52 protein-coding genes and 2 pseudogenes (1 of these 54 cut by a window edge) are annotated in these 56,281 nt (G+C 70.4%); 25 read left to right on the top strand and 29 right to left on the bottom strand.

Annotation, left to right across the window (positions count from 1 at the left end):
• From ACIHAA_RS31445 to ACIHAA_RS31415, 7 genes are all read right to left on the bottom strand, one after another.
• Positions 1-732, bottom strand: the 5' portion of a protein-coding gene (locus ACIHAA_RS31445) for a PIG-L family deacetylase (protein WP_399823164.1). It extends 102 nt beyond the left edge of the window; 732 of the gene's 834 nt are visible here — the first part of the coding sequence; its start codon is at positions 730-732; the stop codon falls past the left edge of the window.
• Between the two features lie 161 nt (positions 733-893).
• Complete coding sequence (locus ACIHAA_RS31440) at positions 894-1,151, bottom strand: hypothetical protein (RefSeq protein ID WP_399823162.1); 258 nt, start codon at positions 1,149-1,151, stop codon at positions 894-896.
• Complete coding sequence (locus ACIHAA_RS31435; RefSeq protein WP_399823160.1) at positions 1,138-1,452, bottom strand: DUF6400 family protein; 315 nt, start codon at positions 1,450-1,452, stop codon at positions 1,138-1,140. The genes ACIHAA_RS31440 and ACIHAA_RS31435 overlap by 14 nt, the downstream gene beginning before the upstream one ends.
• A 174-nt stretch (positions 1,453-1,626) precedes the next feature.
• Entirely contained in the window at positions 1,627-2,379 is a 753-nt protein-coding gene (locus ACIHAA_RS31430; RefSeq protein WP_399823158.1) for a carbonic anhydrase, read from the bottom strand.
• A 155-nt stretch (positions 2,380-2,534) separates the two neighbouring features.
• Entirely contained in the window at positions 2,535-3,872 is a 1,338-nt protein-coding gene (locus tag ACIHAA_RS31425; protein ID WP_399823156.1) for a glycoside hydrolase family 3 N-terminal domain-containing protein, read from the bottom strand.
• A 383-nt stretch (positions 3,873-4,255) separates the two neighbouring features.
• On the bottom strand, positions 4,256-4,777 hold the full coding sequence (locus ACIHAA_RS31420) for a putative immunity protein (RefSeq protein WP_399823154.1): 522 nt from the start codon (positions 4,775-4,777) through the stop codon (positions 4,256-4,258).
• A gap of 91 nt (positions 4,778-4,868) precedes the next feature.
• A complete protein-coding gene (locus ACIHAA_RS31415) occupies positions 4,869-5,861 on the bottom strand; it encodes an Lrp/AsnC family transcriptional regulator (RefSeq protein WP_399823153.1) in 993 nt (330 codons plus the stop codon).
• Between the two features lie 183 nt (positions 5,862-6,044).
• Between ACIHAA_RS31415 and ACIHAA_RS31410 the strand changes: the two genes are divergently transcribed.
• On the top strand, positions 6,045-7,550 hold the full coding sequence (locus ACIHAA_RS31410) for an MFS transporter (protein WP_399823151.1): 1,506 nt from the start codon (positions 6,045-6,047) through the stop codon (positions 7,548-7,550).
• A gap of 238 nt (positions 7,551-7,788) precedes the next feature.
• Complete coding sequence (locus ACIHAA_RS31405; protein WP_399823149.1) at positions 7,789-8,403, top strand: TetR/AcrR family transcriptional regulator; 615 nt, start codon at positions 7,789-7,791, stop codon at positions 8,401-8,403.
• Between the two features lie 7 nt (positions 8,404-8,410).
• Here ACIHAA_RS31405 and ACIHAA_RS31400 read toward each other — a convergent pair whose 3' ends face one another.
• From ACIHAA_RS31400 to ACIHAA_RS31390, 3 genes are all read right to left on the bottom strand, one after another.
• Positions 8,411-9,721: an MFS transporter gene (locus ACIHAA_RS31400; protein WP_399823147.1), complete on the bottom strand. Its 1,311-nt coding sequence runs from the start codon at positions 9,719-9,721 to the stop codon at positions 8,411-8,413.
• A 132-nt stretch (positions 9,722-9,853) separates the two neighbouring features.
• Positions 9,854-10,513 carry a TetR/AcrR family transcriptional regulator gene (locus ACIHAA_RS31395; RefSeq protein ID WP_399823145.1) on the bottom strand — a complete coding sequence of 220 codons (660 nt, stop codon included), beginning with the start codon at positions 10,511-10,513 and terminating at the stop codon, positions 9,854-9,856.
• Positions 10,514-10,728: 215 nt separating this feature from the next.
• Positions 10,729-11,151, bottom strand: a complete 423-nt coding sequence (locus tag ACIHAA_RS31390; RefSeq protein WP_399823143.1) for a carboxymuconolactone decarboxylase family protein — start codon at positions 11,149-11,151, stop codon at positions 10,729-10,731.
• 476 nt (positions 11,152-11,627) lie between these two features.
• Between ACIHAA_RS31390 and ACIHAA_RS31385 the strand changes: the two genes are divergently transcribed.
• Complete coding sequence (locus ACIHAA_RS31385; protein ID WP_399823142.1) at positions 11,628-13,172, top strand: flavin-containing monooxygenase; 1,545 nt, start codon at positions 11,628-11,630, stop codon at positions 13,170-13,172.
• 171 nt (positions 13,173-13,343) lie between these two features.
• Here the strand turns inward: ACIHAA_RS31385 and ACIHAA_RS31380 are convergent, their stop codons facing one another.
• The 4 genes from ACIHAA_RS31380 to ACIHAA_RS31365 form a co-directional block, all read right to left on the bottom strand.
• Positions 13,344-14,126, bottom strand: coding sequence for an SDR family NAD(P)-dependent oxidoreductase (locus ACIHAA_RS31380; protein WP_399823140.1), 783 nt, complete (start codon positions 14,124-14,126; stop codon positions 13,344-13,346).
• Positions 14,127-14,131: 5 nt separating this feature from the next.
• The gene (locus ACIHAA_RS31375; RefSeq protein WP_399823139.1) at positions 14,132-14,572 is read right to left on the bottom strand and encodes a hypothetical protein; all 441 of its coding nucleotides are present in this window, start codon (positions 14,570-14,572) and stop codon (positions 14,132-14,134) included.
• Between the two features lie 162 nt (positions 14,573-14,734).
• Positions 14,735-14,899 carry a hypothetical protein gene (locus ACIHAA_RS31370; RefSeq protein WP_399823137.1) on the bottom strand — a complete coding sequence of 55 codons (165 nt, stop codon included), beginning with the start codon at positions 14,897-14,899 and terminating at the stop codon, positions 14,735-14,737.
• Positions 14,900-15,486: 587 nt separating this feature from the next.
• On the bottom strand, positions 15,487-15,981 hold the full coding sequence (locus ACIHAA_RS31365; RefSeq protein ID WP_399823135.1) for a hypothetical protein: 495 nt from the start codon (positions 15,979-15,981) through the stop codon (positions 15,487-15,489).
• Between the two features lie 149 nt (positions 15,982-16,130).
• On the opposite strand from ACIHAA_RS31365, the pseudogene ACIHAA_RS31360 reads away from it, so the two are divergent.
• Together ACIHAA_RS31360 and ACIHAA_RS31355 are read left to right on the top strand one after the other, a co-directional pair.
• Positions 16,131-16,532 (top strand): annotated as a pseudogene (locus ACIHAA_RS31360) (LD-carboxypeptidase); the annotation flags it as partial.
• A 130-nt stretch (positions 16,533-16,662) separates the two neighbouring features.
• A complete protein-coding gene (locus ACIHAA_RS31355) occupies positions 16,663-17,259 on the top strand; it encodes a GNAT family N-acetyltransferase (RefSeq protein ID WP_399823133.1) in 597 nt (198 codons plus the stop codon).
• A gap of 79 nt (positions 17,260-17,338) precedes the next feature.
• Here the strand turns inward: ACIHAA_RS31355 and ACIHAA_RS31350 are convergent, their stop codons facing one another.
• Positions 17,339-18,301, bottom strand: a complete 963-nt coding sequence (locus tag ACIHAA_RS31350) for a zinc-binding alcohol dehydrogenase family protein (RefSeq protein ID WP_399823131.1) — start codon at positions 18,299-18,301, stop codon at positions 17,339-17,341.
• 174 nt (positions 18,302-18,475) lie between these two features.
• On the opposite strand from ACIHAA_RS31350, the gene ACIHAA_RS31345 reads away from it, so the two are divergent.
• A complete protein-coding gene (locus tag ACIHAA_RS31345) occupies positions 18,476-19,006 on the top strand; it encodes a MarR family winged helix-turn-helix transcriptional regulator (RefSeq protein WP_399823130.1) in 531 nt (176 codons plus the stop codon).
• Between the two features lie 59 nt (positions 19,007-19,065).
• Here the strand turns inward: ACIHAA_RS31345 and ACIHAA_RS31340 are convergent, their stop codons facing one another.
• Complete coding sequence (locus ACIHAA_RS31340) at positions 19,066-20,406, bottom strand: lamin tail domain-containing protein (protein WP_399823171.1); 1,341 nt, start codon at positions 20,404-20,406, stop codon at positions 19,066-19,068.
• Positions 20,407-21,085: 679 nt separating this feature from the next.
• Between ACIHAA_RS31340 and ACIHAA_RS31335 the strand changes: the two genes are divergently transcribed.
• Together ACIHAA_RS31335 and ACIHAA_RS31330 are read left to right on the top strand one after the other, a co-directional pair.
• Entirely contained in the window at positions 21,086-22,123 is a 1,038-nt protein-coding gene (locus ACIHAA_RS31335; RefSeq protein ID WP_399823169.1) for a FecCD family ABC transporter permease, read from the top strand.
• Positions 22,120-22,949 (top strand): annotated as a pseudogene (locus ACIHAA_RS31330) (heme ABC transporter ATP-binding protein). Before ACIHAA_RS31335 ends, ACIHAA_RS31330 begins: the two are co-directional and overlap by 4 nt.
• Positions 22,950-22,979: 30 nt before the next feature.
• Here ACIHAA_RS31330 and ACIHAA_RS31325 read toward each other — a convergent pair.
• Together ACIHAA_RS31325 and ACIHAA_RS31320 are read right to left on the bottom strand one after the other, a co-directional pair.
• Entirely contained in the window at positions 22,980-24,497 is a 1,518-nt protein-coding gene (locus ACIHAA_RS31325) for an MFS transporter (RefSeq protein ID WP_399823128.1), read from the bottom strand.
• Positions 24,498-24,789: 292 nt separating this feature from the next.
• On the bottom strand, positions 24,790-24,963 hold the full coding sequence (locus tag ACIHAA_RS31320) for a CsbD family protein (protein ID WP_399823126.1): 174 nt from the start codon (positions 24,961-24,963) through the stop codon (positions 24,790-24,792).
• Between the two features lie 141 nt (positions 24,964-25,104).
• On the opposite strand from ACIHAA_RS31320, the gene ACIHAA_RS31315 reads away from it, so the two are divergent.
• Positions 25,105-25,275: a hydrophobic protein gene (locus ACIHAA_RS31315; protein WP_399823167.1), complete on the top strand. Its 171-nt coding sequence runs from the start codon at positions 25,105-25,107 to the stop codon at positions 25,273-25,275.
• Between the two features lie 796 nt (positions 25,276-26,071).
• On the opposite strand, the gene ACIHAA_RS31310 is transcribed toward ACIHAA_RS31315, so the two are convergent.
• On the bottom strand, positions 26,072-26,734 hold the full coding sequence (locus tag ACIHAA_RS31310; protein ID WP_399823124.1) for a hypothetical protein: 663 nt from the start codon (positions 26,732-26,734) through the stop codon (positions 26,072-26,074).
• A gap of 383 nt (positions 26,735-27,117) precedes the next feature.
• Positions 27,118-28,086, bottom strand: coding sequence for a GlxA family transcriptional regulator (locus tag ACIHAA_RS31305; protein ID WP_399823123.1), 969 nt, complete (start codon positions 28,084-28,086; stop codon positions 27,118-27,120).
• Between the two features lie 102 nt (positions 28,087-28,188).
• Between ACIHAA_RS31305 and ACIHAA_RS31300 the strand changes: the two genes are divergently transcribed.
• Positions 28,189-28,827, top strand: a complete 639-nt coding sequence (locus tag ACIHAA_RS31300) for an HD domain-containing protein (protein WP_399823122.1) — start codon at positions 28,189-28,191, stop codon at positions 28,825-28,827.
• Positions 28,828-28,945: 118 nt separating this feature from the next.
• Here the strand turns inward: ACIHAA_RS31300 and ACIHAA_RS31295 are convergent, their stop codons facing one another.
• The 4 genes from ACIHAA_RS31295 to ACIHAA_RS31280 form a co-directional block, all read right to left on the bottom strand.
• Positions 28,946-29,296, bottom strand: coding sequence for a hypothetical protein (locus tag ACIHAA_RS31295; RefSeq protein ID WP_399823120.1), 351 nt, complete (start codon positions 29,294-29,296; stop codon positions 28,946-28,948).
• 257 nt (positions 29,297-29,553) lie between these two features.
• Positions 29,554-29,769: a heavy-metal-associated domain-containing protein gene (locus ACIHAA_RS31290; protein ID WP_399823118.1), complete on the bottom strand. Its 216-nt coding sequence runs from the start codon at positions 29,767-29,769 to the stop codon at positions 29,554-29,556.
• Positions 29,770-30,078: 309 nt separating this feature from the next.
• Positions 30,079-30,714: a CBS domain-containing protein gene (locus ACIHAA_RS31285; RefSeq protein WP_399823116.1), complete on the bottom strand. Its 636-nt coding sequence runs from the start codon at positions 30,712-30,714 to the stop codon at positions 30,079-30,081.
• A 288-nt stretch (positions 30,715-31,002) separates the two neighbouring features.
• A complete protein-coding gene (locus ACIHAA_RS31280) occupies positions 31,003-31,476 on the bottom strand; it encodes a hypothetical protein (protein WP_399823114.1) in 474 nt (157 codons plus the stop codon).
• A 591-nt stretch (positions 31,477-32,067) separates the two neighbouring features.
• Here ACIHAA_RS31280 and ACIHAA_RS31275 point away from each other — a divergent pair.
• Positions 32,068-33,417, top strand: a complete 1,350-nt coding sequence (locus tag ACIHAA_RS31275) for an IPT/TIG domain-containing protein (protein WP_399823113.1) — start codon at positions 32,068-32,070, stop codon at positions 33,415-33,417.
• Between the two features lie 126 nt (positions 33,418-33,543).
• Here the strand turns inward: ACIHAA_RS31275 and ACIHAA_RS31270 are convergent, their stop codons facing one another.
• Positions 33,544-33,915 (bottom strand): winged helix-turn-helix transcriptional regulator, encoded by a 372-nt coding sequence (locus tag ACIHAA_RS31270; protein ID WP_399823111.1) that lies wholly within the window; start codon positions 33,913-33,915, stop codon positions 33,544-33,546.
• Positions 33,916-34,005: 90 nt separating this feature from the next.
• Here ACIHAA_RS31270 and ACIHAA_RS31265 point away from each other — a divergent pair, with 90 nt between their 5' ends.
• The 6 genes from ACIHAA_RS31265 to ACIHAA_RS31240 all read left to right on the top strand — a co-directional run bounded on the left by ACIHAA_RS31265 (position 34,006) and on the right by ACIHAA_RS31240 (position 44,047).
• Complete coding sequence (locus ACIHAA_RS31265; RefSeq protein WP_399823110.1) at positions 34,006-34,845, top strand: SDR family oxidoreductase; 840 nt, start codon at positions 34,006-34,008, stop codon at positions 34,843-34,845.
• Positions 34,846-35,772: 927 nt separating this feature from the next.
• On the top strand, positions 35,773-39,048 hold the full coding sequence (locus ACIHAA_RS31260; protein ID WP_399823109.1) for a lectin: 3,276 nt from the start codon (positions 35,773-35,775) through the stop codon (positions 39,046-39,048).
• A gap of 280 nt (positions 39,049-39,328) precedes the next feature.
• On the top strand, positions 39,329-39,862 hold the full coding sequence (locus ACIHAA_RS31255; RefSeq protein WP_399823107.1) for a GNAT family N-acetyltransferase: 534 nt from the start codon (positions 39,329-39,331) through the stop codon (positions 39,860-39,862).
• Between the two features lie 44 nt (positions 39,863-39,906).
• Positions 39,907-40,845 (top strand): DUF6924 domain-containing protein, encoded by a 939-nt coding sequence (locus ACIHAA_RS31250; RefSeq protein ID WP_399823105.1) that lies wholly within the window; start codon positions 39,907-39,909, stop codon positions 40,843-40,845.
• Between the two features lie 307 nt (positions 40,846-41,152).
• Positions 41,153-42,328, top strand: a complete 1,176-nt coding sequence (locus tag ACIHAA_RS31245; protein WP_399823103.1) for a macrolide family glycosyltransferase — start codon at positions 41,153-41,155, stop codon at positions 42,326-42,328.
• 369 nt (positions 42,329-42,697) lie between these two features.
• Positions 42,698-44,047 (top strand): hypothetical protein, encoded by a 1,350-nt coding sequence (locus ACIHAA_RS31240; RefSeq protein ID WP_399823101.1) that lies wholly within the window; start codon positions 42,698-42,700, stop codon positions 44,045-44,047.
• A gap of 107 nt (positions 44,048-44,154) precedes the next feature.
• On the opposite strand, the gene ACIHAA_RS31235 is transcribed toward ACIHAA_RS31240, so the two are convergent.
• The gene (locus ACIHAA_RS31235) at positions 44,155-45,042 is read right to left on the bottom strand and encodes a LysR family transcriptional regulator (protein ID WP_399823099.1); all 888 of its coding nucleotides are present in this window, start codon (positions 45,040-45,042) and stop codon (positions 44,155-44,157) included.
• A 202-nt stretch (positions 45,043-45,244) separates the two neighbouring features.
• Between ACIHAA_RS31235 and ACIHAA_RS31230 the strand changes: the two genes are divergently transcribed.
• Together ACIHAA_RS31230 and ACIHAA_RS31225 are read left to right on the top strand one after the other, a co-directional pair.
• On the top strand, positions 45,245-45,634 hold the full coding sequence (locus tag ACIHAA_RS31230; protein ID WP_399823097.1) for a VOC family protein: 390 nt from the start codon (positions 45,245-45,247) through the stop codon (positions 45,632-45,634).
• A gap of 193 nt (positions 45,635-45,827) precedes the next feature.
• The gene (locus tag ACIHAA_RS31225) at positions 45,828-46,427 is read left to right on the top strand and encodes a lytic transglycosylase domain-containing protein (protein ID WP_399823096.1); all 600 of its coding nucleotides are present in this window, start codon (positions 45,828-45,830) and stop codon (positions 46,425-46,427) included.
• A 30-nt stretch (positions 46,428-46,457) separates the two neighbouring features.
• Here ACIHAA_RS31225 and ACIHAA_RS31220 read toward each other — a convergent pair whose 3' ends face one another.
• Together ACIHAA_RS31220 and ACIHAA_RS31215 are read right to left on the bottom strand one after the other, a co-directional pair.
• A complete protein-coding gene (locus ACIHAA_RS31220; protein ID WP_399823094.1) occupies positions 46,458-46,895 on the bottom strand; it encodes an ATP-binding protein in 438 nt (145 codons plus the stop codon).
• Between the two features lie 96 nt (positions 46,896-46,991).
• A complete protein-coding gene (locus ACIHAA_RS31215) occupies positions 46,992-47,315 on the bottom strand; it encodes an STAS domain-containing protein (RefSeq protein ID WP_399823092.1) in 324 nt (107 codons plus the stop codon).
• A 508-nt stretch (positions 47,316-47,823) separates the two neighbouring features.
• Here ACIHAA_RS31215 and ACIHAA_RS31210 point away from each other — a divergent pair.
• The 4 genes from ACIHAA_RS31210 (at position 47,824) to ACIHAA_RS31195 (ending at position 52,260) form a co-directional block, all read left to right on the top strand.
• The gene (locus tag ACIHAA_RS31210; RefSeq protein ID WP_399823090.1) at positions 47,824-49,098 is read left to right on the top strand and encodes a phosphatase PAP2 family protein; all 1,275 of its coding nucleotides are present in this window, start codon (positions 47,824-47,826) and stop codon (positions 49,096-49,098) included.
• Between the two features lie 268 nt (positions 49,099-49,366).
• Positions 49,367-49,768 carry a hypothetical protein gene (locus ACIHAA_RS31205; protein WP_399823088.1) on the top strand — a complete coding sequence of 134 codons (402 nt, stop codon included), beginning with the start codon at positions 49,367-49,369 and terminating at the stop codon, positions 49,766-49,768.
• Between the two features lie 393 nt (positions 49,769-50,161).
• Entirely contained in the window at positions 50,162-51,316 is a 1,155-nt protein-coding gene (locus ACIHAA_RS31200) for a glycosyltransferase family 4 protein (protein ID WP_399823086.1), read from the top strand.
• The gene (locus tag ACIHAA_RS31195; protein ID WP_399823084.1) at positions 51,313-52,260 is read left to right on the top strand and encodes an NAD-dependent epimerase/dehydratase family protein; all 948 of its coding nucleotides are present in this window, start codon (positions 51,313-51,315) and stop codon (positions 52,258-52,260) included. The genes ACIHAA_RS31200 and ACIHAA_RS31195 overlap by 4 nt, the downstream gene beginning before the upstream one ends.
• Before the next feature lie 78 nt (positions 52,261-52,338).
• Here ACIHAA_RS31195 and ACIHAA_RS31190 read toward each other — a convergent pair whose 3' ends face one another.
• Positions 52,339-53,622, bottom strand: a complete 1,284-nt coding sequence (locus ACIHAA_RS31190; protein ID WP_399823165.1) for a nucleotide sugar dehydrogenase — start codon at positions 53,620-53,622, stop codon at positions 52,339-52,341.
• 260 nt (positions 53,623-53,882) lie between these two features.
• On the opposite strand from ACIHAA_RS31190, the gene ACIHAA_RS31185 reads away from it, so the two are divergent.
• On the top strand, positions 53,883-54,953 hold the full coding sequence (locus tag ACIHAA_RS31185) for an NAD-dependent epimerase/dehydratase family protein (RefSeq protein WP_399823082.1): 1,071 nt from the start codon (positions 53,883-53,885) through the stop codon (positions 54,951-54,953).
• 5 nt (positions 54,954-54,958) lie between these two features.
• Positions 54,959-56,131, top strand: a complete 1,173-nt coding sequence (locus ACIHAA_RS31180) for an MraY family glycosyltransferase (protein WP_399823081.1) — start codon at positions 54,959-54,961, stop codon at positions 56,129-56,131.
• Positions 56,132-56,281: the final 150 nt, after the last annotated feature.

Raw genomic sequence — 56,281 nt, 5'->3', positions numbered from 1 at the left:
CCGGCCGATCCCGAGGAAGAAGATGTTCTCGCTCTGACTGGAGTGCGCGGCCAGCGCATCGAACTTCTGACCGCTGAACGCGGTGGTGTCCACCCAGGTGGTGACCTCCTCCTCGGGAAGCCCGATCTCGGCCATCGCGGCGGCCTCCGCGGGATCCGGCTCATGCCCCTCCGGATGGAACTCGCGCATGACCTCACCGAATCGCTGCATCATCGGGCGGGGCACCGTCGTCCAGTACACCTTCGGCGCCAGCGAGGTCATCGCCAGCGCCGCCGTGGTGATGCGGTTGGCCTGGATGTGGTCGGGGTGGCCGTAGAAGCCGTTCTCGTCATAGGTCACGACCACATCGGGCTGGTACTGCCGCATGAGTGCCGCGAGCCGGGCGGCGCCCTCGTCCACGGGAGTCCGCCAGAAGGATCCCGGGGCGTCGTTGGCCGGCCAGCCCATCATCCCGGAGTCGCCGTAGTCCAGCGTCTCCAGATGGCTGATCTTCAGAATGCCGCAGCTGGTCTCAAGTTCTTGACGCCGCATCAGGGCGACGGCCGCCGGATCGTGCCCGGGCTCGCCCGGCTTGACACCCCCCGGTCCGTCACCGCAGGCGCCGTCGGTACACGTCACAAGGACCGTGCGCACGCCCTCCGCCGCATAGCGCGCGAGAACGCCCCCCGTTCCGGTGGCTTCGTCGTCGGGATGGGCGTGCACCGCCATCAGCGTCAAGGGCCGGTCGTTCATCAAACAGTCCTCCTGTGTACTCAAGCCATGGCGCCGGATCACGTCGGTGCTACCCGTCGGTCTCCACGCAGCCCGTCAGCGCGGCTCCGGCCTCCCGGCGAGTGCAACAGCACAGCCCGTCCCGGCTGTTCCCGGCCGACGACGCGACCGGTGCCGTGCGGTTACAGACGGCCCAAGCCGCCCGGGAAGTCGTCGGTGCGGGAGCGGGTGGCGCCGAAGCCGGACTCGTGGGTCCAGATGTGGGTGCAGGAGGGGCACTGCAGGTGGAGCAGGCTGCCGGTGGTGGAGAGCAGATAGCGCCAGTGCTCGGTGCAGGTGCGCCGCTCCTGGCATGGTGCGCAGCCCTCGCGGTCGTTGCAGTTCGGACAGGCCAGCCAAGCGCGGCGGCCGATGTCCGCCTGGGGGTCAAGCGGCAGCATCGCCGCTCTCCCGCCGGGGCAGTACACCGGCCGCGACCAGGTCGTCGTAGAGGCGCTGCTGTTCCTCGTCGAGGTGGGAGTACAGCAGCTCATGTGCCTTGTCCTCGTCGCTCAGCACCGCTATGGGGTCCCAGTCGGGGCCGAGTGCGGCAAGGACATGGGTGCGGCGCAGTGCCTCGTGCGAGGTCAGGTCGACGCTGAAGCCGACGAGTGAGGAGTCGTCCGGGCGCTGCGCCCGGGGTCGGCCGTCCGCGGGGGATGCGCCCGGTTCGGTGGGAAGGGTGGGGTCGTGGGGGGACATGCGGCAAAACGTAGGTAACCCTCGCCGGGCGGGGCAAGGGTCGGTGGGGGAAGTCACAGGCGTCCGCGCGTGGCGGCACACCCGGTCCGTACGCCGTCACTCCCTCCCGTAGGGGCAGGTCAGGGGGGTGGAAGCGGGGTCCCGTACGGTCCCGCTCGCCCCGCCCGACGGCCGTCAGGAGGGCGCGCCGTCCAGAACCTCCACCTTGCCGGTGTCGAGGGAGTAGTAGGCGCCCACCACGGCGAGAGCTCCCTTGCTCACGAGCGGGGCCAGGCCGGGGTTGGAGCGCAGGGCGCGGGCGGCCAGTCCGACCTGGGCGCGGGCCATCGTCTCGACCGGGTCGGTGCCCCCTTTACGGACGGTCTGCTCGTACGCGGGCCGCAGCGCCCTGACGATCGCCTGGAGATTGCCGGGCAGCGGCTTGCGGTCGCGCAGGGCACCGTACGCCGCCTTGATCGCGCCGCAGCGCTGGTGTCCGAGGACCACCACCAGGGGCGTGCTGCTCGTCATGGGGCCGTATTCGACGGAGCCGGTGACGATCGGCCCGACCGCCGTCCCGCCCGTGCGCATCACGTACAGGTCGCCCAGACCGGTGTCGAAGAGCAGCTCGGGCGGTACCCGGGAGTCGATGCAGGACAGGATCGACCCGAAGGGCTCTTGCTGCTGCGCCACGAGCTGACGCCGGTCGGGATCCCGGTCGGGGTGCTGGAGGTGGCCGCTCACCCAGCGCGCGTTGCCCTCCACGAGCCGGGCGAATGCTGCGGCGGGCGTCGTCGGCCGGGTCGTCGGGGCGGGCCCTTGCTCGGGTGAACGGCTCGCCGCCGCCGGAACCGCCCGGCTCGATGAGCACCCGGCCAGCATGACCGCGGCGCCCGCCAGCCCCCCGGCCAGCAGAGTTCTCCGATCGGGCCGTTCTCCTCGGTCCATGGGTCGTTCTCCTTGAGTCGCTGGCACACGTCCGTACGCCGTGACCAAGGGATTGTGCAGTCGGTGCGGGTGCGCGCGGGTGCAGGCGCCACCGGCAGCCGGGCACTTTGCCACCGACGGCCCACAGACGGGCGCCCCGACCGCCGGGCGGACGTTCAGCCGCAGGTGAGCAGTCCCGCGTCCCGCTTGGCGGTGAGGATCCGGCGCACACTGTCGTCGGCCTTGGCCCGGAAGGCGGCGTCCTGCTGCATCCGGGCGGTGATGGCCTGTGCCATGGCCGGTACGACGTCCGACCGCACCGTCAGGATCATGTTGCCGCCCGCCGCGATGAAGTTCACCGCCCGCTGGGCGGGGGTGAAGGACCGTACCGCCACCGCGTCGCCGAGGTCGTCCGAGATGACCACGCCCTGGAAACCCAGCCCGCCGCGCAGGAGTTGGCCGATGACGGTCGGCGAGAAGGCCGCCACATGCTTTGAGTCGATCTTGGTGTAGGTGGCGAGGGAGACCATCACAAACGGCGAACCGGCGCGTATGCCGTCCCGGAACGGGGTGAGACTCGCGCTGGTGGCGGTCGTCACCGCGTCGGTCACGTTCGCGGTGGTGTCGGTGTTGCCGAGGACCTGGCCCAGCCCGGGGAAGTGCTTGAGCGTGGTCTTGACGCCCGACTGCGCGAAACCACTGGCGAACGCGGCACTGTGGGAACTCACCGCATCGGGAGTGTGCCCGTACTCGCGGGAGTAGCGGCCGATCGGGGCATTGCGGGTGCCCAGGCTCGCCGGGACGACATCGGCGACCGGAGCCAGATCGAGATCGACCCCGGCGGACTTGAGCTGCCCCGCCCAGTCGGCCGCCCGGCCGCGCAGTGTCGTGGTGGACCAGCTGCCCTGGGTCAGCCCGCTGGGTATGGCCGAGAACCCGGGGCCGCTCAGCACCTGCACCTGGCCGCCCTCCTGGTCGGTGGCGACGAACATCCCCACCTTCTTCCCGCCGGCCTGGTCCTCCTGCCCCCGCACACTGCCGACGAGGGCGCGGGTCGCCTGTATCCCGGCGCTGCTGCGGCCGGTCAGCATGATGGACCCCACGTGGTTGTTCCGCAGCGTGCGCAGTCGGTCCTGGTCGAGGGGGGCGGCGGGGATGCCGCCCATGAAGAGCTGGCCCACCCGCTGGGCGGGGGTCATGGCGGAGAAGTAGCGGTCGACGCAGCTGGCGGGAGCGAGCGCCGGTCCTCGGGGCGGGACCGCGGTGAGGGCGGCAGGGGGAGTGGTGCTGGCCGCCGACGTGCCGGGGCCGGTAGGGGCGTTCCCTGCGGGGGAGGGGAGGGACGTGGGGGCGGCAGCGGCCGAGGTGCCCGCGTCGCGGTCGGCGGCGCTGCTGGCGGGACCGGCGGCACCTCCCGGCGCGGCCGATGGGCCGCAGGCACAGGTGGCCAGCATCAGGGTGACGAGGGGGGCCGCGGCGCGGCGTATCCCGAGCCGTGGAGTACGTATCGTCATCGATTCTTCTCCTGTGCGGGGGTGCTCCTGTGCGGAGGTGCCCGGCCCGTGGCCCGACTCCGCTTCCCGGTGCACCGGGCCCGTTCCGGTGGAGGCGCCGGGGGCCGGGAGTGGCTCCATCCTGAGGACTGCCCCTCCGCTTTGCAACCCTTGGCAGGCCTTGCTGCACCGCTCGCCGCGGGGTGTCCGGTGAAGGCCGCATGAAGGCCTATGAAGGCCGTACGGAGATCCTGCCCGCTGCCCGCTGCCCGCTGCCCGCTGCCCGCTGCCCGCCGTCCCCCGTTCTCGCCCCCGCCCGCCGTCCCCGTTCTCGCTCCCGCCGCGCCGGACCGGGCTCCGGTGCGGCGGGAGCGAGAACGGGGACGTGGGGGTCCCGCCACGGCTCAGTGGCGGAGGGCCGCGTCCAGCCGGTGATAGAGCACATCCAGTCGGCTCCGGCCGGGACTCCGGGCGGGCATCCGCCGCAGCAGCTCGCGCACCTCCGCCGGGGCGTGCTCGACCGCCCACCGGATTTCCCCGTCACCGGCCTCCGGGCCGCCGTCCGCGGCGAGTTCATGGGCGCGCGCCGTGTAGACCGCGGGGCCGAGGACGTGCTTCGACTGGTGCGGACTGGCCAGGGGGTGGAGATACGGGGTCGCCGCCGCGCAGCACGCGGCGCGGGCGGCGGCCGAGGCGGCGGGGTCGTCGACCTCACGTGCGGCCGCCTGGGCCGCCCAGGCGAGGGACCGCAGCCGTGCCGTCCGCCTCCCCTCGACGGTGAAGGCGCGGATGCCCTCGATCGCCTCCCGGGGGCGGCCGTCACCGGGCGCTTCCGCCTCGAACAGCGTGAGCGCCCGTACGGCGCAGTCGGCGGCCCAGACTCCGAGGAGCCGACGGTCTTCTTCGCTGATGGTCACCTCGTCCACCCGCACATCATGCCGGTGCGGGCGTTCGCGGGTACGAGGAATATGCGCCTCCCGGCCGCCGGTGGACCCGGCACCCCTCAACCCTCAACCCTCAACCCGAAGTCCGGCGGCCGGTGCCCGGCTGCCCCACGAGCTGCCCGGACCGCTTCAGCATGCGGATGACCGGTGCGGTCTCCGCCGCCGAGACCCCGGGCAGGGCCGCCAGCGGACCGGTGAGGTACTGGTGCAGCGCCCGGGTGCTGGTGCAGCTCACCACCGCGAACAGATTGGTGGTGCCCGTGGTCGACGCGGCGAAGGAGATCTCGGAGTGCGCGGCCAGGGCCCGGCCGACGCTGTCGAGCCGGTTCGGCGCCACCGAGAGCCACAGCATCGCGTTCCTGGCGCGGCTGAAGACATCCTCGGAGTGGTCGACGTCGAAGTAGAGGACGCCCTGCTGGTACAGCTCGGCGACGCGGCGCTGCGCGGTCGACTGGGCGCAGCCACCGGCGCGGGCCAGGTCCTGGAAGGTGGCCCGTCCGTCGGAGCGCAGAACCTTCAGCAGGGCTCTGTCGAGATCGGTGAGCGCGATCGGATCGACCCTCTCCGCGGGGAGCGGTCCGAGGGCCTCGACCTGCTCTTCGCTGAGTGGGCTGATCTTGTTGACGAAGCCGTCGGGTCCGCCGTAGTAGCTGTGCAGAATGCAGTGCGCGGTGATCGCGAGGACCTGGGGGGTCCGGGGCAGCCGCCCCAGCAGCAGCGGCTCCGCGTCCTCGTTGTTGTGGGCGACGCACACGATCTCGGTCCCGCCGGACGTCACATGCACCCACATCGCCTCTTCGTGCCGGGCCAGGGCCTGTGCGACGGCGCCCATGGCGCTCGGCGCGCAGCGCACCCGCAGCAGCCACCGTTCCTGGCCCACCGCCCCGGGGTGCGTCAGACCCACCACCTTCAGGGCGGCCGAGGTGCGCAGCTGGGCGTAGCGGCGGTTGACCGTCTGCGGCGACACGTCCAGGACCTCGGCGATCCGCCGGAAGGACGCCCGGCCGTCGATCTGTAGGGCGTGGATGATTTTTCGATCCAGGTCGTCCTGATCGAGCTTTCCCACCGTGATGCCTCATTTCCAGGCTCATCGTCCCGCAACAAGGACACTACATGGACCGCCGGCATCGGTCTCCCCAGACTGGGCGAGGGTCGCGGCTCCTGCCGGAGGCCCGCTCGCCCCACGTCTGAAGTGAGAGATTCCATGCGTAAGTGGTGGCCACTTGTGGCCATTTGCCTGGGTACGTTCATGCTGCTGATCGATGTCACCATCGTGAACGTCGCCCTGCCCCAGATCTCCCGGTCGCTCGATGCCTCGATGACCTCGCTGCAATGGATCATCGATGCCTACGCCCTGGCACTTGCCGCGCTGCTGCTGGTCGCGGGCTCCGCGGCCGACCTCCTCGGCCGCCGGAAGATCTATCTCCTGGGCACCGGCGTGTTCGCCGCGGCGTCCCTCGCCTGCGGTCTGGCCCCGACCGACCTGGCACTGGTCGCCGGGCGGGCGGTGCAGGGAGTGGGCGGCGCGGCGATGTTCGCCACCACCACCGCGCTGCTCACCGCCACCTACCGCGGACACGACCGGGCCATCGCCTTCAGCGCCTGGGGCGCGGTGAGCGGCTGCGCGGCGGCCGCCGGGCCCACCCTGGGCGGGATCCTGTCCCAGGTCTGGGGCTGGCAGGCCGTCTTCCTGGTCAACCTGCCGGTCGCCGCCGTCACCCTCTTCCTGGCCGCGCGGGTGCTGCCCGAGACCAGGCGGGAGTCGCCGCGGCGCTTCGACCTGGCGGGAGCCGTCCTCTTCACCGTGGCCGCGGGCTGCCTGGTGGCGGGCCTGATCTCCAGCACCGACCACGGCTGGACAAGCCCCCTGGTCGTGAGCCTGCTGGCCGCGGGCGCCCTCTGCCTGGCGCTGTTCGTGGTCGTCGAGTCCAGGGTCCGACACCCCCTGTTCGACGTACGGCTGCTGAAGCGGCCCGCCTTCGCGGGGCTCATGATCGCCGCACTGGTCCTTCAGCTGGCGACCTTCGCCCACCTCGGATACACCTCGGTCTGGCTCCAGTCCGTGCTGGGCATGAGCCCGCTGGCCGCCGGTTTCGTCGTGACACCGCTGAGCCTGTCCTCGCTTCTGGTCGCCTCCTTCGCGGGGCGCCGACTGCACCATCTGCCCGCCCGGATCCCGGTCACCGGCGGTCTCCTCCTCATCGGCATCGGCGTACTGACCCAGACCGCCGTCGACGCCTCCTCCGACTGGACGGTGCTGCTCGCGGGGCTGGTCGTCAGCGGTCTCGGAGCGGGCATGCTGATCGCGCCGCTGGTCTCCGCGGCGATGGAGGCGGCCCCGCCGGAGGACGCCGGTACGGCCGGAGCCGCCGTCAACACCTTCCGCCAGCTCGGTCACGCCCTGGGAGTCGCGGTGCTCGGCGCGGTCTTCGTTCACGGTGCGAGCGCCTCGCTGACCTCCGGCGGCTGGCGCGGCGACGCCCACCGTACGGCCATCGACCTCGGCGCCGGGCAGGCTCCCCGTCTGATGGCGTCCGTTCCGCCCGGGCGGCGTGCGTCGGTGGGCGACCTGATCGCCGACGCCTACGCCTCGGGCCTGAGCCATGTCTTCCTGACAGCCGGGCTCCTCGCCCTGGCCGCGGCCGCGGCCGCCTGGTTCCTCATCAAACGGCCCCACTCCGCCCGGATCCCCCACCAGGCGCACACGCCCGCCGCGGCCTCCGTGCAGCCCGTAGGCCGGTCCGCCGACCTCTGAGCACAGCCCCACCCCCGCACCTGCTCCCCACCCCCGCACCTGCTCCCTTTCCGCGGAGTCCGGCTTCGCCCGGAAGACGGCACTGAGCAGAGCCTCCCGCGAGGCGACGCGGGGGTGGACGGCACGACAAAGAGGACGACGCGGGGGGTCCGCACGACGACGAGGACGACGCCGTGCGACGGAATCCAGCAAGGGGTCCTGCCTTGCCAAACAAGAATCATCTCTCTGCTTTGATGGCATGCCGCGCGTCACCGATGCCTATCTCGCCGCCCGCCGCAACCAGGTGCTCGACGCCGTACGCGCCTGTGTCGACCGCGACGGCCTTCAGGGCGCGACCATGGAGGGGATCATCGGCCTCAGTGGGCTGTCCACGGGGACGGTGTACAAGTACATCCGCGGCAAGGACGAGGGTGTCGAGGCCGCCATGGGCAGCGCGTTGGACGGCCTGACCGCGGTGATGCTGCCGTATCTGACGGCCGATCCGCTGCCCCCGCCCGCCGAGGTGATGGGCCAACTGTCCCGTACGGTCGAGGCGTTCGCCCGGCACGAGGAGTACTCACTGCTGCGGGTGGCCGTCCATGGCTGGAGCGCCGCCCTCAGCAGCCCCGCACTCCTGGAGCGGACCGCCCCGCTCTACCGGGCCTTCCGCGAGCTGCTGCACGATGCCGCGGTCACCTGGAAGGCAGACGGTGCTCTGCCCGAGGACGCCGTTCCGGAGGATGTGGCGTCCTGTCTGCTCTCCCTGCTCGTGGGCCAGGTGGCGCAGCAGGCTCTGCTCTCGGACACCTCGGCCGAACAGCAGGCCCGCGGCTACGCCGCCCTGTTCGCCAACGGAGCCTCCGCGCGGACGTGAGCAGGTGTCAACTCGTGGCCACGGATGCCGACTCGGACTTGGGCCCGGGTTCGGGAACATCGCGCAGGTGGCGCAGCGGGGAGAAGAACACGAACCAGCCGGCCGCCCAGGACCCGGTGAATGCCAGCCAGAGCACGGGCCGTACACCCACCAGCGTCCCCAGTACTCCGCCGAGGGTGCTGCCGAGCGGCAGTGTGCCCCACACCACCCAGCGCACGGCCGCGTTCATCCGGCCCATCAGCTCCGGCGGTGTGACCGACTGCCGGTAGCTGAGCTGCGCGACGTTGTACACCATCGAGGCGAAGTACGCGATGCCGCAGCCCAGCGGGAACAGCAGCACGCCCCAGCCGCGCCAGGCAGCCGCCGCGATGATCTGCGGCGCGCCGAACACCAGCATCGACACCCAGATGATCCGCGCCGAGCCGATCCTTCGGGCGAGCGGACCGGCGAAGGCACCTCCGGCGATCCCGCCGACGGCCGAGACCGCCATGACCAGCCCGGTCAGTCCGGGGCGTACATGCAGCACCCGGACGAGGAAAAGCATCGTCAGCGCCGTGCTCATGCCGCTGAACAGGTTCGCGGTGGCCGTGCACGCCACGACCCTGCGCAATATCCGGTGCCGGACCACGAAGCGCAGGCCCTCGGCGATCCGGCTCCGCAGCGTCTCGCCCTCGCGCCGCGCGGGCGGGGGCTCCTCGCGCGTCCTGATGCCGAGGATCGACACGACCGAGACCGCGTACGAGATGGCGTCGGCCGTCATCGCCCCCGCGGCGCCGAACGCCGCGACCAGGCCCCCGCCCAAACCCGGTCCCCCGAGCTGCGCGAACGCCTGGGTGGTCCCCAGCTTGCCGTTGGCGTCCATCCGGAGTTCGGCGCGGACCAGCGACGGCACATAACTCTGGTACGCGACGTCGAAGAACACCGTGCACACCCCGGCCGCGACAGCGACGACGTAGAGCTGCGCCATCGTCACGGCGCCGAGGGCCGCCGCCAGTGGCACCGAGCCGATGATCAGCAGGCGGAGCAGATTGCAGACGATCATGACGGAGCGTTTGGAGCCGCGGTCGACGAGCGCGCCCGCGGGCAGCGCGATCAGCGCGAACGCCACCGTGGTGGCGGCGGTCAACAGCCCGACCTGGAAGGTGCTCGCCTTGAGCGCGACGACCGCCACCAGCGGCAGCGCGATCTGGGTGACCGCCGAGCCCATCTCGCTGACCGTCTGACCACTCCACAACAGCAGGAAGTCCGGATGGCGCCGCAGGCTTCGGCCATCCGTCTCCGCCCCGGCGTCCTGCCCCTGCTTCGCCAACTCCGTCACACACCCACTCCGCTCGGGGATCCACGACGCGGACCATCCGCAGATCATGAACACGCCGACGCGGGCCGCCCGGTTCCCCTCGGAATCTTCCGACGCTCCTCAAGTGCCCTTCCGCGTGGCGGTGTTGGCGGCTCAGTGCGGCGCGACCGTCGTGCGGCGCACTCCCTCGATGAGCAGCTCCAGTCCGAAGCGCATCTCGGCCTCGTGGTCGCAGACCGACAGTTCATCGGCGGCAGCGGCCACCGAGGGATATCCGGCGGCGGCCAGCTCCTCACTGCGGGTGGTGATCACCTCGGGGATCACCTCGGCGTAGGACGGTGCCGTGCCGACCTCGCGGGAGAGGGTCCCGATCAGGTAGGCGATGAAGCCGCGCAGGACGTGCACCGCCCGGGGCGGTTCCAGGCCCGCCCGGTGAAGTGCCGCCAGAGCCGCTTCCACGACGGGCAGCGCGGCGGGCGCGTTCATGCGCCGGGTCAGCACGAGCGGCGCCGACTTCGGGAACTCCAGAGCCGTCGAACGGAAGGCATGGGCCAGGTGCCGCAGGGCGTCGCTCCAGGGCAGCTCGTCGACCCCGGTGATGTCGACGCGCCGGAGGATGACGTCGCCCATCGCGTCCAGCACGTCGTCCTTGTCCCGGATGTGGTTGTAGAGCGACATCGTGCGGACGCCCACGGCCGCGGCGATCTTGTGCAGGGAGAGCTTGTCCACCCCTTCGCTCTCCGTGACCTCAAGGGCCCGCAGAACGATCTCCTGCCTGCTCAGGGGCCCGCGTTGGGTCAGCCGCCCTGCCATGAGTGCCTCCCGGCCCGGACCCTGCCGGAGTCCCCGTCCGAATCTCTGCCCGAATGTCAGCCGGAATCCGTGCCCGATTCTGTGTCCGATTCCGTGCCGGATTCCGTGCCCGAAGTCGTGTCCGGTCCTCGTCCGCGGGCAGCCTGATCAACATACAGCGTAAGTAATGAACCGCGGGGCTCTGCGGCAGGGGCGGTGCCCGGCCGAGGAGTGGCTCAGCCGCGAGCGCCGGTCCCCGCCCGGGACCGGGCGAGTGAACTCCGATAGGGCGGCTCGATCTCACAGCCGGAGGTATTGATGATCATCGCGCCCATCACATAGTGGCCGACCACCATGCACAGCTCCACGCATGCGTCGTCGCTGAGATGCCCCCGCAGGGCGCTCAGGGTGCCGGGCGAGAGCCGTCCGGTGTCCAGGAGTTCGTCGGTCGCTTCCAGCAGTGCCCGGGTGCGGGTGCTCCAACTTCCGTCCTGAGCAAGGGTGATGCTGTCGACCTCGCGCCTGCTGACGCCCTGGTCCTGCGCCATGACGCTGTGGTGCGCCCACTCGTAGGCGCACCCCATGTGATGCGCCACGCGCAGGATGACGCGCTCCTTGCCCGCGAGGGGGATACGGCCCCGGTGGAGCAGCCGGGACACGAAGCGTGCGCGGGGAAGATCCGGCCCAGCCGGGCGAGCGTGGTGAACACGGTGTAGTCGAAGTCCTCCCCGGTGCGCCTGCGGATCACCTTCAGGAGCAGCCTCACCACGGGCCCGCGCTCCTCGCGGGGAAGCGGCGGGATGCAAGGGGCGCCGCTCAGCTGCCAGTTGCCGACGGGCACCCCCTCCGGCGCGAGCGCGGGACCGTCGCATCCGTGTGCCGCCTGCGCCGTCGTTGCCGTCTCCTGCTCCATCTTCATGGTTCTCCTCGGTCTCTTGGTCTCTCGGTTTCTTGGCGTGCTGGTCCGACGGCCGGTGGCCGGGCGTCGGGGGAGGGGTGCAGGGCAGTCCGATCCCTTGCGAGGGCCCCACCCGTCTGAAAAACTTATGCCGTAAGTCTCAGGGAAGAGAACCCCCCAGGCCGACCGGGTGTCAAGGGATCGCGCACCACCGATGCCAGTAAGAAGGGAAACTCCATGCCCACAGCCGGGAAAGCATCACCCGCCCAAGGCGCCCAGTACGTGGACACGCTCATCGTCGGAGCAGGCTTGTCGGGGGTGGGCGTCGCCTGCCACCTGCGGCGGAGTCGCCCCGGGCACAGCTACCGGATCCTCGAACGCCGCACCGACCTCGGCGGCACCTGGGACCTTTTCCGCTACCCCGGCGTCCGCTCAGACTCCGACCTGCACACCCTGGGCTATGCCTTCAAGCCCTGGACCGACGAGAAGGCCATCGCCGACGGCCAGGCCATCCAGGACTACATCCGCGACACCGCCGAGCAGTACGGCATCACCCGGCACATCCGGTACGGCCACACGGTGACGCGGGCGAACTGGTCCGACGACGAGGGACTGTGGACCGTCGAGGCCCGGCTCGACAGCGGTGAACGCGTCGTACACACATGCCGCTTCCTGGTCGTCTGCACCGGCTACTACCGCTACGACCAGGGCTACGCGCCCGACTTCCCCGGCAGCGAGCGGTTCCGGGGGACGGTCATCCACCCCCAGCACTGGCCCCGGGACTTCGACTACACCGGCAAGCGAATCGTGGTCATCGGCAGCGGAGCGACGGGCGTCACCCTCGTCCCCGCCATGGCGGACCGCGCCCGCCATGTGACCCTGCTCCAGCGCTCCCCGTCGTACGTCCTGCCGATCGCCTCGAAGGACGCCCTGGCCAACGGGATGCGGAGCCTCCTCGGCGACCGGCTCGCCCACCGCGCCACCCGGCGCAAGAACATCGCCACCCAGGCGCTCGTCTACCGGATCAGCCGACGGCACCCACGCCTGGTGAAGAGTCTGCTGCGCACCCTCCAGCGCAGGATGCTCCCGCAGGGCTACGACATCGGGACCCACTTCGCGCCACGGTACGAGCCCTGGGACCAGCGCCTGTGCATGGTGCCGGACGGCGACCTCTTCAAGGCCATCGCCTCGGGCCGGGCCTCGGTCGTCACGGACCGGATCACCGCGTTCGCGGAGGACGGCATCCAACTGGCCTCGGGTGCCCTGCTGGAGGCCGATGTCGCCGTCACCGCCACCGGACTGAATCTGCTCGCCCTCGGCGGTATGCGGCTGGAGGTGGACGGCACGCCCGTCTCACTGCCGGACACCACGGTCTACAAGGGATGCATGCTCAGCGGTGTGCCCAACCTCGCCTTCACGGTGGGCTACATCAACGCCTCATGGACCCTCAAGGTGGATCTGGTCTGCTCCTACCTGTGCCGCCTCCTGGACCACATGGACTCCGCAGGCCACTGGGCCTGCGTACCGCACCACCCCGAACCGCCGTCCGGAGGACGCCCGTTGATGGACTTCGCGGCCGGATACGTCCGGCGGTCCATCGACAGCTTTCCCCATCAGGGGGAGTCCCGGCCCTGGACGATGAACATGAGGTACAAGGACGACGTACGTGAACTCCGGCGGGACCGCATCGACGACGGCTTCCTCCGCTTCGGAAACCCCGTCCGGCCGCCCTCGCCCGCCGGAACCGCGGGAACCGCCGACGCCTCGCGGCGGCCGGTCTGAACAGCCGGAAACGCCCGGGCCCACGGGGGACCGGGCGTTTCCGGCACGGACCCCGGCACGGACCCCGGCACGGACCCCGGCACGCGCCTCGGTGTGCGCCCGGGGGCCTGCGCCGGACGACCGGTAGCGCGGCCGACGAGGCGGAAACGGCCGCCGGAGGGGGAGCCGCGCTCAGGCCCCCAGCAGGCGCCCGGAGATGCTCAGTACCACCCGTCGAGGGGCCAGCCGGGCCGCGGCCACGGGCAGGGCATGGGCAAGGCCCGCGATGACACTCGCCGGGGTGCTCCTGCGGTCCAGGGCGCGCATCGCGGTCCGCACCACCTGCTGCGGCCCGCTCATCGGCCCCACGGCAGGCTTGTGCGTACCCAGCACATCGAAGAACTCCGTCCGCGTCGGGCCCGGTGAAAGCGCCAGCACCCGAAGCCCGTTGGCCCGAGTCTCATGAACCAGCGCCTCGGTGAAACTGAGCACGAACGCCTTGCTCGCCCCGTAGACGGCCATCGAGGGTGTCGGCTGATAGGCCGCGGTGCTCGCCACGTTGACCAGGGCTCCCCGCCCGGAGGCGAGCATCTGCGGCAGCAGTGCCCGGGTCAGTTCGACCAACGCCGTTATATTCAGCTGGAGTTCCCTGCTGATGGCCGCCGCGTCCTCGGTGGCGAACCCGCCGCGTGTCCCCACCCCGGCACAGTTCACCAGGGTGTCGACGGCGATGCCGCGCGCTGCCAGCTCGGCGGCCAGCCGTTCCGCGGCCCCGTGCCCGTTCAGATCGTGTTCGAGCGTGTGCGCGGTCACTCCGTACCTCTCGCGCAGCCTCGCCCCCAGAGCGGTCAGCCGGTCGGCGCGCCGGGCGACCAGGACGACATCGGCGCCCCGCTGCGCCAACTGCCGGGCGAACTCCGCACCGAACCCCGAACTGGCACCCGTGACGACCGCCGTGGTGCCGTCGTGACGCATGGCGCTCACCTGCCCGAGGCCGCGTGCGAGTGCCCCGGGCGGGCGGCGCCGACGTCGTGGTTCCGCGGCTTCCAGCGCCGGGTCGGATACACGCCTTGGGCCGAGCCGCCGGTGCTGTCGACCAGGTCGAGGTACTCGAAGGGGTTGTGCGCCGCGAAGATCTCGATCTCCGGGTGGTCCATGTGCAGGGCGCGCAGCCGGTCCTGGTTGCGGCGCCGCCCCTCGAACTCCGTGGTGACCACCATCTGGAACAGTGCGGGCCCGGGCGCGCACTGCCGCCGGGGGAGTTTGATCTCGCGGGCGTCGAAGTAGGCGTCCCCGGCCGCGAGCAGCCACTCACCGCCGCACGCGACCGCGACCCCGCAGTGCCCATGCGTATGCCCGAACAGCGGCACCAGCAGGATGTCCTCACCGCCCTGCTCTACCGCCGAGGAGCCCCCGAGCACCGGGCGGAGGACGCGCCCCCGGCCCTGTAGCAGGCGCGACTCCCGGGTCCTGTAGCAGGCATGACTCCCCGGCCTTGTAGCAGGTCGCGGCGGGGCAGGCGTGCCCGGTCGTCCTGGCCGCAACGGACTGTCCCGTCGGCCGCACGTACGGCCGATGGGACGTCAGGCAGGGTGCAGGCGGGTGTGCTCGGCATTCGTGGCGAACGTCTCCGAGGCGTCGACGCCGCAGACCCGCAGCAGTTCGACCACGAGCCGGTCCAGATCCTCGCCGACCTTGGTGACCTCCGGAATGCCGAGGCTGGCGAACTCGTCGCTCGGCCGGTGCATGGTGACACCGCGTTGCCGTCGTCGTCGCTGTGGACCAGCATGCGCAACGGCGCGTACAGCAGTGCTCTCGGGTCATGGCGGAACATGGTCTCGGCAATGACATGATTGCCCGTCAGATACTCGATCGACCTGGTGGGGTGTCCCGCGACGGCCAGCAGGTCGGTGGCGTTGATCCGGCCGTAGCGGATCAGATCGTGCGGCGCGTTCACGGCCATCGCGGCGCGCACGTCGTCCCAGCTTCCCCCGGTCTCCGCGATGAGTTCCATGGGGCCCGGATCGTAGGCGGGCGCCGCCTTCTCGAAGGCCGCCACGAACTCGTCGTAGGGCATTCCCGTGGGGACCTCGATCCGGGTCACGGTGTGGGTGCGCTGACCGGCCATGGCGGTTCCTCCCAGCTTCCGGGGTCACGGTGCCCGAGTACCCCCGCGGGAGGTGCTGAGCGGCCGATGGCCCGTGAAAACGACGATCTCCGCTTCGCCAGCGGCGAGAAGCCGACGCCGTCTAAAGCGCACATCTGTGCCTTAAAGCTGGACGCGGCCCGCCCGCGCGTCAGGAGCCGTGCGGCTGGGCCGCCGCCCGCCCGCGCGTCAGGAGCCGCGCTTGAGGAGGAAGAGTACGGTGTCCAGGCCCACCAGGAGGCCGTAGCCCTGGCGGATCAGCATCTCCTGGATGGCGTCGAGGCCGTCCTCCCGACCGTAGTCGGTCCGCAGGATCCGCCACCGCTCGGAGACCGGGTCGCCGTCGGCCTCCGGGTCATGACCGAGCGCCCGCAGGCGGCTCTCCCAGCGGAGGACGACGTCGCCCTCCGTCTCTCCCGGCCCGCGCCGCACCAGCGCCTCGATCTGCTCGCCCCGGACGTCCGCGATCTCCGTGTCGCGCCCTTCGGCGAGCAGATAGAGCGCGGTGGCCAGACCGGCCGCGCCGTCCGCCATCTCGCCCCGTTCCGGATCGGATTCGAAGCTGAACCTGTTGTCCGGCACCAGAGGCACCAGCAGTTCGCGCGTACGGTCCCACGCGGCCTGCCACGCTCGCGGCCCACCCGTCCCCTGCCACACCCACGAGCGTTCTTCCAGAATGGTCACGGCCGCATCCTGCCACCACAACACCCCCCGGCCGAAGGCCGATTCCCGGTGATCCGCACCACGGCCGCCGCCCCGGACGCCCGCTTCCTCCGCCGGGTGGGCGCGACCGTCGGGCCCCTGCGTACAGCTGACGCTGCTGACCGGGACGGCGACCCATCGGCGGCTGCATCGAGACGTTGTGCAATCTCACGGGAACGGCCTACCTCGACGTCGAGGCCTTCGCCCGCCGGGAGTCGCCGCAGGGGCTGCTCGTGTATGTCGAGGCGTCCGGCGGCGACGCCTTCACCATCTGCGGACATCTGCACGGTATGCGGCTGGCCGGATTCTTCGACCGCGCGAACGCGGTGCTCGTCGGCCGGACCCCCGCGCCCGACAACGCGACCCTCAGCCAGCACGAGGCGGTCCTCGACGCACTCGGTTCGCTGAATGTGCCGATCATTGCCGATGTGGAGTGCGGACACGTCCCGCCCTACATGCCGATCGTCAACGGAGCGTACGGCCGGATCGTCCACACACCGGACCGCAGTGAGCTGACACAGACGCTGGACTGACAACCCGTCAGCCCGTCTCTCCTTCCCCGGTCACCACCGCGAACCGCGGCCGCGAGACGAGCCGCTCGCTCAAGCCGTCCGGGCCACGGCGGGGACCGAGGGAAAGAGCCGCGGATGGCAGCATGCGTTCATGATCTCTTCGACGCCTCCCGTGGTCCCCGTCGGTCGCATAGCAAGCAACCCGCAACCGGTGTTCCGGCTCACCGCGGACCTGGAACTGCGTCCATGGCGGTACGACGACGCCCAGGCCCTCGTGGACGCCTGCCGGGACCCGGACATCCAGCAGTGGAACCGTCCGGGGCGTGATGTGTCCCTGGCGGACGCACGGGAGCGGATTGCCCGCTGGCAGGAGAGCTGGACGTCCGAACGGTCGGCCATCTGGGCCGTCGCGCGGCTCGGGGAGAGGGCGCGGGGCCTGATCGGTTGGGGCGACATCGACCTCAGGGGCGGAAGCGCCGAAATCCTCTACTGGATGCTGCCCGCGGGCCGTGGCGGTGGTGTCATGCCCGAGGCTGTCGTTCGCCTCAGCTGGTGGGCCATGGACGATGTCGGTCTGCACCGGCTGCGCCTGACCCATTCCGTCGCCAACCCCGCGTCCTGCCGGGTAGCGGCGAAGGCCGGATTCGCCCTGGAGGGCACCATGCGCTCAGCACTGCTGCATGCGGACGGATGGCACGACGAGCACCTTCATGCCCGTGTACGAGGCGATGCGTGGCCCGGTGCGTGACCGGTCCCGGCGGGACGGAAGGCGGCGGGGGAGCCGTCGACGGCCGTGACTACCCGGGAAGCCGGGGCGTGGCCGGTTGTCAGGTGGCGGGGGTGAAGACGATGCGTCGTCCGGGGTCGGTGGGGGCGGTCCAGGCCTCCTCGACCTGGGCCAGCGGCACCGGCTGCGCGGAGACGGCGAGGGTTCCCTTGGCGAGTTCCTCCATCAGGGAGGGCAACTCGGCGACGATCCCGGCGGCGGTGACCGAGCCCTGCCCGCTGCCCATGATCCGCAGATTGGCCGCGCGCAGGACGGAAGAGGGCAGGGTGAGTTCCGGCCCGGCCATGGAGCCGATCTGAATCCAGTCCAGCGGAGCGCTGCGGTCCTTGCGGCGGCCGAGGATGGCGGGGATGGCTCGTTCGGTGGGCGCACCCCAGGTGTAGTCGATGACGGCGTCGACGTTCGCGGCTGCTCCACCGAGCCGGGTCGCGGCCTCGTCCGGGTCGCCCGCGAGAGAGACGATGTCGGTGGCGCCGAGGGGCCCGAGCAGCTCCAGGCGCTTCGGGTCCCGCCCGGCGGCAACGATCCGGTCCGCGCCCAGATGCCGGGCGATCTGCACGGCCATCTGGCCCGCGTTGCCCGTCGCGCCCAGTACCAGGACACTCTGCCCGGGCCGGAAGTCGATCCTGCGGCGCAGCGCCACCCAGGAGGACATGGCCGGGTTCATCGCGGCGGCGACGGTCACCGGGTCGGCGCCGTCGGGCAGCGGGACGGAGCGGCGCGGATCGAGGAGCGCCTGCTCGGCCATGGTGCCGGGGGCGTCGTCGGCCGCCACGAAGAACACGCGCCGCCCGTCGGGCAGCCGCCCCACCCCGTCGACCCCCGGGATCAGGGGCAGTCGCCCGTCACTGGTGTAGTGCGTGCCGTCGGCGCCGGACCGGACCCGGGGGTGCAGGCCGGCGGCCAGCACCTCCACCAGGGCCTGCCCCTCTGCCGGGTGCGGGGCGGCGAACTCCTCATAGCGGGGCGGGTGGTCGAAAGAGCGGACGGCAGCGGCATGCATGGTGACTCCCTTGGGTGTGCGCGGGGGCAGGTGACATCGGGTCGTGCGACGAGTGGGCCTGAGCGGCCGCGACTCACCGCAACCCAGGTGGTACGTGACACAAACCAAAGTAGTTCGTCTCACGAATCAAAGCAATTGGTTGGCGGTACGTACTACGTCACATAGGCTGCGTGTATGCACAGGAAGACGCCCGCTGCCACTCCGTCGCCCCCGACGCCCATGGACGGGCCCGTCGAGGCGCTGTCGTCGGCGCCCGAGCAGGAGGGAGCCGGTGCCGCACAGGCCGTCGCCGATCTCGGCATCGTGGACAGCCTGGCTCAGCTGTCCTTCCTGGTGCAGGGAGTCCTGGGGGAGGTCGCCGCCGAACACAAGCTGTCGGTCATCCAGCTACGGCTGCTCGGCGTACTGCGTGACCGCACGCCCGGCATGCAGGAACTCGCCCGCCATCTGGGACTGGACAAGTCCAGCATGACCGGCCTCGTGGACCGCGCCGAACGCCGCGAACTGGTCCGCCGCTCCGCCTCACCTCATGACGGGCGCGCCGTACAGGTCTCGATCACTCCTCAGGGGGCGGAACTGGTCGGCCACCTCACCGCCCAGGTGGATCAACGGATTCACGCCCTCACGGCCCGTCTCACCGAGGCGCAGCGCTCCCAACTGTCCTTGCTCGCCAGCACACTTGTCCTGCACCACGTAAGGATCTGAGCCCCCGGCTCGCACTCGCCGCACACACCTCGGTGAGCCGGGGGCCACGGTGGGGACGTTCAGCAGGTGATGGTGCCCCTGCGCAGTGCGTGGCCGCTGTCGTTGCTGTCGTCGGCCCAGTACACCGGCTTGGAGCCACTGACACACTCGTCGGAACCGGACACGGAGAAGCCCTCGTTGTTGAGGTCCGGCATCCCGCTCGGACGGTTGTAGACCGCCGTCATGGCGAAGACGCCGGAGCTGTTGACCCGCAGGGTCCGGTGCTGGCCGTGGCAGGTGTCGTCGCAGACCACCCACAGGCGCGAGGCCTGCGGCTCCCACTGGAGTTCCATGACGCCGTCCATGCCGCTGCTGACGGAGGCGACGCGGGTGTAGGCGCCGGAGTCCTGGAGGACGTACCCGTAGACCATGCCGGTGCCCTCGACGCCGACGAAGAACACGCCGCCCGTGTGGCTGCCGTACCGGCTCGGGTCGTAGGCCGCCCCGGTCGAGGCGTCCTTGAAGCCGGCCCCGGTCAGAGAGGAGTCGGGGACCCAGGTGATGCCCTCGAGGCCGAGGTTGGAGCCCACGGAGGGCAGATCGGAGGTCAGGTTCCACTCCTTGGCTGCCGTGAGCGAGGTGCCCGTACCGCTGACGGTGTAGGAGAGGACCGACAGACGGCTGGTCCCGGATGCGTCGCCGTTGCGCTCGCTGGCAACGTAGGCGCCACCCGCCGAACCGGCCCCGGTGAGGGTGACGCCCTCGCTGTCGGGGGTGCCCGAACCGCCGGGGAAATGCAGAGCCTTGCCCGACGTCCACCCGCCGGTGGTGTCCGGCTTCCAGCCGCCGGAGCCGTCGCGGACCAGCCGCCAGAGCCTGCCGGAGTTCTGCGCGCCCCACATCACGCCTCCCTCCTGGTAGAGACCGCTGAGATCGTCACCGAAGACGTTGGTGGCGTCGGCCGTCGCGACCGAGCCGCCGCCCGGCCACGCCTGCGGTGAAACACCCCCGCCGCCGCAGCTGTTCGCGGCACCCAGAGTCACCGGAGCCGCGCCGAACGCGCCGGTGCCGTCCGGGCAGCGCGACCAGGACGGGTCCGAGTGGCTGCTCCAGCCGAAGCTGTCGACCAGGGTCGTGCCGTCGGGGAGGTAGAGCCGTGCTTCGTCGTCGGAGCCCAGACCGAAGGCCTTGTGCACATCGAAAGCGCGGAACGCCCCGGGAGTCAGTGAAGTCCCGGAGGCGATCGTGTACCTCGAACCGTTGTCGTCGTCCCGGAGGATCCAGCCCGAGAGATCGACGGCGGCCGTCCCCTTGTTGTACAGCTCGATCGAGTCGTTGACGCTGCCGGTGGTCACCACCTCGTTGATCCGGATGTCGTCCGCCGGGGCCGCATGGGCCGGGGGAGCCAGCACGGTGGCCATCGCCAGGGCGGGGCCGCCCACGGCGGCACAGAGGAACGTGAGGCGGCGTCGCCACCGGGAAGTGCGTACGTCGAGCACGATGTCCGTCCTCAGGAGCGTGATGACAGGGCGGCACGAGACTGCCGATCCGCTCCGAACGGGAGGCCGTTGACGGGCGGTCATCCTGTGAACGCCCAGGGAACTGCCGTGTACGGGCCGGTCGGCACCCCCGGCAGGCCGGTCACCTCCCCTCGGGGCCGGTCATCTGCCCCCGGGCCGGTCACCTCCCCCGGGGGGCCGGTCACCTACTCCACGGGCCGCTCCCCTGCCTCCCCGGGGCTGGTCACCTGCCCCCAGGCCGGTCACCTTCGCCGGGGACACCCGCCCGCCCCACACGTCACCGCGGCTGCTCGGTGGCGGCGCCAGTCGCGGTGGTGTCGCCGGAGGGCAGAAGCCGGTGGAAGTCGCCCCGGCCACCGCCGCGGTGACGGGCGAGCACCCGCAGGGCCTCCTCGGTGCTGCCGCTCTCCAGCCCGGCCAGGATGTCCTCGTGCGGACTTCACCGCCATCACCACGGAGGCACTGGCGAAGGCCGCGCCCGACGGGAACGGAGCCCGCCGATGACCGCCCCCGTCCGCACCGAACCGGACGCGGCCCCCGGCGCACTGAGCATCGCCCCCACCCCCCGGGCACCCCATGGCTGCTCACCGCCGGACTGGTGGTCGCGCTGCTCGTCCTGGTGCCGGTCGCCGCGGGCCTGGGGGCCTATCCGATCCCGACCGGTGATGTACTGGCCTCCGGGGCACACCGGGCGGGGCTGGGCGGCACCGCCCTGGACCGGGTCGCCGAGTCGGTGCTGTGGAACGTACGCTTCCCGCGCATCGTGCTGGCCCTGCTGGTCGGTGCCTCCCTGGGCTGCGCGGGCGCGCTGATGCAGGGCGTCTTCGGCAACCCGCTGGCCGAACTGGGCGTCATCGGCGTCTCCCTGGGCGCCGCGGTCGGCGCCGTCGCCGCGATCGCGTTCGGGCTCACCTTCCTCGGCACCTGGACAGCGCCGGTGTTCGCCTTCGCCGCGGGCCTCGGCACCGTACTGCTGGTGTACGCGACGGCGCGCTCCGGCGGCCGCACGGAGGTGGTGACACTGATCCTCACCGGCATCGCGGTGAACGCCTTCGCCGGCGCACTCATCGGGCTGTTCCTCTTCTCCGCCGACACCGCCGCGGTCAACCAGATCGCCCCCTGGCAGCTCGGCTCGCTCTCCCAGGCGACCTGGTCGAAGGTGCTCGCCGTGCTGCCGTGCGCGGCCCTCGGTCTCGTCCTTGCCCCCCTCTACTCCCGACGGCTTGACCTGCTCGCACTCGGTGAGCGCCCCGCGCGCCACCTGGGCGTCGACGTGGAGCGGCTGCGTCTCACGCCGGTGCTGGTCATCGCCCTGCTCACGGCCGCGGCGGTGAGCGTCTCCGGGGTCATCGGATTCGTCGGCCTGGTCGTACCGCATCTGCTGCGCATGGCGGCGGGCCCCGGGCACCGGTTCCTGGTGCCGGGCAGCGCCCTGCTCGGCGCACTCGTCCTGCTCGGCGCACTCGTCCTGCTCGGCGCACTCGTCCTGCTCGGCGCCGACCTGCCGGCCCGTACCCTCGCGGCGCCGCCGCTCGGCGTGCTCACCGCCCTGATCGGCAGCCCCTTCTTCTTCTGGCTCCTGCGCCGCACCCGCCGCAGGCAGGGAGGCTGGGCATGAGAGCGCTACGAACCCGGCGGGTCCCCCCTCCGCCGCCACGCACCGGCGACGTCCTCGCCCGGGCCGAGGGACTCCATGTGCGGCTCGGCGGCCGCCCGGTGCTCAACGGTGTCGACCTCACCGTCCGGGCCGGGGAGGTGCTGGCGCTCGTCGGCCCCAACGGCGCCGGAAAATCGACCCTGTTGGCCGCGCTCGCCGCCGACCTCCCGGCCGAGCAGGGCGTCGTACGCATCCACGACGTCCGGCACAGCAGTGGTCGACGCCCGAACTGCCCCTGTGGCGGGCCGTGTTGCCGCAGTCGGCAGAGCTCTCCTTCCCCTTCACGGTCGAGGAGGTCGTCCGCATGGGCCGCGCCCCGCACCCGGTGTCCCCGGCCGAGGACGACCGGACCGTGGCCTGGGCCATGGCGGCCACCGGGACGACGGCCTTCGCGGGGCGTTCGTTCTCGGCGCTCAGCGGAGGTGAACGGGCCCGGGTCGCGCTCGCCCGGGTGCTGGCCCGGCGGGCCCCGCTGCTGCTGCTCGACGAGCCGACCGCCGCGCTGGACCTCAAGCACCAGGAACTGGTGCTGCGGCTGTGCGGGGAGCGGGCCCTCGCCGGTGACGCCGTCGTCGTGGTGCTGCACGACCTGGGGCTGGCCGCCGCCTGCGCGCACCGGGTCGCGGTCCTGCACCACGGCCGGGTGGCGGCCGACGGGCCGCCCGGCGAGATCTTCTCCGAGGCCCTGCTCTCCGAGGTCTACGACCAGCCGGTCGAGGTACTGCCGCATCCGCGAACGGGCACCCTCCTGGTGGGCCCGAGGCGGAGTCCGCTGCACTCCTCGTAGGCGGCGTACGACGGACGCCGAGGTGCCGGGTCAGGTGTGCCGGCAGTGCACCGGGTTGTTGGCGACCTCGTCCGGGCACTTCCGGTGCGGATGGCGCGCCCGCCGGTCGCGCTGCCAGTCGAAAGCGGCGAGGACCAGGGACGCCGCCATGCCGACGAGGGCGGCGCTCAGCGCGGTGACGATCGCGATGCGGTAGTCGTCGTGCCTGCTGAGCACCAGGTAGTAGAGGCCGGGCAGCGCGGCGGTGCCCACCGCGGCGCCTAGGCGCTGCCCGGTCTGAAGGGCACCGCCCGCCGCGCCCGCCATCCGCACGGGAACGTCCCGCAAGGTCATGGTGATGTTGGGGGAGACCACGAAGCCGCCGCCGATGCCGCCGAGGAACAGGAGCGGGGCGGCGGCCCAGGGAGCGGTGCCGAGGGACTCGAAGCGGAGGAGCAGCACCGTGCCGCCCAGACCGAGGATCACCGCCACGAGCCCCCACACCGTGAGCAGGCGGCCGAACCGCTCCACCATCCGCCCGGAGACCACCGCCGCGATCGCCGAGCCGAGGGCGAAGGGGGTCACGGCGAGGCCGGACATGAGCGGGGAGAAGTCGAGGCCGCGCTGATAGAAAAGGGCGAAGACCAGCCAGACACCGCTGAAGCCGATGAAGTACAGCGTGCCGAGGCCCGCGCCGATGCCGTAGCCGCGCACGGTGGTGAACAGCCGCGGGTCGAGCAGCGGCTGGGCGTTCCGGGCCACCAGGCGGTGCTGCCACAGGGCGAAGACCGCAAGGACCGCGGCACCGACGAGGAAGAGCCACCACAGCTGGCCGATACCGCCGGCGTCCGCCTGGACCAGCGGGTACATGAGCGCGAGGACACCGAGCCCGAGGAGCAGGATGCCGGGCAGGTCCACCTGCCCCCGGCCGGACCGCCGGGTACGGGGCAGCAGACGGCGGCCGAGCAGGACGGCGAGGATGCCGATGGGAACGTTGACGTAGAAGATCCACCGCCAGCCGTCGGCGCCGGAGGCCAGGGCGAGGATGACGCCGCCGGTGATGGGGCCCGCGGCCGAGGAGATGCCGACCGTCGCGCCGAAGAAGCCGAAGGCCCGACCGCGTTCGGCGCCACGGAACAGCTGCTGGATGAGCGCGGAGTTCTGGGGTGCCATGAAACCGGCCGCCAGCCCCTGGGCGAGCCGCGCCACCACCAGCAGGGTGATGTCGGGGGCCGCCCCGCAGACCGCACTGAAGATCACAAAGCCGCTGAGGGCCAGCAGGAAGATCCGGCGCCGGTCCAGGGCGTCACCCAGGCGCCCCGCGGTGACCAGGGCGAGGGCGAAGGTGAGGGCGTACCCGGACACCACCCACTGCACCTGCGCGGGGGAGGCGCGCAGATCGTGCTGGATGGTCGGCAGGGCGACCGCCACGATCGTCACATCCAGCAGGCTCATAAAACCGGCCACCAGAGTGACCCACAGGGCTTTCCACCTGCGCGGGTCCGGTTCGCCGCCGGTCTCGTGAGCCTTCGGGTTCCGGCCCCCTGCCGCGGACGTCGACGCTGTCACCTGGGCTCCTCTCACCGGGCCGCACCGCGTGGATCAAGCTCTCCACCGGGGTACGGCCCCACACCCCCAGCCTGCAACCTGACACCCCCGGAAGAAAGCCCGGGCCGCCCGCCCGGACGGGACGCACCGCCTCGCGGCGGTGTGCCGCGCCGGACGGCCCCGGCACACCGCGCTGCACGGCTGTGGCGCCCTCGGGCGGCACGGTGGTTGTGTCAGGCGTGCGTGTGACGAACGTAAAGGGCCCTTCCGGAGAATATCCGGAAGGGCCCTTCGAACAGGGGGGTGAGAGACCTCAGCGCTTGAAAGCGTCCTTGGTCTTCTCCTTGGCCTCGCGGGCGTCACCAGTGCTCTTCTGGGCCTGTCCCTCGGCCGCCATACGGTCGTTGCCTATGGCGCCGCCCAGAGCCTCCTTGGCCTTGCCCTCAGCCTGCTCGGTCTTCGCCTTGGCCTTCTCGCCGGCACTCATGGAACACGCCTCCTCGTCGTTCGCTGGCCGCTGCCTTGCGTAGATCCACAGGTGCCCCGGCCCACCCCCCATAAACAAGGAATTTTTCCGGGAATGGAAATGAGAGGACGGGGCAACCGGAGTGCCAGGAGGTCGATGACTATGGTTCCCCTGCTTCTGGTTCTGCTTCTCGCCGTGATCCTTTTCGGCGCCGGGTTTGCCGTCAACATTCTGTGGTGGGTGGCTGTGGCCGTCCTGGTGCTGTGGCTTCTGGGGTTCGTGATGCGGTCCACGGATGCCGGTGGCGCTCGTGGCCGCTGGTACCGATGGTGACCTGATCCGCACACACCCCCTTTCGCAGGGCCCGGCCAAGGCGGCCGGGCCCTGCGCGCATGTCTGCTCGGCGGACGGACGGAACATCCTGGACGGGGCGAAGGCGTCCCAAAGGGAAACAGGGGTAGGCGTTGTTGCAGTCGGGGGTGGGACGGGCACGCGTGCAGGAACCCGCGCGACCTCCTGCCCGTCCCAGCCCCCGATCCCCCCCCGCGACTCGATCGATCGAAGCGGGCCCGGAGCCACCGCCGAGTCGATAGGCACCGCCGTTGCAATCGACCGTGATATCGGCGTTGAGGCCACCGTCCCAGGACTGGGCCACAGCTGGATCAGCGCGTCCGCGAGGTCCGGGGAGAAGGTTCCGATATGCACCGTGCGGCGCAGTGCACCGCGGTGCGCGGCAACTGTTCGGTCCCGCTGCCTCGGTGAAGCCTGCGTGCTTCTACGGCATCACCGCCGCCGGGGGATGTCCCGCCTGCTCCGCGGAGGCAACGCTTCCCTGTCTCGCCGTCAGAACTGCACGAGAACCGGCGAGGCCATCCGGGCACCTACAACATCTGGTGATGAAAACTCCGAGGGTACGGTTGTCCGTTCAAGACCGGATCAAGGAACTGCACGACTCCGGCGCGGACAGCGCACCGTGGTCGTACTCAGCCTTGGCCGCAGCGGCCGGATTCCGTGCCGAGCCCGGTTGCTTTCCATGCGGAAAGCAACCGGGGCAGAACAAGCGCAGGGCCTCCCTTCCGCATCCGCGTATCCCGCATACGAGCGGAAGGGAGGCCCTTATGGCTCCCGGCTACTTCACGAACACCTTCGTCCGGGCGGTGCCGCACGCCTGCTTCTCGGTGTCGGTCATGGGGCGGCTGTTGACCACCACGACGCTGCTCTTGCCCCCGGTGCCATTCTTGGCCGGACTGGCGATGGTGTCGGGGACGAACCAGTAGTAGTGATCCCACTTGGGGCTGTCATAATGCGTCTGCCAGGTGCCGGAGACCTTCTGCATCAGCTGGGCGCGGGATATCCAGGCAACTTCCCCCGGCTTCGCCGTCACATTCTGCTCGTCCGACTCGGACGTTTCGCTGCTCCAGGTGTGGCCGTAGGTGGCGGTCACGCTGAGGTTGACGAGCCCCATGATCGTGCCGCCCGCTGTGACGGAGACTCCCACCGAGTCGGTCGATCCGACCTTCTGCGTCCACGTCAGCTTCTTGGTGCTGTCCGACGTGCTGCAGTTGTAGAGGCTCTCGGAGACCTGCTTGAAATTGTCGAGGTACGGCTCTCCGAGCTGAGGGTCGTTGAACGTGCACTTGCCGAATCCCGAGTCGCAGTCGGCCAGGATGGCTTCCCGGGTCGGCTCGTCGGCGGCGGAGGCAGGGGCCGCGACGGCGGTGATGACCCCACACGCTGAAATGGCTACTGTTGCGGCTTGAATCATTTTCCGTCTGGCGGACTTCAGCACCATGCGGACGCTCCCATCTTTTGGTCTTCGTGGTCGCCTCTTCCTGCGGACGTCGAATCTCCCGTTACTGACCCGTAGGTAAAGGTTCCCCCATGAACTGGTATTAGGAGTATCACGCGCAGCCTGCGGAAGAGAAGGCCCGGTTGGCGAAAGTTAACTGATGGGCAATCAGCTCGCGGTGGGGTATTGAGGGCTGCGGTGAAGAGGCGCCGCAGCACCCTCGCGGATTTACATCGGGTCAAATGGAACGGGTAATGAGGTCGGTGTCCCGGTGCGTTGGGACAGCGAATCGTCGGGGCGGGGGAGGGGGTGGGGGCGTCACGACGGAGCAGCCGAATCCGGGAACGCGCGAATGCCGACCGGACGGCACCCGGCCGCGGGGATCGCTAACGACTGCGGGTGGTGGTGAAGCGCTTCCGGTACTGGCTGGGAGTGGTGCCCAGATGGCGCGCGAAGGCGCGGCGCAGGGTCTCGTCCGTGCCGAGCCCGCTGTGATGTGCGGCCGAGGTGACGCTGCATCCCTCAAGAAGCAGCTGCTGGGCGCGGTCCAGACGGACCCGCTCGACCCAGGCGGCGGGAGTGGTACCCAACTCGGCGCGGAACAGGCGAGTCAGATGCCGGGAACTGACCGCGACGGATGCGGCCATGGCGGGCAGACTGTGATCACCCGCCGGATCGGCGAGTACGGACGCGACCAGCTCACTCAGGAGGGCACCCCGGGCGGGTGGAGTGGCGGTGCCCGTGGAGAACTGCGACTGACCGTCGGGGCGTTGCATGAAGACGACCAGTTCGCGTGCGATGCTCCGCGCCGCGTCGGCACCGTGGTCCTCCTCCACCAGGGCCAGTGCCAGATCGATACCCGCGCTGATGCCCGCGGAGGTGACGAAGCACCCGTCACGCATGTGGATGGCATCCGCTTCGACGCGCACCCGGGGGTAGCGGTGGGCGAATGCGGCCGCGTGCCGCCAGTGGGTCGTTGCGCGGCGGTTGTCGAGCAGGCCCAGTTCGGCGAGGACAAAGGCGCCGGTGCACACCGAGGCGACGCGTGGCGCGCGCGCCGTGAGGTCCCGGACCGCCGTGAGCAGGTCCTCCGCGATCGGTTGTCCGGCCAGCCGGTCGCCGCCCGCGACCACCACCGTGTCGATGGCTCCCGCGTCGGCCGCCCGGACCGTACCCGCGAGGGACGGCCCGGCGGAGGTGGTGACCGTTCCGCCGTCCGGGGAGATCAGCACCGGTTCGTAGCGAGGCACAAGACGAGGCGCGAGCCGGTTCGCCTGGTGGAGCACTTCCGACGGTCCGCCGACATCGAGCATGGTCACCCCGTCGAAGACCACAAAGCCGACCCGATGCGTCATGTCCGAATCCGTGGGTTTCCTGGCAGCAGAGACATGGCCCAGCCTACGCCGCCGGTGAAGACTGGACGTAGATCAACGATCCACCGAGGAGGCGGGCGAGCGATGAGTGAAGTGATCGCAGGCGTGGAGATCCCGGACAGCGCCCTGGTACGGGATGCGACCGAACTGGTCCGTGATGCCGCCCCGCCGCTGCTGTTCGACCACTCCCGGCGGGTCTTTCTGTGGGGGTCACTGCGCGGCCGGGAGCAGCGCCTCGGCTACGACCCGGAGCTGCTCTATGTGGGGGCGATGTTCCACGATCTCGGTCTCACCCAGCGCTTCCGCCGCACCGACCAGCGCTTCGAGATCGACGGGGCCGACGAGGCACGCCGTTTTCTGCACGCGCACGGCATCACCGGTGAACCGGCCGACCGGGTCTGGACCGGCGTCGCCCTGCACACCACCCCGGAGATCCCCCTGCACATGGCACCCGAGATCGCACTGGTCACCCGCGGCGTGGAACTGGACGTCCTGGGGATCGGCTATGACTCGGTCTCCGACGAGCAGCGCGCGGCGGTCGTCGCGGCACACCCGCGCCCGGACTTCAAGAACCGGATCCTCGCGGCCTTCACCGAGGGCATCAAGGACCGCCCCGATACGACCTTCGGGAACATCAAGGCGGATGTGCTGGCACACTGCGTCCCCGGCTTCCGGCGCACCGACTTCGTCGAGGTCATCAAGGACTCGCCCTGGCCCGAATGACCAGTCACCGCAAGGGCGGTGCCACCCCGGAGACCAAGGGCGGCGCTCGGCAAGCGGCAGTGACGCGGTCGGGACGCGGTCGGAAGGCGTTGGGGAGGTGGCGGGACGGCACGGAGGCTCAGAGCCATCGTAGTGCCGCCTCCACACTGTCCCCTCCGTCGGTGTTGAACGCGATGGCGGCCTGGGGCGCATGGCGGCGGATCAGATTCACCGTCAGCTCGAAGAGCGGGAGCAGTGGTTCGGCCTTGCGGATCCCTCCGCCGACCACCACGACGTCCCACGCCCGCTCGGTCAGCGAGGCGACGAGGGCGGCCTCGGCCGACCCGTCGGCCACCACCATCGCCATGGCCGCATCGACGCCATGGTCGCCGAATCGCGCCAACTCCCTGTCGAGAGCCGCACGAAGAGCCTGCCCGTCGATCCCGGGTATCGCCAGCGGGTCGTAACCAACCACCAGAGCAGAAGACATGACGGCCAACCTATCCGGCTCCAGCTGGGGTGCCACCGGGCGGTGCCGCCCTCGGGCTCCTGACGGGCGGGGCGCTGCGCTTGGTGGCGCAGCGCGCCGTCTCGGGTTCGAGAGCGTCGCGCCGCTTATCCCGTGACGGTGGCGCCGACCGGCGTTGAACGGCGCTGACCGCCGTTGAGCGGCGCTGAACGGGGAGCCCCGGCGGCCGGCCGGGCCCTGGACAGCGACCCGGCCGGTCGTTCGCCGCTTCGCGTCCGTCAGACAGCCACGGCGTCGGCCACCTCGTAACCGGCCTCCACGATGGCCGCGCGCACCTGCGCATCGTCCAGATCCGTGCCGTCGACGACCACGGTGCCCGCCGCGACATCGACGTCCACCTCGCCCACACCCGGGACCTCGAACAGCTCTTCCGTGATGCTCGCCGCGCAGTGCTCGCAGCTCATGCCGGTGACGAGGTAGCTCTTACGTGCCATGGCGCGACTCCTGAGTGTCGGGTGAGGCGTGGATGCCTCGGAATACGGACATACGGGCACCGGCGTTCACCCCATGCCCTCGTGTGATCAGTCGGCTCGGACCGCGCCCCGGTTCCCGGCCATGAGGTGAGTCACCTTTCTGGCGCGCCCATTCCGGACGGTCCGGCCCGCGGTGGCGCGACTGTGTCTGCTGCGTCACTCGAGTCATCTCTCACCCTAAAGTAGAGGGTGAGAGTTCTGGCGCATGGCGGTAGCGGGCAGGCGGCTCCCGCCTCACTGGGAACGAAGGCCGGAATGCCTGCCCAGGAGTCACGACCCGTCCCGGCCGGGCCCCACCGCCGTACCGTCCGCGGTGTCGTCCTGCTCGTAGTCGAGCCGGTTGACGACCTCGACCACACCGTCGACCCCCTCACACAACCGTGCCGTCACAGGGACCAGGCTCCGGTACACCACGCTTCCGCTCAGTGTGACCCTGCCGTCGGCGACCTCCACGGTGAGCGACGAGGGCGACAGACCGAGCGCCCGGACGATGACGTCCTCAAGGATCTCCTCCTTGATCGCGCGATCCTGACGGAGATACAGCTGCACCAGGTCACTACGGCTGATCACACCGATCAGGCGGCCCTCGCCGTCCACCACGGGCAGCCGCTTCACTCTTCGCTCCTCCATCGTCCGCGCCGCGCGCACCGCGTCCCAGTCGGGCTCCGCCACCACGGCGGGACTGGTCATCAGCTCCCCGGCGGTGCTCCCTGTGTCACCGGCCGTGTGCTTGCGCAGCAGATCCGCCTCGGACACCACTCCGACGGGACGGCCCTCGTCGTCGACCACGGGGACGGCCGTGATGTCGTACTCGTCGAGGAGACGTGCGACCTCCTTGAACGTCGTACCGCCTCGCACACTCACGGCGGTGGGGGTCATCAGATCTCCCACGCTGCGCTGCCTCATTGTTCGGTGCCCCTCCTACGTTCCATGGCGCGGTGCCCGGTCAGGCGCTGGCCGCTACGGCGGACCGGCACCTTCCGCAGGCGCCCTTCCATCGTGCGGTACGCACTCCGCCGGTGCACCATGTCCCGCCGTGCCGCAGTGGCACCCGTTCGTGACCGCCGGAAGGGGGATGACACGCCGAGCCCGGAGGCCGCGTACGTCGCCTCCGCCGCCGTAGCCCCGAGGCTGAGGGCTGAGCCGTGCACGGCAGGCCCCTCATGAACGCCGCGGTGCGGCAGCCTCGCCCCCTCAACGGGGATGACGCATGGTCCATTGAGGTTCCACGGTCTCCCATTCGTGGTCCCACTGTGCGAAACGGCGGCGATCGAGCGCCCGGCGTACTCCCTGCCAGACACCGCCGACGATCACAGTCGCCCCCGCCGCGGTGACAAGACCGACGCCCACGGCAGTGCTGACCGCCTCAGTCGTGGTGACCGGCGGCGCGGCGACGGTGCCGCGGCCGTCCAGCCAGATGGTCGTCGTGTCTCCCGCCCGCAGCCGGGGGCTCACCGTCGCGGTCGCGGTGTGGGCTCCCTGGCGGTCACTCCACCGGACCAGGGCCCCTTGGCCGCGCTTGCCCGTGGGGCGGTCCGCGGCGGTCCGCGCATCGGACTCCAGCCGTGCCCGGACCGGATGCAGAGCGGCCAGTTGCGTCTCGCGGAGCCGGTCGTGGTGGGCGTAGGTGACGCTCCCGGCGGCCCATGACGCCGAGGGAACCGCCACGACCAGCACGATCCACATCAGTAGGCGCAGCCGACGCTCCAGTCGGTCCGATCGCCGTTCGAGCGGGTTGCGCGCGCTGCACGATCGCCTCGGCCTCCACGGCCACGCCGACCCGCGTCCCCGGAGACTCCGTATCCGCATGGCAGAACCTCCGTCATCGGCTCGGTGGTGTGCGTCCTCCTCTCCACAGTGGCGCCCTGCGAGGCCGGCCGTATGGGGCTCACCGGGTCCGATGTATGCCCGAAGAGCCCCAGTCCCGGGAGCCCTTCGAACCCACCCGGGTGCGGATCGCTCCGGTCGCTGCGCCCGGGAGTGAACGGCTTGCACCCCCGCCCGGCTGCGGCCGCCTCGTTCCGTCCTGCGGGTGAATCCGTGTAACCCCTCTTGTCGCTCATCTGGCGGCATGTATCACTTTGGTTAGTTAAATTGGTGGGTCGGTCTGTTTTCTCTGGCGGAACGTTCCGTCCTTGATTCGGCCGGGTGTTCCGGAAGTCATGGAGCCGCCGCGGCCCTGGCGCCGCCGGTCCGCGCCGATGGCCTGGGGTCCCGCCGGTGGCATTCGTGGTCACATGGAGGAGGGTTGGCATGCCCATGTCCCCGAATCGGGGGTCCTCAGCCGGGGGGACCCTGGTCACCTTCACCGGTACCCATCTGACCGGTACCACTGCTGTGATGTTCGGAGCGAGACCGGCCTCCGACATCACCCAGATTTCGTCGACCGAGGTCACGGCGGTGTCCCCCGCAGGCGCCGGTGAGGTGTGGGTGACGGTGACCACCGGCGGGGGAACCAGTAACGGCGCGCTGTTCCGGTACTTCGGGCCGCCCTTCGTGTGTTCCCTGAGTGCCGCCTCGGGCCCGCTGGGGGGCGGTGGTGTCATCACGGTGTACGGCACCGAGCTGGCCTCGGCCACCAGTGTGCAGTTCGGTGACCGGTCCGTCGTGCCGACGGTCATCACGGACCGGCAGATCGGCGTGCCCGTGCCGGCCGGGGCCGTGGCCGGCATGGTCGCCGTCAGCGTCACCACGGCGGGCGGCACCAGCAACACCGTGACCTACGCCTATGTCGGCACCCCTACCGTCAACTCCCTCACGCCCGCGCTCGGTTCACCATCCGGCGGCACTGCCTTCACCCTCACCGGAACCAACCTGACGGGTGCTCAGGTGACGTTCAACGGAGTGGCCGCCACCGGTGTCACGGTCAATGCCGCGGGAACGTCCCTGACCGGCACCGCCCCGGCCGGAACCGGCAGGGCCACGGTCGTGGTGACCACCACCGGCGGCACCGTGACAGTGCCCAGCGGATTCACGTACACCCTTCAGCGCGCCTACGTCACCAACACCGGCACGAACAACGTATCGGTCATCGACACCGCCACCAACACCGTCCTGACCAGTGTCACCGTCGGGAGCAATCCCTACGGTGTGACGGTCAACCCGGCGGGCTCCCGCGTCTACGTCACCAACCAGGGCTCAAACAGCGTGTCGATCATCGATACGGCCACCAACACGGTCACCGGCTCCATCTCCGTCGGCACCAGTCCCCGATGGGTGGCCTTCACACCGGACGGCGCCCGAGGCTATGTCGCCAACTCGGGTTCGGGCACGGTGTCGGTGATCGACCCGGCCACCAACACGGTCACCGGCACGATCACCGTCGGCACCACCCCGCGCCGGGTGACCATCACCCCGGACGGTGCCCGTGGTTATGTGACCAACTCGGCTTCGGGCACGGTGTCGGTGATCGACACGACCACCAACACGGTCACCGGCACGATCACCGTAGGCACCACCCCCTACGGCGTGGCCTTCACCTCGGACGGCACACATGCCTACGTCGCCAACCAGGGCTCGAACAACGTCTCGGTCATCGACACCGCCACCAACACGGTTACCTTCGCCCTCACCGTCGGCACCGGGCCGCTGGCACTCGCGACCGTCTGACCGGCAACGCCAAGAGGGCGGCCGCGGCGGCGTCAACGCACAGCACGCCGGATTCCCAGCCGTGGTGGGTGCGGGACCTCGGCCACGGGCGAACCGGCGGACCAGGCGTGCGACCGGCACGCCCTGTTAGCTCGCCCCGGACGGTGGCAGCCGCCGTGTGATCCGGTCGAAAAGGTCCGTCAGCGGCTCGCCGACCTCCCGCCCGAAGTCGGTCAGGCCGTAGGTGACCTGGGGCGGCGTCGTCGGCTCGACTTTCCGCCAGACCAGGTCGTCCTGGACGAGCAAGCGCAGGGTCTGGGCGAGCATCTTCTCGCTGATGCCCTGGATGCTCTCACGCAGTTCATAGAACCGCAGGTCGTTGCTCCGCAAGGAGATCAACACCCAGATGCCCCATCTGCTGGTCACATGGTCGACCACATTGCGCGCCGGGCAGTCGGTGTGAAACACGTCATACCGCTCGCCTGCCTCGGTCCGTGTGAACTGCACGCCTCCCGCCATGTCATGAGCTTACCCAGAGGTATGTCCTTACCGAAAGTGAGCCCGGCTCCTAGCGTGAACGGCGCAGAGAATCTCGAACGAGGAGCAGTCATGATTGTGGTGACCGGGGCTACCGGAAATGTGGGTCGGCCGTTGACGCGGGCGCTGGCCGAGGCGGGACAGCAAGTGACAGCGGTGTCGCGGCATGAGGCAGCGGCGCCGGACGGAGTCCGCCATCTCTTGGCGGACCTGACCGAACCGGCGAGCCTTGAGCCCGCGTTGGCCGGGGCGAAGGCGCTGTTTCTGCTGCTGTCCGGCGACCTGCACGCCGCCGGGGCCCGACCGGCCGACGTCATCGGCCAGGCCGCGGCCAGCGGGGTCCGCCGGGTCGTCCTGCTCTCCTCGCAGGGCGTGGCGACCAGGCCCTTCGGCTCGACCCGGGTCGCGATACGAGCGGTGGAGGACGCGTTGCGGGAGTCCGGCCTTGAGTGGGCCGTCCTGCGGCCGGGCGGCTTCGCCTCCAACGCCCTGTGGTGGGCGGAGTCCGTCCGCACCCAGGGCGTTGTCGCCGCGCCCTTCGGTGACATCGGGGTGCCGATCATCGACCCGGCGGACATCGCCGAGGTCGCCATGGCCTGCCTGCTGGACGAGCGGCACACGGGCGGTGTCTACGAGCTGACCGGCCCTGAAGTGATCACGCCGCGCCGACAGGCGGAGGCTCTCGCCGCCGCCCTCGGTTCGCCGGTGAGGTTCCACGAGCTCACCCGGGACGAGGCCAAGGCCGCCATGACCCGGAGTCTGCCGGCGGAACTCGCCGATGACACCCTGGACATCCTCGGCTCTCCGAGCCCGGCCGAACTGCGCGTCAGCCCGGATGTGCAACGGATCCTCGGCCGCGCGCCGCGCCCGTTCGCCGACTGGGCAGCTCGTAACGTCGACGCCTTCCGCTGAGAGTGCCCGGCGGCGGACAGCCGGGGCGGACGGGCCGGACCGGTCTTGGCCAACCGGATCCTGCTGCGGGGCCTGGTGACGGGGCCTCACCGGGCCTCCGCCACGGGGTGGGGGCGGCCCTCGCCCGCGTTCTCCTCCCCCGGAACTGCCCGCTTGAATCGGCCCGGGAGCCGGCCCGGGAGCCGGCCCGGGAGCCGGCCCGGGAGCCGGGCCGGAAGCCGGAACCGGGAGCCGGACGGGAAGCCGGGCAGGGCAACCGTACGGGCGGCTGCGCAGGAGCCGGACCGGTGGCTGGGCAGGGAGCCGGACCGGCAGCCGGGCAGCCCTCCCCGGCCACCCCCGCCGCGACCGTCACCACTGTCACGGACACGACCCCTACGGTGCCCCACCGCAGGCGTGCCGCCGCCGTCCCGGCCGCCCGCTCGACCGACCTACGCCGCAACTGCTCCTTCGCTTTTGCGATACAGGAGCCGTCGGCTGCGAAGAGGGCGCCGCCCTGTGGCCACGCACCCCTCCCTGATGACGCCGACCGGGGGAGAGGCCCCGCAGGAACCCGTCGCCCGCTGCCCCCACACGCCCCGCCGCGAACTTCGCGAGCAGAAAGTCCTGTTGGCCTCGTTGACATGCCACAAGCACAAGCGCTTCACTCGACACTCGTGCATGGCAACGTTGTCAGGCGTCCATTGGAGCGACCGGCACCGTTGCCTGTAGCTGGCGTTTGCCGTTCTTCGGCACGTCAGCACCTCAGGTGCGAAGCACGAACCGCTGCGGAGGCAACCGATGGTCCGACCTCGACGTTCAGCTGCGCCACGTAACCGAAAGAGACTTCGCCAACGCCTGGCCGTGGTCTCCGTCCTAGGCATCGCCGTACTCCCCCTACCGGCGATCGGGGGCGCCCAGGCCGCAAGCACCGCGACACCGCCCTTCGTGAAGGACCCCGCGTCCCTCGTCAACCCCCTCATCGGCACCTCGGGTGCGGTGGACACCTTCCCGGGCCCCGACATGCCGGCCGGCATGGTGCAGTGGGGCCCCGACACAACGCCCCACCGCCCCTCGGGCGGCGGCTACGAATACAACGACAAGAAGATCTCCGGCTTCAGTCTCACCCACCTCTCCGGGCCCGGCTGCGGCGTCGCGGGCGACCTGCCCGTCCTGCCGGTGACCGGCGCGCTGTCCGGCAGCCTCGGCACTACATCCGTCGGCTTCAGCCATGGCGACGAGCAGGCCGGAATCGGGGCCTACCAGGTCACCGACGCCAACGGGGTCAAAACCCGGCTGACCGACACCACCCACGCGGGCCTGGGCACCTTCACCTTCCCCGCGGGCAAGCAGGCGAATCTGCTGTTCAAGCTCAGCGGAGGCGCCACCCAGGTGGACGGCACCCGCGTCCAGGTGGTGAACAAGAAGGAGATCAGCGGCTCGATCGACAGCGGTCACTTCTGCGGCGCGAGCAACCGCTACACGCTGCACTTCGACATCAAGTTCGACCAGCCGTTCACCACGAGCGGCACCTGGGTGGGCGGCACCATCAATTCCGGCGCCACGTCGCTGACGTCCGGCAGGGCCCAGCAGACCTTGCGGGCCCATCCGTCGGCACCGATCCGGGAGCGGAGCTTCACCGTTCCCGCGGCGCCGTCCCCGACCGTGCACGGCAGCGGCGGCACCAGCGGCGGCAGTTCCTCCGGCACACCGTCCCCGGCCCCGAGCGCCGACACCGCATCCCGCAGCTCCGCCACGGACAGGGCAGCCGGACCCCCCACGACGGGCGCGAACGGCATGTATCTGACGTTCGACACAGCCACCGACCCGACGGTGAGCGCGAAGGTCGGCATCTCGTACACGAGCGACGCCAACGCGGCCGACAACCTCGCCTCCGAGATCAAGAACTGGAACTTCGGCGCCGTGGAGCAGGCCCAGCACGACGCCTGGAACGAGGTGCTGAACAAGATCCAGATCGGCGGCGGGTCCTCGGACCAGCAGGTGCAGTTCTACACCGCGCTCTACCACGCGCTGTTGCACCCGAACGTGTTCTCGGACGTCAACGGCCAATACATGGGCATGGACAACCAGGTCCACAAGCTGGCCAGGGGCCAGCAGGCCCAGTACGCCAACTATTCGGGCTGGGACACCTACCGCTCCCAGACCCAGCTGATGGCGATGACCGAGCCCAAGGTCACCAGCGATGTCGTCACCTCGATGCTCAACGGCTACGACCAGACGGGCCTGCTGCCCAAGTGGGCCTCGAACAACGGCGAGAGCTACGTCATGGTCGGCGACCCCGCGGCCGGGATCATCGCCGACGCGTACGCCTTCGGCGCCCGGGGCTTCGACACCGACAAGGCGCTCGCCGCCCTCCAGCACCAGGCCACCGTGCCGAACAACGACCGGCCCGGCGAGGCGGTGCGGGACGCGAAGGGCTATCTCCCGCTGGACGAGCACGACTACGGCTGCTGCAACTTCTACGGCCCGGTCTCCACTCAACTGGAGTACGACTCCGCCGACTACGCCCTGGCCGCCTTCGCCAAGTCGCTGGGCAGGACGGACGTCTACAAGAAGTTCGCCACCCGCGCCCAGGACTGGATGAACGTCTTCAACCCGCAGACCGGCTATATGCAGGGAAGGAACAACGACGGCCAGTTCGCGGGCGGCTTCACCCCCGGCACCTCCAACGGCTTCGTGGAGGGCACCTCGGCCCAGTACACGCCGATGGTCCCCTTCAACCTTCAGCAGCTCATCCAGGCCCGCGGCGGAAACAAGGCGTACTCGTCCTATCTGGACAGCCTGCTCGACAACATCACGCACCCCGGCAACACCAACGCCGATCTGAGCAATGAACCCAGCGTGGAGATCCCCTGGGAGTACGCCTACACGGGCGAGCCGTGGAAGACCCAGGAGGCCGTCCGCCAGGCCCAGCAGAAGCTGTACTTCAACGCTCCTGTCGGCTCCTTCGGCAACGACGACCTCGGCGCGATGAGCTCCTGGTACGTCTGGTCGGAACTCGGCATGTACCCGGAGACGCCGGGCGCGGACACCCTGGTCCTCGGCAGCCCGGTCTTCCCGGTGGCCCAGGTGGCCTTCGGCAACGGCAGGACGGTGCGGATCAACGCGCCGCAGGCCGCGTCCGACGCGCCCTATGTGCAGTCGCTCGACGTCAAGGGCAAGGAATGGAAGACCTCCTGGCTGACCTACCAGCAGTTCAAGGGCGCGGGCACGGTCGACTTCACCCTCGGCACCGAGCCCAACACGTCCTGGGCGTCCGGCCCCGCGGCGGTACCGCCCTCGGACACCACGGGCGGCGACCGGGTGCTGGCCGCGACCGGCCCCTCCGGCGGCCTGGTGCTCCAGCCGGGCGCCTCCGACGACGCCACGCTCCAGCTGACCAACCTGGGCGGCAAGGACGTCACCGTCGACTGGACGGCGACGGCACCCTCCGGCGTCACCCTGGACACGGCGTCCGGTTCGGTGAAAGTGCCCGCCTCGGGCAGCGCCGAGGAGAAGGTCCATGTGACGGCGGGCGCAGACGAGGGCACCTTCCCGGTGACCTTTGCGCTGAGCGACCACAGCAGCGGGACGGCACTGACCGGGGCGACCCTCCGGGTGGCCGTGGCCAAGGCCGGTGCGCTGTGGCCCTTCGCCACCAACGAGGGCATCTACCCCGACGGCACCAAGTTCTCCGGCGGCTTCGACAGCGGCGGCTGGGCGCTCTCCCAGAACGCGCTGTCGGCCGCGGGCGTCTCCAGCGGCGCCGCGGTCACGGTCGACGGCGTCTCCTACACCTGGCCCGCGGTGAAGTCCGGGCAACTGGACAACCTGGAGATGGCCGGGCAGACGATCCCGATGCCGACCGGTACCTCGGGTGCGGCCCTGGGCCTGCTGGGCACGGCCACCAACGCCCCCACCGACGGCAGCGGTGTTTCCGGCACGGTGACCGTCACGTACACCGACGGCACCACCGCCAAGGCCACGGTCGGCTTCTCGGACTGGACCCTCAACGCCGGTTCCAGCAAGCCGCTCCCGGGTGAGACGACCGCCGCCACGACGGCGTACCGCAACACCGGCAGCGGAGGCCGTGACAACGTCAAGGCCTACGTCTTCGCCACCAAGGTCCCGCTCGACCCGTCCAAGCAGATCGCCTCGATCACCCTGCCCGTCACGGGCTCGACCGGCACCGACCACCTGTTCGCCTACGGCATCGGCCAGTAAGCAGGAGCCAGTGAAGGGCGGGGTCGGCCTCCGAAAGAAACCCCGGAGGCCGACCCCGCCCTTCCCATCCACCCGCTCCAACCCAACCCAACCCAACCAATGAGTCAATGAGTGGCGGGCTCCGGAACCGGAATTGCCACCTGCTACAGTCCGCCAGAGAGCTATGGCCTCCCCGGTCGCGTCGCAAGTCCACCGGGGAGGCTTTTTTCATGCCCGAGCGCCATTTCCATCTCTGACCGCTGCTCCAGCTCCTATGGTCGATCACTCAGGAGAGGACCCCATGCCGACCGCCGTGCGTCTCGCGAGCCCTGCCGACCGCCCCGTGATGGAGCGGCTGTGGCTGATGTTCTGCCACGACATGTCGGAATTCGGTGAGGTGCTGCCCAATCCGGACGGAGGGTTCCGCAGCGATCGGCTCGAGTCGGCCTTCACCGACGCCGACTGGGCGCCGTACCTCCTGGCAAGCGACAACCGACCCGTCGGTCTCGCTTTCGTCCGCGCCCTGACCGGACCGGCACGCGTACTCAACAGCTTCTTCGTCGTCCGCGGAGCCCGCAGACGGGGCATCGGCTTGCAGGCCGTGCAACAGGTCCTGGCCAAACACCCGGGGCCGTGGGACATCGCCTTCCAGGACGCCAACCCGACCGCCGCTCAATTCTGGCGCCGCGTCGCATCGGAGATCGCAGGTGACGCATGGTCCGAGGAACACCGACCGGTACCCAACCGCCCAGACCTCCCGCCGGACGCGTGGATCACTTTCAGTGTCGGAGAGGGTGGCGGTCACGGTGACCTCATTGGATCAAGTGTTCGATAGTGGGCTAGTGTCCTGCCATCGCGTCCATCCCTCGAAGGAGAGCCATGACCTTTCCCGAGTTCCCCCAACCCGAGCCCGGCGAAGTGCTGTTGGTGGGCACGAGTTACCAGGACGGCAAGGCCCAGTGGGACGACCTTCTCGACGGGATCGGAGGCCGCCGGGAAGACGGCGCGCTCGTCCTGGGAGACGCCCGGGTGCGTCTCCGTCTCGCCGAAGACCCCGCATGGGATTTTCTGCACGGTGGAAATGTCTCGGCACTTGTCCCGGGTGACCGCGCCTCCCTCCCGCCGGTCGTCGTCCTGGCGGACATGACTGTGGCGTACGGCGGTGAAGGGCCGCTGCTGGTGGACCTGGTGGCGATACCCGGGCGCGGCGTCCGGGTCCCGTCCGCCCGGCTCGGCGAGATCCTGGCAGTCCTCCAGACCGGCGTACTCACGTTTGACGACCTGGTGCGCGAGATGGACATCTACGGCATGTACCAAGGGGGCCGTGGGCGGCCGGCCTTCCCCGCTCCGACGGCACCGGCCCCCCGCGACTTCCCCGCGCTGCCCTCGACCGAAGGCGTCCTGCTGGTGCGGACCTCCTTCGACGACGAGGACGGCTGGCGCGCCCTGCTGGACGAACTGGGCGGGGTCGACAAGGACGGCTGGGTCGGCTCGGATCTGGACCCCGACGAGATCGACGTGGATGAATACCCCCTGACGGCACTGGTCGTCGACGACCCGGCCTTCGAGGGACTTGAGGCAGGATCGGTCCCGGCGCTCGTCCCGCCCAAGGATCACGCCCCGATGGTCGTCCTCGCCGATGCCCGGACCTTCACCGACCCCGGCCGTCCGCTGATCTCCGTCGACCTCTACGACACCCCGGGGCAGCCCGCTGTCCTTCCCTGCCGCATGGTCGGATCGATGGCCTGCAATCTTGAGATCGCCAACATGGACTTCGTCGATTTTGTGGCCGAGGAGGGCGTGCAGCCGTGGTGGTAGAGGCGATCGGCTGAGCCGAGACCGGATCCGTCTCCGCCTCGGGGCCGCCAGGCACGGATGGTCACACCGAACGGCACCGCCGGTCCGGAGGGCGGCAGCCGACGGTAATGGAGATGCCCCGGAGCCTGGGGGCGGGCTAGGGTCGCGGACATGTTCTCCTTCCTTCAGATCTACGGCTGACACGGGCGGGGCAGCGCCCCGCCACCCCGCCCGCCCCAGTGCGCGCCGCCTTCCGACGTTCTCGGAGAGGCCGACGCGCGGGCTCGCCGTGTCCCTTTCGCCGTAGACCTGAAGTGAGTGATCATCCATGTCCCGTCGCCGTGCCCATATCGCAATGGTCGGCATCCCCGCCGTCAGCCACGTCCTGCCCAGCCTTGAGATCATCCGCGAGCTGGTGGGCCGCGGCCACCGGGTGACCTACGCCAACGATCCGGCGGTCGCCCCTCTGATCGCCCCCACCGGCGCCGAACTGGTGACCTGCACCTCCGTGCTGCCGGTCGTCGACAACATCTGGCCCCACGATCCCATCGCCGTGATGGACCTCTTCCTCGACAACGCCGTCCAAGCGCTTCCCCAATTGCGCTCCGCCTACCATCAGGACCCGGCGGACCTCTACCTGTACGACATCGGCGCCTACGCGGCGCGTGCCCTCGCCGAAACGCAGAACCGGCCCCTCATGCAGCTGTCGCCGACATTCGTGGCCTGGGACGGCTATGACCGGGATGTCGCGGCACATGTGCGCCAACTGCCGGGCGCCGACGCGTATCGGGCGAGGTTCGCCCAGTGGCTCGCCGACTGCGGGGCGGCCACCGCCGACGTGGACGCCTTCTCCGGGCCGCCCTCGCGATCCCTGGCCCTGATCACCCGGGCGATGCAGCCGCACGCCGACCGGGTCGACACCGGCACGGTGACCTTCGTCGGGCCCTGTTTCGACGCCACGGCGGACGCCGACGCCTGGAGCCGCCCGGCAGCTGCGGAGCGCGTTCTCCTGATCTCCCTGGGCTCGGCGTACACCCGGCAACCGGAGTTCTACCGCCAGTGCCTGGCGGCCTACGGCGGTCTGCCGGGCTGGCACGTCGTACTCCAGATCGGCAAGTACACCGACCCGGAGGAACTCGGCGACCTCCCGTCCAATGTCGAGGTGCACTCCTGGGTCCCGCAGCGGGCGATCCTGAAGCAGGCAGACGCCTTTGTCACCCACGCAGGTATGGGCGGCTGCGGCGAAGGACTCATGGCAGGTGTCCCGATGGTCGCCGTACCGCAGGCCGCCGACCAGTTCATGAACGCCGACCGGCTCGTGGAACTGGGCGTGGCCCGACGCCTCGACACCGCGGAAGCCACCGCCGAGAGCCTACGGGCGGCCCTGAACGACCTGGTCAACGACGCGGAGGTCGCCCGTCGTTCGGCACTGCTGCGCGCCGCTGCACAGGCCGAGGGCGGCACCGCGCGCGCCGCCGACCTCATCGAGAACATGCTGGACTGACCTCAGCGCCCCGACGGCCGGCGCGGTGATGGCCGGATCCCCACACCGGTGGCAGCATGACCGGATCCGCGCCCCGTCGAGGTGCCATCGCGACGCGTTGCATTGTGCCCCAACCGACTCCTGAGTAGGTTGCGGGCCCTCCGGCTTCTGAAGGGCGGTCACGCGATGCGCGGAAAGGGTCTCTTCCTGGGGTTGGCGGCGGCCACAGTCTGGCTCGCCGCGCTCCCCGCCACCGCATCGGCAGAGCATCCCCGCCTGCCCGCCCTGCCCATCCCCAGCGACCCTCGGGCAGTCCACCTCAGGCCGTTCACCGGCCAGGCGGTCGTGGCGAGCCCGGTCACCGCCCCAGCCGCTCCCACGAACCCCTTCATGGCTCCCAACGGCACGAGCAATCTGCACGACGACGCGTACCAGACGGACACCTACGCCCAAGCGGGCCCCGCGGGACGCCGGTTGACCGTCCGCACCCGGCTCCAGGGCGGCCTGTGCGGCTCGGTCACCTTCGACTCCCGGGGCCGGTTGGTCACCGTCTGCATGGCGCCGGGGCGGGCGCCGCGGCTGATGCTGCTGGATCCCGGCAACCTCGGCACCATCGCCGGCCTGAATCTCCCCGGGACCGTCGGGACAAGCTCCACGGACGTGACGGGCGGCGGCTACTTCTACCTGGACAACAAGGACCGCGTGGTCGTACCGACCAAGACGGGCGGCATCCAGGTCGTGGCGATCCGGGGCGACACCTTCATCACCGAGCGCACCTATGACCTGACACCGGTCATCGGCACCTCGGGGATCGTCTCCGCCCTGCCCGACTGGTCGGGACTCCTGTGGTTCGTGACCAGGAGTGGCGTCGTCGGCACCGTCGACCTGGCCACCGGCGCCGTTCGGTCCCAGACACTGCACGGCGAGCAGATCGCCAACAGCATCGCGGTCGACGAGTCGGGAGGAGTCTTCGTCGTCAGCGACCATGCGCTGTACCGGTTCGACGCGGGACCCGGGGGAGCACCCCACGCGACCTGGCGCGCCCCGTACGACCGGGGCACCCGGCAGAAGCCCGGCCAGCTCAGCCAGGGCAGCGGCACCACTCCGACCCTCATCGGCCCGGCGTCGGGACCGGGCGGCGGCTATGTGGCCATCACGGACAACGCCGACCCGAAGATGCATGTGCTGGTGATGGCCCGCGGAAAGGCCGGACCGGCCGGAGTGTGCGCCGAGCCGGTCTTCCCGGCGGGGCAGGGAGCCGACGAGAACAGCCTGATCGCCGTGGACGGGGATCTCATCGCCGAGAACAACTACGGGTACGTTCTCGGAAGTGACGCCCTGCGCAAGGGAGTTGCGGGAGAACGGCAGCCCGACACGACCCCCGGCCTCGTGCGGGTGCACGTCGACTACGCGCGCAGAAAATGCAGCATCGCCTGGTCCAACACCACTGAGCGCATCCCCAGCGTGGTCAGCAAGGCGGCTCTGGGCAACGGCATGCTGTACACCTACACCCACCCGTCCGCCGCGGAACTGGCCTACCGCAGCGGAGAGCACTCCCTCGGCGCCCCGGACGCCTGGTACCTCACGGCGCTGGACGTGCGGACGGGACAACGGGCGTGGAGCCGTCTGGCAGGCGCCGGACCACTGTTCAACAACCACTACGCGCCGGTGTCGATCGGGCCGGACGGTGCCGTGTACGTCGGCTGCCTGGGCGGACTGGTCCGCCTCGCGGACTCCTGAACCACGGAAGCCGGACAGCCGAAGACAGCGGCCTGCGAACCGTGGGCCGCAGGCCGAAGACCCCAGACCCCGGACCGCGGTGGTCTCCCGGTCCGCAACCGCACGACTCAGTCGGCCGACAACGGCGCATGCACACCCAGCAGGGAGAGGAACGCCGCAGCCGCGGGTGACGGAGTGAACCGGTTCCAGATGAGGCGCTCCTCTCTCTCCGGGCCATTGGTGATCGGCACGCACCGCAGTCCGTGCAGTTCGACGGTGAACGCGGCGGGCAGCAGGGCGATGCCCAAGCCATGGCGCACCATCCGGACCATGAGTTCGACGCCGGACACCTCGAAGGCGACCTCGCGCTGCAGACCGGCGGCCGCGAACGCCTGGTCCGACTGGGCGCGGGCGGCACTGCCGTCGGCGAAGTCCACGAACACCTCCTCGGTGAGCAGAGCGAGATCCACCTCGGGCCGGGCGGCCAGCGGATGGTCCGGGGCGACCACCGCGACATGCTTCCCACGAGCCAGTTCCTTGTCGTGGACGCCGTGCGTCCGGAATCCGGGCTGTACACCGAGGAACGCCGCGTCCAGTCGGCCGTCCCGCACCTCCTCGGCGAAGCGTTCACTGGAGCCCGCCCGCAGACTGATCCGCACCTCGGGGTAGCGCTGCCGGTAGTCCCGCAGCACCGCGGGGAGGTCGACGGCCGTGACGGTGGGGATCGACCCGACGGTGAGTCTGCCCCGTATCTCGCCGGTGGCCGCCGCGACGTCCGCACGGGCACGCTCGGCCGCTTGCAGGGCTTGGCGGGCCGCCGGCAGAAACGCCTCCCCGGCGGTGGTCAGCCGCACCCGGCGACTGGTCCGCTCGAACAGGCGGGTGCCCAACTCCTTTTCCAGCCGGGCCACTTGGTGGCTCAGCGCGGACTGGACGATATGGCACTGCTCGGCCGCGCGGGTGAAGCTGGCGGTTTCCGCCACCGCGAGGACGTAGCGCATCTGCTGGAGATCCATGCATCCATCGTGGAACGCGATGGACGGGATGACAAACATGTGTTGGACCGCTGGATACCTGGTCGGCGATGCTCATTTCAGAGGCAGGCCACGGGAAACCGCCGACCGGCCGCCTCCCCGGACCGGCGCGCCCAGAAGCGGTCGGCTCCCGCTCTGCCGTCGGTCGCGCCCAGAGCGCCGACCCGAACCCATGGAGACCCCGATGCGTGTGATCGCCTTCGACCATCTCGTGCTGAACGTCGCCGACATCGAGCGTGCACTCGCCTTCTACACCGGCCCCCTGGGTCTGCAACCGGTACGGGTGGAGGAGTGGCGGGCCGGAAAGGTCCCCTTCCCGTCCGTACGCGTCAGTTCCACCACCATCATCGATCTGGTCACACCGGCCGCCGGACAGCCGAAGGGCTCCAACGTCGACCACATCTGCCTGGTGGTCGAACCGCTCGACTGGCAGCAGGTCATCGACTCCGGCGTCTTCACGGTGCTGGACGGCCCCGGTGAGCGCTTCGGCGCCCGGGGTGTCGCGATCTCCCTCTACGTTCAGGACCCGGACGGAAACACCGTGGAACTGCGGTGGTACCCATCGGAGGCCTGAGCACCCGACCGGCACCGGGCGGACATCATCGGGCCGCACTGGCATCATCGGGCCGCACGGGCCCCACTGGGCCGCCCGGTGTGTATTCCCGCCGTACTGGATTGTGGTGCGGGTCGCGGGGGCACGAGACTCCGGAATGGCGGACGCCCTGCCCCCTGCGCGGCGGCGGGCGGCAGGGGAGAGGTGAGCGAGGGTGGCCGAACGATCGGTGGCGGAGTCGAAGCAGGAGTCCCAGCCGGAGGGCGACGATCGGGTCCGCACGCCACCGCTGCTGCCGAGGGCCTACGATCCCGCCGACTACGCCGCCTCCGTGGTGCGCAGCGCCGAGGAGGCGGGAGTGTCGCCTCTGCTGGTGATGACCGTGCTCCACAACGAGGCGTACAAGCCGCACCATCCGCTGCTGGAGCGGCTGTGGCAGTGGTGGAAGCCCGGGGCGTCCTTCGGACTGGCCAATATGCACCGTGCGACGTTCGAACGGGTACGCCGGTCGCACGACCTGTCGGGACAGTGGCAGGACCTGCGTGACGATCCCGCCTTCGCGATCCACACGGCGGCCCTCCATCTGAAGGACCTGGACCGGAGCCTCCCGGAGCGGCATGTGCGCCGCTTCACCCGCGACGAGCTTCTCGCTCTGGGGTACAACACCGGCGAACGCAATATGCGGGCCTTCGCCCGGGGCGTCCCGCCGGGGCCCATGGCCCGGTCGTACCTTCGCCGCTTCCGTGCCTACCGGCCCCAGGCCGCCGAGGCTCTCGCGCACTGCGGCAGTCCGTGCGACGGCGTCACGGGGTGAGCGGCCGCAGCCGTCGGCCTCTTTCGGTCCTCAGCGGAGGTCCAGGTGGGCCACCACCTGCTTGCCGGAGTCCAGAGGGGTGGTCTCCACCCGCGCGCACAGGTGGGTGACCAGCCGGAGACCGTGGCCGCCGATCCGGTGGGGATCGAGCGCCCGCAGCTCAGGCAGGTCCGGAGAGCTGTCGCGGACCGCGATCCGGAGAAGGGCGGCTCCGGGTATGACCTCCAGGTCGAGCCCCCCGGGGCCGGGCGCGTGGCGGTACGCATTGGTGACCAGTTCGCTGACGACGAGCTGGGCGTCCTCGCTCGCCCGGTCCTGCGGAGGATGTCCTGCCTCTGCCAGTAGCGTGCGCACGGCCCGCCGGGCCTCGGCGATCGGCGACTGCTCCGCCTCCCACACGGCGCTGTACCGCAGGGGCACTGTCGGTTCCCGTACGTCCCATGCCTGATTCCTGAGCGAGATGACCATGGCGTTCCTGTGTGTCGTTCCTTACCTTTTGACCGCGTGATGGGGCTGTTGCGCTATTTCGCTTACCCGCTGTTGTCGCTCTCATGGGCCCCTGGGTCAGCTGGTGGGCGTGGGGCCGGTGCTGGCGATGGTGAAGTGGCCGAGCGTCCCGCTGACGGCCAGGACCCTGTTCACCGCCGGTTGCAGGGGGCCGAGGAGCACGAGGTCGCGGCCGCTGGTCTCATGGCGGCGGAGGGTGTTCAGAAGGGCGTTGAGGAGCGTGCTGTCGGCGAAGGTGACCTGGGACAGGTCCACCGCGGTGGTGGGCAGCGCAGCCTGGTCGGCCTCGTCGAAGGCCGCTTCGATGTCCTCGGCGTCGTCGTAGTCCAGCTCACCGCGCACCGTGATCACCAAGACCTGCTCGTAGCGTGTGAGGTGCACTTTCGTTTCGAAGGCGGCAGGCATCGGGCCATCCTCACACCAGTCCCCGGCAAATGCCACTCCCTCTGAAGTGCGGTGATCGGGCCACGGAAGACAAAGTGCGCCATGCCGGACTTCAAGTTCCCTTCGCCCGGGACGCGGTGAAGCGTGTGCCGGACCGTCGCACAAGGGCCCTCGGGTGGTGGTCGGCATCCGGTGGAGTTCCCCGGGTTCGGTCGGGCCGTCGAGCATGGTGTGCCAGATCACCTAGGGGTCCGGCACTCGCGGGATCTCCCGCGACCCGGGATCCCCGGCCGTCCCTCCGCTAACATGATCGAACTCATGGGCGAGTCCCCGATCGCCCGTCCTTCACCGGAACACCAGGCTATCCGGCGAAAAGAGTGGACCATCTGACCAACATCTGACAAAACGGTTAAAACAATTGATACCCATGGAATCGCGGGCGACCCCGCGAATACGCAGAATCATCTCTGCCGCGCGGCGTCGGCCGCGAGCCCTGCTGTGGGCCGTGGCGGCCACGGTGGCCCTCGGGTTCCTCGTCGCGCTGGAGATCGCCGCACGCCATTACGGCCTGCCGGGGCCCGTCACCAACCAGGTGCGCGAGGTGATATATCCGCCCAAGTCGGGATTCCTGCTGTACGCCAGCCTGGGCCTGGTCATGGTGGTGCTCACCTGGCGGGAGCGGCTCATCGCGGCGGCTTCGGCGATCGGCATCGACCTCGCCATCGTGCTGGTGCGGTGGGCGTTTGACATCAAGGTGACCGGCGGCCACCCCTTCGGCAACGGTGCGTTGTGGGTGATCCTGGGCTGTGCGGTCATCGCCCTCACTCGCCGCACCGGCCAGGAACGCGCCCTGCTGCTGAAGGGCGTCGGGCTGGGTCTGCTGCTGGTGACCGGCCGAAAGACGGGCGACACCTGGCTGCTCATCACGTCGAAAACCCGCCCGGCGGTGCTGGACCAGTATCTGGCCACGGCCGATCACGCCCTCGGCAACCCGTCCTGGCGAGTGGGCCGGATCGTCGAGGCCGCCGGCCCGATCGGCGCCCATGTCCTGGACTGGGTCTACGTCCAGCTCGCGGTGGCCGCGGTCGTCGTGGCGCTGTACCAGCTGCGCAACGTGGCGGACGAGCGCCGGTTCCCCGGCCACCATCTGGTGCGCACCTTCCTGGTCATCGGACTCCTCGGGCCCGCCGTCTACATGATCTTCCCGGTGGTCGGACCGGTCTTCGCCTTTGGCGCCAGCGGCGGCCACTGGGCGGCGGCCGACCTGTGGCCGCACACGCTGCCGCCGGTCGGTGCCCCGCACCCCATGCCGTTCGACGGGATCACCCCACGCAACTGCATGCCCAGCCTGCACACCGCGTGGGCCACGACGATCTTCATTCACTCGCGCAAGGGCCCGCGGGTTCTCCGCTGCGCGGGAGCCTTCTGGCTGGTCGCCACGCTCGGCGCGACGCTGGGATTCGGCTATCACTACGGCGTGGACCTGGTCGCCGGTGCGGTGTTCGCGCTGACCGTCGAGGCGGCGATGCAGTCGCTCGCGCGAGGCTGGGACAGGTCGGGAGTCCGGCTTGTCGCCCACGGCACAGCGGTCTTCGCCGCTCTCCTGGTGTCCTACCGCTTCCTGCCGCTGGAGATGGCCCGGCACCCCTGGGTGTTCGGACCGCTTCTCCTTCTGGCGATGGCCTCGGTGATCCACAACTTTGTGCGGACCACCAGACTGTGGGAGCCGAAGGCCGCACCGGCGCCGCTGCCCGAACCGCGCCCTCAACTGGTGACCTGAGCCGGGGACTCGCGGACCGAGCGGTTCGAAGCCGCTGCCGCTGTCACCCCGTGGTGCACAGCGGCGGCGGGTCACCCGGTCGGACCGGCGGCGCACTTCCCCGGCGTGCAGGCGCTACATCACCCGGTGAGTTCTGCCCTCTTCATGCCCGTCGGTGACGATATGTCCCATTAGTTCGATGTATCCAGGTCTTGAACCGGTGATCCGGCTGACGCTCATCAGCCTGCCCCGACGGCACGTCACCCCGAGACGAGGAGAGCGAACGAAGATGAAGGCATCGCCGAGATGGCGGGTCGCACTGGCGTCGGCAGCATCGGCTGCCCTGCTTGTCGCCGCCCCACTGGTAGAGGCACCGGCCGCCCATGCGCAGCCGTCGACGCCGTGCCCGACGTACCCCCCGGTCGCCCGGCTCACCCTCAGTCGCGTCCTGGTACCTGCCGGAGGCAGCCTGACCTTCAGCGGCACCTGCTTCGCCCCCCACGAAACGGTCGTCGTCCAACTGCGCCCGCGCGGAGCCGTCCTGGACACCGTCAGGGCGGACCGGCTGGGAGTCGCCCGTGGCAGGGTGACCATCCCGTGGCGCACCGACCGCGGAAACCACCTCGTCGAACTCAGGGGCCTCAGGTCCCACCGGACGCTCACCGCCCTCATCAGGGTGATCGGCCGATGACACACCGTACTCGGCGGCCGTGACGACCAATGCGGCAGCACGGCGTCCCGGCTCGGGCCGGGACGCCGCCCGCGCAGAGCCGAAGCCTCCGCACGTGACGTAGACGCCGTAGACCAAAGGTCCGTTCGCCGTGCCGAGACCGGTGATCAGACCCCGTGCCGCGCGCGCCCGGGCATTGCCCGGCGACAGCCTTTGACCGGTAGGCCGTTGGGGTACTTTTCGCCCGGCGGCCGGTACGTCTCCGTCGCCTCCCCCGGCCCCGCTGCCAGCATCACTGCCTGTCGTGATCATGAATCGCTGCCCGCCTCAGCGGTTGGCCGAGAACGCGGGTGAGGCTGAATGGTGATGGCCCGGAGTGGCACGGTCGGCCCCGATGACTCCCGTATCCGGGTCATGAGGATCATCGCCCGGATGAACGTGGGTGGTCCGGCCCTCCAGGTCTCCACCCTGATGCGCGGCCTCGACGCCGAGCTGTTCGACCATCGGCTGTACGCCGGGTCGGTCGGTCCGGACGAGGCCGACTACGTCGAGCAGCGGGCCCCCGATGTGCAGGTCTGCCGGGTGCCCACCCTCGGGCGTGCCGTACGGCCCACCGACGACCTGCGCGCGCTGGCCGCCCTGACCGCGGCCATGCGCCGCTTCCGTCCGCACATCGTGCACACGCACACCGCCAAGGCCGGAACTCTGGGCCGCCTGGCGGCCGTTGCGGCGCGGGCACCGGCCTGTGTGCACACCTACCACGGACACCTTCTGCACGGCTATTTCTCACCGGCGAAGACCCGGCTGGTGATCCAGGCCGAGCGCCGCCTGGCCACCGTCTCCGACCGCCTGGTGGCCGTGGGACGCACGGTCCGCGACGACCTCCTGGCCGCAGGCATCGGACGCCCCGAGCAATACGCGGTGGTACCGCCCGGCACCACCGCCGCCGTGCCCGCCCCGCGCCCGGAGGCGCGCAGACGCCTCGGCGTGCCGGAGGACGGCCCTGTCGTCGCCTACGTGGGGCGCGTGACGCGGGTCAAGCGGCCCGACCGGTTTCTGTCGGTGGTCCGGGACGTGCGGCGCGCCGTGCCGACCGCCCGGTTCCTGGTGTGCGGCGGCGGAGATCTGCTGGACGAACTGACGAAGGCCGCCGACCTGCACGACTCGCTCCATCTGCTGGGCTGGCGCGCCGATGTGGAGACCGTGTACGCGGCCGCGGACCTGGTGCTGCTGACGTCCGACAACGAGGGCATGCCGGTCAGCCTCATCGAGGCGGGCCTCGCGGGGGTACCCGCGGTGGCGACCCGGGTGGGCAGCGTGCCGGAGGTGGTGCGGGACGGGCACACCGGCCTGCTGGCTCCTCCCGACGCCCATGAGCTGACCCGTCACACCGTCAGACTGCTGCGCGACGAGGGGCTGCGCCGACTCATGGGGCGGCAGGCCCGCACCTGGACGGAACAGCGCTTCGGAGCCGAGCGCCTGGTCCAGGACACCCATGACCTCTACGCCTCCCTCGCCGTCGCCCACGGCTGGTGGCCGACCTCCCTGACGAAAGGTGCGAACCGATGAAGGTCGTAGTGACCGGCGGCGCCGGATTCATCGGAGCCAACCTCTGCCGTGAGCTGGTCTCGCGGCAGTCCGTCGGCAGGGTCGTCGCCCTGGACGACCTGAGCACCGGGTCGGCGGCGAATCTGGCGGGCACGGGCGCGGAGTTGGTGGAGGGGAGCATCCTCGACCGCGACCTGGTCCAGGACGTGGTGGACGGGGCGGACGCCGTGGTCCATCTGGCGGCGCGGCCGTCCGTGCCGCGCTCCCTCGCGGATCCCTTCGCCACCCACGAGGTCAACGCGACCGGCACGGTGCGTGTGCTGGAGGCATGCCGCCGCCACGGCACACAGGTGATCGCCGCGTCGTCGTCCTCCGTCTACGGCTCGGTCGCCGAGCTGCCCAAGCACGAGGGCCTGCCGACACGTCCGCTCAGTCCCTACGCCGCCAGCAAGCTGGCCACCGAGTCCTATGTGCTCTCCTACGGCCATGCCTTCGGCCTTCCCGCCCTGGCCTTCCGCTTCTTCAACGTCTACGGCCCCCTGCAACCGGCCGGACACGCCTACGCGGCGGTCGTTCCGGCCTTCGTCGACGCGGCGTTGAGCGGCCGGCCGCTGACCGTGTTCGGGGACGGCCACCAGACGCGCGACTTCACCTATGTCGGGACGGTCGCCCGGGTCCTGGCCGACGCCGTCCTGCGCAAGGTGACCTGCGCAAGCCCGGTGAACCTCGCCTTCGGCACCCGGGTCAGCGTGCTGGAGCTCGGCCATCACCTGGCCAAGGCGCTGGAGACGGCGGTCACCTTCCATCACGAGCCGCCCCGCCGCGGTGATGTGCGGGACTCGCAGGCCGCCGACGGGATGCTCCGGAGCCTCTTCGCGGGCGTCGAGGCGGTCCCGCTGGAGCAGGGACTCGCCGAGACCGTACGGTGGTTCCGCACCCTGCCCGCGCACGCGGATCAGCAGTAGTGCCACGGGGTCCCGTTCACGAGGCGGCACCGGCCGACTCGTGAACGGGCGTGGTTCCCGTCGTTGCCGTCGTTCCCGTCAGAGGACCTCGACGCTCTCGCCCCGGCAGCGGTTGCGGGTGTCGAGCACATACGCCCCGGCCCGCTCGACGAGTCCGTAGTCGAAGGAGTCGTGGTCGGTCGCCACGACGACCACATCGGCGGACCGGACCTCCGCCTCGGTGAGTTCCACCCGTGTGATGTCCAGAGGGACGAGATAGGCGTCGGTGTGCGGCTCCACCACGGCCAGCCGGGCACCGAGAGCGAGCAGCGACCGGGCGAGGACCAGGGCCGGTGACTCGCGGATGTCACCGGTGTTCTTCTTGTAGGCCAGGCCGAGTTGGAGCACACGCGCTCCCTTGACCGACTTGCCGCGTTCGTTCAGTCCGCGGGTGACCCGCCGGACGACATGGTCGGGCATGTGGTCGTTGATCTCATTGGCCAGGCTGATGAACCGGAGGTCCCGCTTCAGCAACCTCTTGACCTGCCAGGACAGATAGGACGGGTCGACCGGCAGACAGTGTCCGCCCACGCCCGGGCCCGGTCTGAACGGCATGAACCCGAAGGGCTTGGTGGCGGCGGCCTCGATGGCCTCCCAGATGTCGGCGCCCAACTGCCGTGACACCATGGCCATTTCGTTGACCAGGGCGATGTTGACATGGCGGTAGGTGTTCTCGAGCAGCTTCGTCAGCTCCGCGGTCCGGCAGGAACTCACGGGCACCGTGCGCTCCACGATGTCGCCGTAGAAGTGCTCGATCCGGCACAGTGACGGGGCGTCGATCCCGGAGACCACCTTGGGCGTGTTCTCCAACTGCCAGTCGGGGTTCCCGGGGTCGATGCGCTCGGGGCTGTAGCCCAGGTGGAAGTCCTCGCCCGCCTTCAGCCCGCTGCCCTCCTCCAGCAGCGGGCGCAGCAGTGTCTCGGTCGTTCCGGGGTACGTCGTGGACTCCAGGACCACGGTGGAGCCGGGGGTGAGGTGCCGGGCGATGCTGCGTCCGGCGCATTCCACGAAGCTGAGGTCCGGTACCCCCTCGCGCAGCGGCGTCGGCACCGTGATGACGCACACGTCCAGGCCGTCGATCTCGTCGTACTCGGTCGTGGCGCGGAAGCGGCCGGTGTCCACGGCGGCCATGAGACGCGCGTCGCCGATGCCCTCGATGTAGGAGTCGCAGGCACCCAGGCGTTTCACTCGCAGGTCGTCCGTGTCCACGCCGACGACCGCATACCCCGCTTCGACTGCCCGTACGGCCAGGGGGAGTCCCACATACCCCAGCCCCACGACGATCAGCTTTCCCTTGGTCCCGGCTTCGTCGCGCTGATGCACACTCACCACTCCGATGCTTTACGCGGATACGCACATGCAAGCCCCCATTGATGCACGGGCGGCGGCAGCTTCGGAGCCCTGTGGAATGTGTCCGACCGGCATCACTCTGATTCCGTAGCCGGCGGACGCGCCGAAGGGGGCCGATTGGCCTGACGGCGCCCCGCTTTCCGCTACTCATTGCATAGGTGACCTTGGCTCGGCCACCGATCGAGTTGTGCCGGAAACTGTCTCCATCTCCTGAAACCGGAGTGAAGCCGCGCATGTATCGTAGTTCGAAATACCTGGTCACCGGGGGGGCCGGTTTCATCGGCTCCCATCTCGTGGACGCATTGCTGGCCAAGGGGCACGACGTGGTGGTCCTCGACGACCTCACCACCGGGCGGACGGAGAATCTCACCGAGGCGCAGCAGAACCCGCGCTTTCGCTTCGTTCACGGATCGGTCCTGGACGCACCCCTCGTCGACCGGCTGGTCGAAGAATGCGAGATCGTCGTCCATTTGGCTGCCGCCGTAGGAGTCAAACTGATCGTCGAACAGCCCCTCCAGTCGTTCGTCATCAACACAAAGGGCACCGAGAACGTCATCGAGGCGGCGCAGCGGTACACGCGCAGGATTCTGATCGCGAGTACTTCGGAAATCTACGGAAAGAATTCGTCCGGACCGCTCAACGAGAACTCCGACCGAGTGCTGGGGAGTCCGTCCGTCGCCCGGTGGTCGTACAGCACGGCCAAGGCCGTGGACGAGATCATGGCCGTCCTCTACCACCGTGAGCGGGGACTCGCCTCCACCGTGGTCCGGTTCTTCAACACCGTGGGACCTCGCCAGAGCCCTGCGTACGGCATGGTCATCCCGCGCTTCGCCCGGCAGGCGGTACGCGGGGAACCCCTCACCATCCACGCGGACGGCCGTCAGAGCCGCTGCTTCCTGCATGTCTCCGACGCCGTCGCGGCACTGCTGCTCCTGCTGGAACACCCCGCCGCCGTAGGAGACACCTTCAACATCGGCGCGGGCGACGAGATCAGCATCCGCGAACTCGCCGAACAGGTCATCGCCCAGGCCGGCAGCGTCTCATCGGTGGAACACCTGTCGTACGACGAGGCCTACGGACCGGGCTTCGAGGACATGGAACGCCGTGTCCCCGACACCACCAGGCTCCGCGCCCTGACGGGCTGGCAGCCCCGGCACACCCTCGCCGACATCCTCGCGGACGCGATCGCGGACGCCCGGTCCGAGCTGCACGGCGACCTCCCCGCCCACGCGCCCGGCACCCCGGAGCAACGCCTCCCGGCCGTCTGTGCCCCTGCTTCCGAGACCGCTCTGGCGGGACGGTGACCGGCGTGGCCGCGGCCGTCGCGACCGCGGGCGCGGGCGTCGCGGCCCTGGTGCTCGGACTGCTGCTGACAGAGCCGTTCAGACGCCTCGCCCTGCGCCACGGCATCACCGACCGCCCCAGCGCCCGCAAGGCGCACACCAAGCCGACGCCCTATCTGGGCGGTGTCGCCGTCGCGGCCGCCACCCTGGCCGCGTCGGTTGCCGTGCTGCTTCCCCGCGGGGTCTTCGACCCGGTTCTCGGGGTGCTCCTCGGCGGCTCCGCGCTCATGTGCGTCCTCGGACTCGTCGACGACCTGCGCCAGCTCAGTGTGCGGTACCGGCTCTGCGTCGAGACGACGGCGGCCGCGGTGGTCGTCCTCGCCGGGGGAAGCCCCAGTATCCTCGGCGGACCGTTCGACGCGCTGATCGCCGTCGTATGGATCGTCTTTGTGACGAACGCGTTCAATCTGCTCGACAACATGGACGGCGCGGCCTCGTCCCTGTGCGCCGTCATCGGCGGCTTCCTCTGTGTGACCGCCCTGGTCGACGGGCAGGTTGGCCTCGCCGTGCTGATGGCGGCCCTGGCCGGGTCCTGCCTCGGCTTCCTCTTCCACAACCGGCATCCCGCACGGATCTTCCTCGGGGACGCGGGCTCGCTCTTCGTCGGCTTCACCCTGGCGTCCGCGATGACGGTGGTGCACAGCCATGTCGAGGGCCTGACCGGAGCCGCCGTGCTTCTGCTGTCCACCCTCGTGCCGACCCTGGACACCACCCTGGTGATGGTGTCCCGCTACCGGGAGGCACGGCCACTGCTCCAGGGCGGCACGGACCACATCGCCCATCGGCTGCGCCGCTTGGGACTGACGATCCATCAAGTGGTACGCAGTCTCAGCGTCTTCGCCGTGGCGGGGTGCCTGGCGGCGGGGCTGGTGGGCCATGGAGTGCTCGCCCCCGGCGTGGCGCTCGTCGCCGCCTGCGTGGTGGGCGTCATCGCCGTACGGCTCCTGCTCGCCCTTCCCGCCGCCCCGCATGCCGCACCGGCGGCCCCGGCGGCCGGAATCCCCTATGTCGCACCCCAGTTGAAACCCACGGGTGGATTCGGACGCCGTCACCGGCCGACCGCGGTCCCGCACTCCCGGGCAGCCCGGAAGTCCGCCACACTGCCCGGGACGTCGGGCGCTCCCGCCGCCCCGCAGTAGCGGAACAACTCCCGTCGACGCAGCCGTGGGGGGGGGGGGCCCCCCCCGGGGGGGGCCCCCCCCCGCGGCGGGGGGGGGGGCGCCCCCCCGGGGCGCGGGGGGTCCGCAAACGGCGGGGGGCGGCCCCGCACCCCCCCGCCGCGCCCCCCG

The sequence above is a fragment of the Streptomyces sp. NPDC052040 genome, from assembly GCF_044548405.1.
GTDB lineage: Bacteria > Actinomycetota > Actinomycetes > Streptomycetales > Streptomycetaceae > Streptomyces.
The sequence above is the reverse complement of the archived record's forward strand: the minus strand, read 5'-3'. Positions and strand labels throughout refer to the sequence as shown.

What these genes read in the sequence shown, in the direction of transcription:
- ACIHAA_RS31440 (WP_399823162.1), bottom strand. Translation starts at nt 1,151, where the DNA reads ATGCTGCCGCTTGACCCCCAGGCGGACATCGGCCGCCGCGCTTGGCTG.
- ACIHAA_RS31435 (WP_399823160.1), bottom strand. Translation starts at nt 1,452, where the DNA reads ATGTCCCCCCACGACCCCACCCTTCCCACCGAACCGGGCGCATCCCCC.
- ACIHAA_RS31430 (WP_399823158.1), bottom strand. Translation starts at nt 2,379, where the DNA reads ATGGACCGAGGAGAACGGCCCGATCGGAGAACTCTGCTGGCCGGGGGG.
- ACIHAA_RS31425 (WP_399823156.1), bottom strand. Translation starts at nt 3,872, where the DNA reads ATGACGATACGTACTCCACGGCTCGGGATACGCCGCGCCGCGGCCCCC.
- ACIHAA_RS31410 (WP_399823151.1), top strand. Translation starts at nt 6,045, where the DNA reads ATGCTGCTGATCGATGTCACCATCGTGAACGTCGCCCTGCCCCAGATC.
- ACIHAA_RS31405 (WP_399823149.1), top strand. Translation starts at nt 7,789, where the DNA reads ATGCCGCGCGTCACCGATGCCTATCTCGCCGCCCGCCGCAACCAGGTG.
- ACIHAA_RS31395 (WP_399823145.1), bottom strand. Translation starts at nt 10,513, where the DNA reads ATGGCAGGGCGGCTGACCCAACGCGGGCCCCTGAGCAGGCAGGAGATC.
- ACIHAA_RS31385 (WP_399823142.1), top strand. Translation starts at nt 11,628, where the DNA reads ATGCCCACAGCCGGGAAAGCATCACCCGCCCAAGGCGCCCAGTACGTG.
- ACIHAA_RS31380 (WP_399823140.1), bottom strand. Translation starts at nt 14,126, where the DNA reads ATGCGTCACGACGGCACCACGGCGGTCGTCACGGGTGCCAGTTCGGGG.
- ACIHAA_RS31370 (WP_399823137.1), bottom strand. Translation starts at nt 14,899, where the DNA reads ATGCACCGGCCGAGCGACGAGTTCGCCAGCCTCGGCATTCCGGAGGTC.
- ACIHAA_RS31355 (WP_399823133.1), top strand. Translation starts at nt 16,663, where the DNA reads ATGATCTCTTCGACGCCTCCCGTGGTCCCCGTCGGTCGCATAGCAAGC.
- ACIHAA_RS31350 (WP_399823131.1), bottom strand. Translation starts at nt 18,301, where the DNA reads ATGCATGCCGCTGCCGTCCGCTCTTTCGACCACCCGCCCCGCTATGAG.
- ACIHAA_RS31345 (WP_399823130.1), top strand. Translation starts at nt 18,476, where the DNA reads ATGCACAGGAAGACGCCCGCTGCCACTCCGTCGCCCCCGACGCCCATG.
- ACIHAA_RS31340 (WP_399823171.1), bottom strand. Translation starts at nt 20,406, where the DNA reads ATGGCCACCGTGCTGGCTCCCCCGGCCCATGCGGCCCCGGCGGACGAC.
- ACIHAA_RS31320 (WP_399823126.1), bottom strand. Translation starts at nt 24,963, where the DNA reads ATGAGTGCCGGCGAGAAGGCCAAGGCGAAGACCGAGCAGGCTGAGGGC.
- ACIHAA_RS31315 (WP_399823167.1), top strand. Translation starts at nt 25,105, where the DNA reads ATGGTTCCCCTGCTTCTGGTTCTGCTTCTCGCCGTGATCCTTTTCGGC.
- ACIHAA_RS31310 (WP_399823124.1), bottom strand. Translation starts at nt 26,734, where the DNA reads ATGGTGCTGAAGTCCGCCAGACGGAAAATGATTCAAGCCGCAACAGTA.
- ACIHAA_RS31305 (WP_399823123.1), bottom strand. Translation starts at nt 28,086, where the DNA reads ATGACGCATCGGGTCGGCTTTGTGGTCTTCGACGGGGTGACCATGCTC.
- ACIHAA_RS31300 (WP_399823122.1), top strand. Translation starts at nt 28,189, where the DNA reads ATGAGTGAAGTGATCGCAGGCGTGGAGATCCCGGACAGCGCCCTGGTA.
- ACIHAA_RS31295 (WP_399823120.1), bottom strand. Translation starts at nt 29,296, where the DNA reads ATGTCTTCTGCTCTGGTGGTTGGTTACGACCCGCTGGCGATACCCGGG.
- ACIHAA_RS31290 (WP_399823118.1), bottom strand. Translation starts at nt 29,769, where the DNA reads ATGGCACGTAAGAGCTACCTCGTCACCGGCATGAGCTGCGAGCACTGC.
- ACIHAA_RS31285 (WP_399823116.1), bottom strand. Translation starts at nt 30,714, where the DNA reads ATGAGGCAGCGCAGCGTGGGAGATCTGATGACCCCCACCGCCGTGAGT.
- ACIHAA_RS31275 (WP_399823113.1), top strand. Translation starts at nt 32,068, where the DNA reads ATGTCCCCGAATCGGGGGTCCTCAGCCGGGGGGACCCTGGTCACCTTC.
- ACIHAA_RS31270 (WP_399823111.1), bottom strand. Translation starts at nt 33,915, where the DNA reads ATGGCGGGAGGCGTGCAGTTCACACGGACCGAGGCAGGCGAGCGGTAT.
- ACIHAA_RS31265 (WP_399823110.1), top strand. Translation starts at nt 34,006, where the DNA reads ATGATTGTGGTGACCGGGGCTACCGGAAATGTGGGTCGGCCGTTGACG.
- ACIHAA_RS31255 (WP_399823107.1), top strand. Translation starts at nt 39,329, where the DNA reads ATGCCGACCGCCGTGCGTCTCGCGAGCCCTGCCGACCGCCCCGTGATG.
- ACIHAA_RS31250 (WP_399823105.1), top strand. Translation starts at nt 39,907, where the DNA reads ATGACCTTTCCCGAGTTCCCCCAACCCGAGCCCGGCGAAGTGCTGTTG.
- ACIHAA_RS31245 (WP_399823103.1), top strand. Translation starts at nt 41,153, where the DNA reads ATGTCCCGTCGCCGTGCCCATATCGCAATGGTCGGCATCCCCGCCGTC.
- ACIHAA_RS31240 (WP_399823101.1), top strand. Translation starts at nt 42,698, where the DNA reads ATGGCTCCCAACGGCACGAGCAATCTGCACGACGACGCGTACCAGACG.
- ACIHAA_RS31235 (WP_399823099.1), bottom strand. Translation starts at nt 45,042, where the DNA reads ATGGATCTCCAGCAGATGCGCTACGTCCTCGCGGTGGCGGAAACCGCC.
- ACIHAA_RS31230 (WP_399823097.1), top strand. Translation starts at nt 45,245, where the DNA reads ATGCGTGTGATCGCCTTCGACCATCTCGTGCTGAACGTCGCCGACATC.
- ACIHAA_RS31220 (WP_399823094.1), bottom strand. Translation starts at nt 46,895, where the DNA reads ATGGTCATCTCGCTCAGGAATCAGGCATGGGACGTACGGGAACCGACA.
- ACIHAA_RS31205 (WP_399823088.1), top strand. Translation starts at nt 49,367, where the DNA reads ATGAAGGCATCGCCGAGATGGCGGGTCGCACTGGCGTCGGCAGCATCG.
- ACIHAA_RS31200 (WP_399823086.1), top strand. Translation starts at nt 50,162, where the DNA reads ATGAGGATCATCGCCCGGATGAACGTGGGTGGTCCGGCCCTCCAGGTC.
- ACIHAA_RS31195 (WP_399823084.1), top strand. Translation starts at nt 51,313, where the DNA reads ATGAAGGTCGTAGTGACCGGCGGCGCCGGATTCATCGGAGCCAACCTC.
- ACIHAA_RS31185 (WP_399823082.1), top strand. Translation starts at nt 53,883, where the DNA reads ATGTATCGTAGTTCGAAATACCTGGTCACCGGGGGGGCCGGTTTCATC.